Source organism: Olsenella sp. HMSC062G07 (assembly GCF_001811895.1).
Classification (GTDB): Bacteria; Actinomycetota; Coriobacteriia; order Coriobacteriales; family Atopobiaceae; genus Olsenella_F; species Olsenella_F massiliensis.
Genome location: NZ_KV806945.1, coordinates 125,159 through 165,824, shown reverse-complemented (window position 1 = coordinate 165,824; position 40,666 = coordinate 125,159). Strand labels below are relative to the sequence as shown.

Sequence of the window (40,666 nt, the reverse complement as noted above, 5' to 3'; positions counted from 1 at the left end):
GGGCCATCATCGGAACCGGCTGGGTTCTTCTCGTGGGCAACTGGATGGTGGTGGGCGGCGGCCCCATGCCGGCCATAATCGCCTTTCTGATTGCCATGGTGCTGCTCGTCCCCGTAGGGGCTGTGTTTGGCGAGCTCACGGCCGCGATACCCATCTCGGGCGGCATTGTGGAGTACGTGGACAGGAGCTTTGGCCCAACCCTGTCGTTCCTCACGGGATGGATGCTGACCTTGAGCAACTGCATCATCTGTCCTTGGGAGGCCATCGCGATATCGACCCTGCTGACGGAGCACTTCTCGCACATGCCCAACCTGGCATGGCTCACGTCCGTCAGGCTCTACACGATCCTGGGCGCCGACGTCTACCTCTGGCCGACGGTCATCGCGGTGGGTCTGTCGCTTTTGGTCGTGCGGCTCAACTTTCTGGGGTCTGGCAGCTCCGCGCGATTGTCCGTCTCGCTTGCCAAGGTCCTGCTCGTGGGCATGGCACTGACCATGGTAGTGGCGCTCGCCACCGGGTCATCCAGCAACGCCATGCCCGTGTTCTCGCAGGTCTCCAACACCGCCGGGGGCGACACCGAGGCCACCAGCCTCCTGGGCGGCATCCTCGCCGTCCTGGTCATGACGCCGTTCTTCTACGCGGGCTTCGACACCATCCCCCAGCAGGCCGAGGAGGCCTCCGAGGGGCTTAACTGGAGCACGTTCGGCAAGATCATTCCCCTTACGCTCATCGCGTCGGGAGGATTCTATGTCGTCTGCATCTACTCCTTTGGGACCATCCTGCCATGGGTCGACTTCGTGAAGTCTCCCACCCCGGCCCTGGCCGCCCTGGAGAGCATCGACGTTCTGCTGTATGCCGTCATCCTGGTGATAGCGGCCCTGGGAACCCTGGGGCCCATGAACGCCTTCTTTGGCGCCTCCACGCGCCTGATCCTTGCCATGGCGCGCAAGGACCAGCTCCCGTCGTGCCTGGGAACCCTTGACGAGGAGCATGGGGTCCCGCGCATCGCCTGCATCGTCATGACGGTCCTGACCCTCGCGGGGCCCCTCCTTGGCCCCAACACGCTCGTGGCGATCACCAACGTATCGGCACGGGCCATCGTGCTGGCATCGACGATACTGTCCCTCTCCTGCCTCCGGCTGCGCAGGACCGAGCCCGACCTTCCGCGCCCCTATCGCGTCCCCGGCGGACGTCCCGCCATCATCTGGGCCTGTCTCTCAGGCTGCGTGATCACGGCGTTCATGTTCCTGCCCATGAGCCCCCAGTGTCCCAGCGCCGGCGAGTGGCTCGTCATGGTTGCGTGGGTCATTCTGGGCCTGGCAATACGCGAGGCGCACCGGATGCTGACGCGCCCCGCGAATGCGGGCGGGAGGACGTCGCCCCCGCCGCCCCTTCGCCCAGGGGACGACAGGAAGAACCCCGGCTTCCAGGGGCCTCGCTAGCCTATGCTCAGTGCCGCCTTTAGCTGGGAGGCCCGGCGGCGAGAGACTGGTATGACGCGATCTTCGCCCGTCAACGTGAGCTCCATCAGCCCCTGGCCCAAGGCCCTCACATCCTCGATGCGCGCCAGATTGACGACGAAGCTCTTGTGGACTCGCAAAAAACCTTCCTCGGCGAGGGATTCCTCGAGGGAGCTCAGCGAGGTCTTGGCCAGATAGAGCATGCCGCGCGCATGGACGTCCGCATTGTCGCCGCACGCTTCGACGTAGGTAATCTCTCGCGCGAGCAAGAACATCCTGCTTCCGTCTCCCTCGACGGCGATGCGCAAGTCACGCCCCGAAGACTCGCTGTCGCGCTGCCTGATGACGCTCTCAACCTTGGAGAGGGCCTGCTCAAGGCGGGACGCCTCGACAGGCTTGAGCACGTAATCGGCGGCGTTGAGGTCAAAGGCGTGGGCGGCGTGCTCGGCGTACGCGGTGATGAACACGACGACGGGCGGCGACTTGAAGTCACGCAGAAACTCCGCGAGCCTCACGCCGCTGGGTCCGGGCATCGATATGTCGAGGAACACCACGTCCACGCCGCCCGCCATGATCAGCTCGACGGCGCGAGTCACCCCTCCGGCCTCGTATATCTGATCCACCCGTCCGTCCTGGGAGAGCAGCCAGCGCAGCTCCTCCCGAATGGGGGGCTCGTCATCCACGATGAGAATGTTCCAGCCTGCCATGTGTCACCTCTGATTGCGAAATCGGACCAGGGTCATGTGCGTCCAGCAGCCATCCTAGTGCAGCGCGCGCAAACGCACTCAGGAGGCCTGCCCAAGAGGGCGTGCCGTCCCCTCGGATGGGGTGGGGCTTCCGACAAGAAAAATGGTCACGCGCGTGCCCTGGCCCTCCTGCGACTCCACCTCTATGCCGGAATCCGCCCCGTAGGACAGCCTGACCCTGGCGAGGACGTTGCACAGGGCAAGTCCGCAGCCCTGATGGTGCTGCTCCACCTCACCGCCCTCCGGGCGGCGCTCCGGGTCAAAGAGCGAGGCGCGGACGTCCTCGGACATGCCGATGCCGTCGTCCTCCACGCAGATGGTCAGCCTGTCTTCCTGCACCTTGCTCGTCACGACGACGTGCAGGGGCTCCTCCTCGCGCATGCCGTGCTTGACGGAGTTTTCCAGGATGGGCTGAACGATGAAGGGGGGCACGAGCAGGTCGCGCGTCGCGTCGTCGATGTGCATGGCGACCTTCAGACGCTCGGCCCCGTACCGTGCCTGCATGAGGTTTATGTAGCGTGCCCCCTGCTCCACCTCCTGGCTCACCTTCACCAGCTCGTCGGAGTCCCCCAGGGTCTGCCGATAGTAGTTGGAGAAGTCTATGAGCAGGGAGCGGGCGCGGTCAGGTGAAACGCGCACTATCGACACGATGGCGCTGATGGTGTTGAAGAGGAAGTGGGGATCGACTTGCGACTGCAGGGCGCTGAGCTCCATGCGCATCGAGCGCTTGGCCTGCTGCTCGAGCTCGAAGGAGACGAGCTGGGACGAGAGAAGCTCGCCAAAGCCCGTGCTGAGCGCAATCTGACGCTGGTCTATCTGGTTGACGCGCGTGTAGTACAGCTCGATGGTGCCCACCACATGCGTGTGAACCGAGAGCGGCACGACGATGCCCGCCCTCAGCGGAAAGATGTCTGAGGGGGGCAGGTCGTCCCGCTGAAAGATGCTGGCGCTGCCGCTCTCGAGCGCCCTGGTGGTGGCCTCGCTCACCGGACTTCCCAGCGGATAGTGGTCAGCGTTCTTGCCGGCGCTCGCCAGCATCTGTCGGCCGTCCGTTATGCAGATAGCCGAAGCAAAGGTCTCCGGCAGGATCGTCTCGCAGATGCCTTGAGCCATCTCGGGGGTAAGGCCATGCTGCGCATAGGCCAAGAGGTGCGAGGCGATCTGAAGGGTGCGGTCCGTCGCCGTGAGCGTGAGGTCGTCCGGCATGACGAGAACGTACGCGTAGAAGAAGCAGAGCGGCACGATCGCGGAGACTATGATGACGGCGGGCGCGGGGTCGGGCTCTCCCACGAAGAACTCAATGAGCAGGATGAGCAGGACGACGGAGCAGAGCACCAGCGCCCCGCCGACCCAGCGGCGCATGACATGCGCCCAGCGCGTCTGGTTCTTCTGTGCCGACCACCCAAAATCCACAAGGACTCCCCATCCGGCGCATGCCACGCAAACGCCTTGAGCCGCGATGCCCAAAGGTGCGCTTTTCCCGCCTAGATCGTCCCGTAGATGCGGTCGCCCGCGTCGCCCAGACCAGGCAGGATGTAGGCGGACTCATTGAGCTCGCGGTCGAGGGCGCAGGTGTACAGACGCACGTCATGGTCAAAGTCGAGCACCGCCTTGACGCCCTCGGGGGCGCTCACCAGGGTGAGGGCGCGCACGTCCCTGACGCCCGCCTCGCGTAGGAACTGGATCGCGGCCGTGAGCGAGCCGCCCGTGGCGAGCATCGGGTCAACGACGAGGCAGGTGCGACTCTCGATGTCAGGGGGAAACTTGCAGTAGTACTGATGGGGCTCGTGCGTGACGGGGTCACGATACATCCCCACATGCCCGACGCGCGCCGCCGGCACGAGGGAGAGCAGGCCGTCAACCATGCCGAGGCCGGCGCGCAGGATCGGGATGATGGCAACCTTCTTGCCCGCGATGCGCTTGCAGACCGTGGTCTCGAGGGGCGTCTGGACCTCGACGTCCTCGAGCGGGAAGTCGCGCATGGCCTCGTAGCCCTCGAAGATGGCCAGCTCGCTCACCAGCTCGCGGAACTGCTTGGTGGACGTGCCCTTGTCCCTGAGAATGTGCAGCTTGTGCTGGACAAGGGGGTGGTCGATGATCGTCAGGCGACTCGTGTCAAAATCCATGCGCGAAGTCCTCTCTTCTCATGTGGGCGCCCGGACGCGCGTGACATGCCGCAGAGCGCCGGGGCGTCAGCTGCGCCGAGGAGATTCTAGCCCAGCTCGGGATACAGGGGGTGCGGAGCGAGAAGCTCCTTGACCTCGGCCTCCGCGCGGTCGAGCACCCGCTCGTCATTGATGTGTGCGACGACGTCGCCGATGAGCTCGCCGATTCGCTCGCAGTCCTGCTCGCCGAAGCCGCGGGTCGTGGCGGCCGCCGAGCCCACGCGGATGCCGCTCGTGACAAACGGCGAGCGGCGCTCGCCCGGGATGGTGTTCTTGTTGACGGTGATGCCCACGCGCTCGAGGGCCTGCTCGGCATCCTTGCCGCTGACCTGACCGTCCGCGACCTTCGTGAGGTCGGCGAGGACCAGATGGTTGTCCGTGCCGCCCGTGACCAGGCGAATGCCGCGAGACTCCATGCCGCGCCCCAGGGCCTTGGCGTTGATGAGCACCTGCCCTATGTAGGTCTTGAACTCAGGTCGGAGCGCCTCGGCAAAGGCGACGGCCTTGCCGGCGATGACGTGCTCGAGCGGGCCGCCCTGCGAGCCAGGGAAGACGGCGGAGTTGAGGCGCCGGGAGTATGCGGGGTCGTTCCACAGGATGATGCCCCCGCGGGTGCCACGCAGGGTCTTGTGGGTCGTGGAGGTCACGACGTCGGCAAAGGGGATGGGGCTGGGGTGCAGGCCCACGGCGACGATGCCGGCGATGTGGGCCATGTCGACCATGAGGATCGCGCCGCTGTCATGGGCGATCTTGGCAAAGCGCTCAAAGTCGATCAGGCGCGGGTAGGCGGAGGCGCCAGCGATGATGATGGCGGGATGGCAGCGCTGCGCCCTCTCTGCCACCTCGTCGTAGTTGATGCGCTCGGTGTCGGGGTCGAGTCCATAGCTCTGAACGTCAAACAGCTTGCCCGAGAAGTTGGCCGGCGACCCGTGGGTCAGGTGACCGCCGTTCGAGAGGTCCATGCCCATGATGGTGTCGCCGGGCTTGGCGAAGGCGGACTCGGCCGCATAGTTGGCCTGGGCTCCCGAGTGAGGCTGGACGTTGGCAAAGTTGCAGCCAAAGAGCTGCTTGACGCGGTCGATGGCAAGGTTCTCGACCTTGTCCACCGCCCAGCAGCCGCCGTAGTAGCGCTTGCCGGGCAGCCCCTCGGCATACTTGTTGGTGAGGGGGGTCCCCACGGCCTGCATGACGGCCGGCGAGACGAAGTTCTCGGAGGCGATGAGCTCGATGGAGTCGCGCTGGCGAGCGAGCTCCTCGCCGACGAGCTCCGCGACCGCAGGGTCCTGGGCGCGAAGGCCCGCGAGATAGTCTGTCATCCATGTTCCTTTCCGACGGGGACACGCAGCACCACCTATGGTACGGGCGAGCCGGGTCCCTCAAGCATTAGTTCTCTGCCTGGAAATCCTCTCCCACGCCATGGAAGTCGGGGTCGTTCTCGCGCATGGCCTTCTCGACGCGGACGGCATGACGGCCGCCCTCCCATTCCTGCGTCAGGAAGATGCGAACGATCTCCTTGTTGACGTCGAGCTCCGTGAAGCGTCCCGAGATGCAGAGCACGTTGCCGTCATTATGCTCGCGGAAGAGCTGGGCAAACTGAGGGGTCTGGATGACGGCGGCGCGGATGCCGGGCACCTTGTCGGCCGTGATGGCCATCCCGATGCCCGTCCCGCAGATGAGGATGCCGCGGTCGGCCTTGCCGGCCGCGACGTAGCGAGCGACCTTGTCGGCATAGTCAGGATAGTCGCAACGGCCCCCGGTCGCGGGGCCCATGTCAATGACCTCGTGGCCCAGCGAGCGCGCGTATGCGGCGAGGGGCTCCTTCTGGTCGAATCCACCGTGGTCAGACCCAATGGCTATTCTCATGACGTCTTCCTTCGCTACGACGGCGGGCACCCTGCCCAGATTGGGGATTCCTATGGGCAGTGTAGCGCATGGCACCCGCCCGCCAGGACGTCCGTCAGGGCATCGCTCAGGCGTGACGGATCCCGGGCGCGTCCTGACGGCGAGGCAGGGATCGTCACAGGCCCAGCAGGTGAAAGATTCGATCCCGTGAGATGGCGCCCTCCCGCAGGATGCGAGGCTCCGCCCCCGTGCAGTCGACGATCGTCGAGGCCACCGCCAGCGGCGCCGGGCCCGCGTCCAGGGTGAGGTCGGCCATCCGCACGAGCCGCTCCTCGACCTCGGCGCCCGACGTGGCCGAGGCCTCCCCATGGGTGTTGGCGCTCGTGGTGGCCAGGGGCACGCCCAGCTCCCGCGCGACGCTGCGCACGAGCGCGGAGGCGGGGCAGCGCAGGGCGATGGTGGGCTCGCCCCCGTCCGGCGAGGCGAGCGCGTACTCCTGGGGAACGAGTCGACTCGCCTTGACGACGAGCGTGAGCGCGCCCGGCCAAAGCTCCCGGGCGAGGACCTGGGCCCACGCGGGAACGTCGTCGCCATAGATGGCCAGGTCACGAACGTCCGCGACGAGCCAGGGCAGCGTCTGGGCCGGGTCGCGGCGCTTGATCGTGAAGATGCGCCCGAGGGCGGGGTTATGGGGGATGGCGGCACAGCCGATGCCATAGACGGAGTCGGTGGGCATGACGACCACGCCCCCCTCCAAGAGCACGTGCGCCACGTCCCGCACGAGCACGGGACTGGGGTCGTCCTGGTTGACGCCGAGCACCTTGGTGCGCTCCACCATGGTTCCTCCCTCTTTCAGGCTTCCCTCTCGCAGGGCGACGAGCACGCGGGGGCGGCGTGTGAGGTCCTGGCGCACCTCGACCGACGCCCAGCCGCCCTGCGCGCGCGTGAGCTCGGCCGCCGTGCCCACGTTGCCCTCAAAGAGCTCCACGCACATGAGGCCGCCCGGCCGCAGCGCCGCGGGGGCCAGCGCGAGGATGCGACGAAACACGTCCAGGCCATCCCTCCCGCCGTCCAGGGCGAGCGTCGGCTCAAAGGCGGACACCTCGGCGGGCAGGGTGGGAACCAGGGCGCTGGGAATGTAGGGCGGGTTTGAGACGAGCACGTCAAAGGTTCCCATGAGAGACGCGTCCACGCCCTCGGCCAGGTCGCAGCCGATGACGTCTATCGAGCGCGCGAGGCCCAGGGCGTCTCGGTTGCGGCTGGCCAGGCTCGCGGCATGGGGCGAGAGATCCGTGGCAACCACCCTGGTGCCCGGACGCTCACAGGCCACGGAGCAGGCGATGCAGCCCGAGCCGCAGCCCAGCTCGAGCACGTGGGCCGCGTGGCCGGCCGCACGCGCCGCGTCCACGCCCGCAAGCGCCGCGTCCACCAGGACCTCGGTCTCGGGGCGCGGGATGAGCACGTCCTGCTCGCAGCGCACCACGATGTGCCTGAAGGGCATCTCGCCCGTGACGTACTGCAGGGGCTCCCCCCGGCCGCGCCTGAGGACGCCGGAACGCATGGCGTCGAGCTCCGCCGACGTCAGCACGTGGTCGAACTTCGTGTAGATCTCGATGCGCGACAGGCCGCAGGCGTCGCTGATGAGCCACTCCGCCGAGAGACGGGGATGGTCGTCCCCCCTCGCCTCAAGGTAGTCGCGGGTCCAGTCGAGCATGCGCTTGACGGTCCACGCCTCGTCGGCCCGGGGACGCGTGACGCCCCCCATCTGCTGCCCGTCCATGCCCGAGCGCCCTGCCTAGACTGCCTGCGCAAGCTTCTCGGCGCGGTCGGCGGCCGCGAGGGCCTCGATCACGGAGGGGAGCGTGTCGCCCAAAAGGACGCCGTTATAGGTGCCGTTGAAGCCGATGCGATGGTCGGTCACGCGGTCCTGAGGCTGGTTGTAGGTGCGAATCTTCTCGGAGCGGTTGCCGTGGCCGATCTGCGCGAGGCGGCTGGCGCCCTGCTCGGCCTGCTGGCGCTCAAGCTCCACCTCGTACAGGCGGGCGCGGAGCATCTGCATGCAGACCTCGCGGGTCTGGATCTGCGAGCGCTGGTCCTGCGACTGCACCACGGTGTTGGTCGGCAGGTGCGTGATGCGCACGGCCGAGTAGGTCGTGTTGACGCCCTGGCCGCCGGGTCCCGAGGCACAGTAGGTGTCAATGCGCAGGTCCTCGTCCTTGATGTCGATGTCAATGTCATCGGCCTCGGGAAGCACGGCGACGGTGGCCGTGGAGGTCTGGATGCGACCCTGGCTCTCGGTCTTGGGGACGCGCTGGACGCGATGGACGCCGCTCTCGTACTTCATCACGGAGTAGACCTTGTCGCCCAGGACCTTGAACTCGATGGTCTTGTAGCCGCCGGCCTCGGACGGACTGGCGGAGAGGACCTCGACCTTCCACCTGCGCGAGGCGGCGAAGCGCTCATACATAGCAAAGAGGTCGCCGGCAAAGATGCCCGCCTCGTCGCCGCCGACGCCAGCCCTGATCTCGACGATGGTGTCCTTCTCGTCGTTGGGGTCGCCGGGGATGAGCATGACCTTGATGGTGTCCTCAAGCCCCGGAAGCTTCGCCTCGTTCTCGGAGATGTCCGCCTGGAGCATCTCCTTCTCGTCGGGCTCGGAGGTCTCGCGCAACATCTCCTTGGCCGCGTCGATGTCGTCAAGCGCGCCCAGATACTCGCGGGCCTTCTCCACGAGCTCGGACTGGTTGGCGTGCTCCTTGGCGATGCGCGCGTATTCCTTGGGGTCCGACACGACGGCCGGATCCATCATCCTCTTCTCGAGCTCCTCGTAGGCCTCGATGAGCTTTTTCAGCTTGTCACGCATGACACGTCTCCTCAGGTCGTCAGCGCTCAAAGTCTACCACGGCGGCGGGGCGTCACCCGGCATGCTTGCTCTCTAATATGGCTGCGCTGGCAAAGGGGGGCCACCCATGGACCTCAGCATGACGACCGGGCGCGTCAAGCACACAAGGACGGTCATGCGTTAGCTACTTGCGAAGAGTCGGCCGCCGTGGGGGGCGCACAGGGAGGGCCACGTCACTGGCGATGGGCTGGAGAGCCTTGGAGGAGGACTCACCTGACCGCAAGGAAACCGAACGGCATGTGTGCCACCTCGACGATGCGATTCGCAGGGAGTGCAGCGGCGACAAGATCGCCCACGTACGGTTGCGAAGGGATGGATTGCCGGCCGCAGCGCAGAGAAAGCAGCCACGAACGGCTATAAGGGACTGAGTCGCCCCGGTCATCCACTGCTAACGTTCGATAGGTAGAGCTGGCCAAAATAGCACGAGATACGCGAGGAATGAATCGACTCGCGCAATTGATGTAGCTCGCTCAGGTCGGAGACGATGCTTATGGCCAGCGTGTGCCCAAGATAAGAAAAGGCCAGGGGCTTTATGCCTCTGGCCTGCCGTTTCTGGTCGGGACGACTGGATTCGAACCAGCGACCTCACGGTCCCGAACCGTGCGCGCTACCAAACTGCGCTACGTCCCGTAACGGAGCCACTCTAGCAGAACTGCGTGCCAGATCCAACTGTCTCGCACGAGATTGCCCACCAGCCGGGGCGCCAGACGCGCGCGGCGCGCACGACGCGCCGAGCGGCGGGCGTTCCGTCCACGATTGCGAACGCGCAGCTGCCCGATCCGGTGAGCTGCGCGCCCATAACGCCCCTCTGGGCCCGCAGCCAGGACAGCGCCTCGCCGCAGGCGGGAACCAGGCGCTCGGCAGCGGGCGCCAGGTTGTTGTGCAGCGACGCTGCCACACGCACGACGTCACCGCGCTCGAGCGCCTCCTCGAGGGGTCCCGGGTCCTGCGGTGTGCTGGGCGCCTCGTCATACGCCCGGTACGCCTCGGGCGTCCCCACGCCGCACGAAGGCCGCAGTAGCACGACGGGCACGCCCGCGAGGCTCGGGAACGACCGCGCGGGGACGTCACCCCTCCCCACAAGCAGCGTGGGGTCGGGTCTCAGGAAGAACGGCACGTCGGCGCCGACGGAACGAGCGACCCTCACCACGCGCGCGTCGCCCGCCGCCTGCGCGGGGCTCATGCCCCAGAGCCGGCAGAGTCCCAAGATGGTTCCGGCCGCGTCTGAGGAGGAGCCACCCAGGCCGCTGCGCGGCGGAATGCGCTTTGTCAGGCGCACGGCATAGCGTGGGCTTCGCCCAAAGGTCTCGCACAGACGGCGGGCGGCCACCCAGGCCGTGTTCCGCGAGGCGGGCACCCCCACGTCCTCGCTCAGCGTGAGCCGGGGGAACACGTCGGCGGCGGGGGCATCGCCATCGGCGGCGTTATCGAGCTCGCTCACCCGGACCTCGTCGGCCACGTCGAGCGCGACCATTATCGAGTCCGCGCGATGGTAGCCCCGCTCGTCCCGTCCCGGATAGATGCCCAGGTGCAGGTTGACCTTCGCAGGTGCGCGCAGCACGACGGAGTGGGCCACGTCGCCTACTCCAGGCCGGTGAAGTCCAGCAGGCGCTCGCCCGTGTCCGGGTCGTAGAGCTCGACCGTCGAGGTGAGGACGTCGACGTACTGGTAGGACTGGCGAGAGGTACGTCCGCGGCGCTCCTCGACCTCAATGATGAACAGCGCGTCATAGGTGCCGATGAGCGTTCCCGTGCGCTCCACGATGCGCGAGCGGCCCAGGTTTGCGCGAACTCGCAGCGCATTGCCCCGCAGTTCCGTGAGCTCGTCGCGAATCCGATCGACCCTGTTGGCCGGTGATGCCTCTGAATGCATGCGGTCCTCCAAAGCGAGCGCCAAATGCCCAAAATGACGCCATAATAGGTGCAAGGATATAGTTTAGGCCATGGATGACGCACCGTCGTGCCCGTCGCCAATCGTTCATGAAAGGGATAGGAGCCTGCATACATGGACACCTCACGCGCAGATGCCGTGCTGCGAGGACTCGCGGACCTCGGACTCTCCCAGATGCTCGTCTGCGACCCTCTCTCCATCTGGTGGCTTACGGGCTACCACACCGAACCCTTCGAGCGCTTCCTCGGGCTGCTCGTCACGAGGGACCCTGCGAGCGGGGCGGCGCGGGGCGCCCTCTTTGCCAACCGCCTCTTTCCCGACCCTGAGGGCGCGGCTGACGAGGTCGTGACCTTTTCCGACACGGACGACCCCGTGCCGCTCGTGGCCTCCCACGTTGACGCCGACGCGCGCCTGGGCGTGGACAAGGCCCTTGAGGCGCGCTGGCTGCTCCCCCTCATGGAGGCCGGGGCCGGCAGCGGTTGGGTGCTGGCGTCACGAGCGGTGGACGAGGCGCGCTCCATCAAGTCGCCCCGGGAGCAGGAGCTCATGCGCGCCGCGAGCTTGGTGAACGACGAGGCGATGGGCTGGCTCGCCTCGCAGGTCAGGGTGGGCGTGAGCGAGCGCGAGATTGCCGAGGGCCTGCTGGCGCAGTATCGTCGCCTGGGCGCCGAGGGCCATTCCTTCTCGCCCATCGTGAGCTTTGGGGCCAACGCCGCGGACCCCCATCACGAGCCGGACGACACGACCCTGCGGCCTGGGGACATGGTCCTCTTTGACGTGGGCTGCAGGCGCCGGCGGTACTGCTCGGACATGACGAGGACCTTCTTCACGGCAGCGCCCACAAGGCGGCAGCTGACCGTCTATGACGCGGTCCGCCGGGCAAACGAGGCGGCCGAGGCGCTTGTCGCCCCCGGCGTGACCTTTGCCCACATAGATCGCTGCGCCCGCGCCGTCATCGAGGAGGCGGGGTTTGGGCCCAACTTCACGCATAGGCTGGGGCATCAGATCGGCCTGGTTGACCACGAGCCGGGAGACGTGTCCGCGACCCATGACGAGCCCGTTAGGCCCGGCCAGTGCTTTTCCATAGAGCCGGGCGTCTATCTTCCGGGCGAGATGGGCGTGCGCATCGAGGACCTCGTCATCGTCACAAAGGACGGCTGCGAGGTCATCAACCGCTATCCCAAGTCTCCGCTGGTGCTGGGCGTGTGATCTGCCCCCTCACCTGAGGCCGACGCGCCCCGGACGGCCGTCCGGGGCGCTGCGGGCATGGGTCAAGACCAGGGGCGTGCCTGCGCCCTCGCGACGTCGCGCCTGGCGTCAGGCGGGCATCTTGCAGAGCGCCGCCTCGTCCGCGATGACGGTGCAGGCGGCATGCAGCTGCAGGATGGAGGCGGGGCACTGGGGGTCGACGGGGCCCAGGCACATGGCGCGCACGGCGTCGGCCTTCTCCTCGCCGCTGGCGACCACCAGGACGCTGCGGGCGAACATGATGGTCTGGACACCCATCGTATAGGCCTGGCGCGGAACGTCCTCGACCCGGTCAAACAGGCGGCTGTTGGCCTCGATGGTGCTGGGCGTGAGGTCCACGCAGTAGGTTCCCTTCGAGAAGACCGCGCCCGGCTCGTTAAAGCCCACGTGCCCGTTGCGCCCGATGCCCAAAAGCTGCAGGTCGGGGTAGCCAGCGTCGGCCACGCTGCGGTCATAGGCGGCGCAGACCCCCTCAGCGTCAAGGTTGGAGCCGTCCGGCACGTGCGTGTTGGCGGGATCGATGTTGATGCGGTCAAAGAAGTTGGCGCGCATGAAGTGATGGTAGCTCTGGGGGTCGTCATGGGCGAGCCCGCGATACTCGTCCAGGTTGAAGGTGGAGACCTGCGAGAAGTCCAGGTCGCCCTTCTCATACCACTCGATGAGCTGGGCGTAGATGCCCAGGGGGGTGGATCCCGTGGCAAGCCCCAGGACGCTGTCGGGCTTGAGTATCACCTGCGCGGAGATGATGTTGGCCGCCTTGCGACTCATGTCGTCGTAATCATGTGCCCTGACGATTCTCATTGCGTGCATCCTTCCTGCTCGAACGGTATGGCATGACGTCATCGCTGACGATGGTACGCCTATGGGAGGCCGCTCACAGCTTGGCGGCAAGGTCGGCCAGCGCGCGATACCGGTGCGAGATCTGGTTCTTCTGCCCGGCGTCCAGCTCGGCCATCGTGACGCCCGGCCTGTCGTCGAGCACGAAGAGCGGATCGTAGCCAAACCCGTGGCTCCCCCGCCGCGCGAGGCCGATGCTGCCGGGGCAGTCCCCCTCGCCCGAGATGACCTCCTCGCCGTCCTCGTCACGCCTCACAAACACGACGGACGAGTGAAAGCGGGCGGTCCGCTCCCCCTCCGGGACGTCGGCCATCTCGTGCAGGAGCTTGTCGTTGTTGGCGTCGTCGTTGCCGTGCTCGCCGGCCCAGCGCGCCGAGAAGATGCCGGGCGCCCCTCCCAGCGCGTCAACGCAGAGGCCGGAGTCGTCGGCCACGGCCATGGTGAGGCCCGTCTCGTCCAGGGCGGCGCGGGCCTTGATGAGCGCGTTGTCATGGAAGGTCGCGCCGTCCTCCACGGGGTCCGGATAGGAACCCAGGTCGCCCAGGGCGACAAAACGCGCGTCCGTGAGCCTTGGAGAGAGGATGGCCGTGATCTCGCCCACCTTGTGGGCGTTGCCCGTCGCGATGACCACCGTCGTGGCCCGGTCAAGCGTCGAGAGGTCGAGGTCTGTCATGGGGAGGTCTCCTTGCGTCATGCCGCGTCGCGGCCCAGATGTCTATGAGGAACGCTCGAAGCCCGTCACGTCCCTCTGCAGGCGGACGAGCTGCGCCACGCCCGCCTGACACAGGTCGATAAGGACGTCAAGTTGGTCGCGACCCATGGTCGCGCCCTCGCCGGTGCCCTGCACCTCGACGATGCCGCCGCAGTCCGTTCCCACGAGATTGAGGTCCACCTGGGCGTGGCTGTCCTCGGGATAGTCCAAGTCGAGCAGGGCCTGGCCCCCGACGAGCCCCGCACTGACGGCCGCCACCTGGCCCGTGAGCGGCAGGCGCTTGATCCTGTCAGAGCGCACCCAGCTCATGAGGGCGTCATGCAGGGCGACCCAGGCCCCGGTTATCGACGCGGTCCTCGTCCCCCCATCAGCCTGGATGACGTCGCAGTCGCAGGTCACCGTGAGCTCGCCCAGGCGCCTGAGGTCCACGGCGGCGCGCAGGCTCCTGCCCACGAGCCGCTCAATCTCCATTGACCGGCCCTTCCTGCCGCGATACTCGCGCTTGCCGCGCGTGTTGGTGGCGGCGGGGAGCATGGCGTACTCCGCAGTGACCCAACCCTGCCGCGTCGCCCTGCGCCAGGGCGGCACGCCCTCCTCGATGACGGCGGTGCAGATGACGCGCGTGTCCCCGAACTCCGCCAGGCAGGAGCCGTCCGCGTGCTTCATGACGCCCGGCGTGAGCTTGACGGGCCTCATCTGGTCGGGACGTCGGTCGTGGGAGCGCCCGCATGACAGCGGGACGCCAGGGTTCTGCGGCATGGCACCTCTTCTCGACGACGCCAGGCGGGCCTCATGCGAGGTCCAGAGCGCTCGTGGTGGGCGATGAGGGATTCGAACCCCCGACCTTGTGCGTGTAAAGCACCTGCGCTAGCCACTGCGCCAATCGCCCGTGCGCACCAGGAGTGTAGCACAGCGCGACAGGCGCCCCCGGCCGTCACAGGGCTACGTCAGGCAGCCAGGCGCCGCACAAGGACGCGCGGGACCACCCGTGACGGGCGAAGGCGCGAGACGAGCCGGTCTTGCGACGCCCGCGCAGGCTATACTAGCCCCATGAAGACGAACACCACACTGACCGCCTTGGCCGACCTGCTTCGCGAGGAGGGCATCGACGCCCGGCTCGTGCGCTGCCCGCAGGGAGGCGACGAGGGCGTCTGCGGCGTGGATTGCGACTCGCGCCGCGCGGGGGCGGGCCGCCTCTTCGTCTGCAAGGGAGCCGCGTTCAGGCCCTCCTATCTTGCCGACGCGCTCGCGGCGGGTTGCGGCGCATACCTCTGCGCCGAGAGCCGTGCTGTCGAGCTTGCGGTTGTCGCCCCCGACGCCTGCGCCCTCGTGGTGCCTGACAAGGAGCTGCGACGGGCGATGGCCCTCGTCTCCGCTGAGGCCTGGGGGCACCCCGAGCGTCACCTCCGCATCATCGGCGTCACGGGCACCAAGGGCAAGTCCACCTGCACCTACATGATTCGCTCCATATTGGACGCGGGCGCGACGGACGGAAGGGCGCGCGCCGCCATCCTGGGGTCCATCGAGACCTTTGACGGCGTGGAGCGCTTTGAGAGCGTCAACACCACGCCCGAGGCCCCCGACCTCTGGCGCCACCTTGCCAACGCGGTCGCCGCGGGCCTTCCCTATCTGGTCATGGAGGTCTCGAGCCAGGCGCTCAAGTATGAGCGCGTCGTGGGACTTGACCTGAGCGTGGGCTGCTTCCTCAACATTGGTCGCGACCACATCTCGCCGGCCGAGCACCCCAGCTTCGAGGACTACTTCAACAGCAAGCTGCGCATCTTTGACCAGTCGCGCGCAGCGGTGGTCAATCTTGACATGGACCATGCCGCCAAGGTCGAGCGCGCGGCGAGGGCGGCAGCAGCCTGCGAGCGCGTGACGCGCTTCTCGGCAGGAACCCACACGGCGCCTGGCTTTGCCGAGGTCTGGGCGCGTGACGTGACCTCCACCGGGGACGGGTTGCGCTTTGTGGCGCACACCCCTCGATGGGAGCGCGAGCTCACGCTGCCCATGCCCGGGAGCTTCAACGTCGAGAACGCCCTGTGTGCCATCGCGGCCTGCGAGGGCGTGGGCGTAGGTCCCGACCAGATCGCCCGGGGGCTGGCACGCGCCGTGGTCCCCGGCAGGATGGAGCTGCTCCCCACCGCTGACCCCCGGGTGACGGGCATCGTGGACTACGCCCACAACAAGCTTTCGTACCAGCGCTTCTTTGCGTCCATGAGCAAGGAGTTCGCCGGCAGGGCCATCATCGCAGTACTTGGGGCCCCGGGCGGCAAGGCCTTCGAGCGGCGCGTCGAACTGCCCCGGGAGGCGGCGCGCTGGGCCGACCACCTCATCTACACGGAGGAGGACCCCGCCTGCGAGGACGTGGCGAGCATCTGCGCCCAGCTGTCCCAGGCGACGCCCCCCGACACGCCCCACGACATCGTCCTCGACCGTGAGGCGGCCATACGTCGTGCCGTTGACCTGGCGTTCTCCAGCCCGACGGGCGCCCTGGTCTGCCTGCTGGCAAAGGGGGACGAGACCCTTCAGCACAAGGGGGACGCGTTTGTGCCCTGCGAGACGGACGCCACGCTCTTCAGGCGGGCGGTCGCGGACCACCTGGCGGCGTCGTCCTGACCCAGAGGAGCCTGCCGCGCCCGCCCGGACACACGGCCCAGCGAAAGGAGGGCACATGCCCGCCCTGTCACTTCCCACCTTCCCCACCGACGCCTCGTCTCTTCCCGAGGACCTGGCGGATCGTCTCTCGCGCGTCAGGCACGTGTTCTCGGACACCGACGGCACCATGCTGAGCTCGAGCTGCGCCCTCGTCGCCAGCGACGGGACTCCCTCCTTTGAGCTTGCCCGCACACTCGTGGACGCGCGGCGGGCGGGCCTTGACGTCATCACCTGCACCGGGCGCAATCGCGCCATGGCCCGCGAGGACGCACGCCTGCTGGGCATGGACGGATGGATCGGCGAGATGGGCGGCATCCTCTGCCTGAGCGAGGCGGGGGCGGGCACCTGGCACTACTTCACGGCCGACATGCCCTACGACGAGGCCTCCGGCAAGACGCCCCACGACGTCATCACCGAGACCGGCGTCATCGACCGCATGCTCGAGCGCTGGTATGACTGCCTTGAGACCTACCACGACAACAACATCGGCTATCAGTACCGCGAGGTCACCGTCGCGCTCAGGGGCGCCGTCGTCGAGGACGAGGCGCAGGCCATGCTGGACGAGACGGGACTCCCCCTCTACCTGGCCGACAACGGCCTCGTGAGTCGCATAACGGGGGCGACGATCCTGCCCTCCTTCGGGGGTGGCAAGGTCGAGGACGTCCACACCTACCACGTCATGCCCCGCGGCCTCGACAAGGGCTCGGCAGTGAGACGCTACATCGAGCTCAAAGGATGGGACCCCGACGAGTGCCTGGCCTGCGGCGACTCGCCGGCCGACTGCCGCATGGCCCGCGAGGTGGGCACCTTCATGCTCATGCGCAACGGCATCGACAACCCCAAGGCGCAGGCGGCGCTCGCGGGCGTCGGCAGCGCGTTCGTCTCGGCGGCAGGCTCCACCGACGGCTTCTGCCAGGCCCTGCGCACGCTCCTCGCCCTGCGCTAGCGCCCGGCTCGCTGAGCCTGGCCATCGTTCGCGGGTCTCGGCATGCGCGCGGTCGGCTGCCCGCGCTCGCGGCCTTGTGGGCGGCGTCCCCTCGCATGACGAGGGGACGCCCCGGCATCACCCGGGGCGCCCCCTGCAAAACCGTGCGTGTCTTCGTCCGTGCGACCCTAGAAGTTGACCGGCTCGTCAAAGTAGCAGCACTTGAGAATCTTCTCGAAGTCCTCCGGCTTGGTCTCGCGGGGGTTCTCGGGCGTGCAGGCGTCAAGCGCCGCGTTGGCGGCGACGGAGGGGAGCTTCTCGAGGAACTCCTTCTCGGACACCATCACGGGCTCGCCGGTCTCGTCGGCCTTGATGCCGCCGTTGGCGTAGTTGCTGATGGACTGCGGAATCTTGAGCGCGTCGTTCATGCCGCGGATGTACTGGACGAGGTTCTCGACGAGCTGGTCGTTGGTGCTGCCCTCAAGATGCAGGATGTCCTTGGCGACAAAGGCGTAGCGCTCGTTCGCGCGGGCGTCCTTGGCGTTCCACTGGATGACCTTGCCCAGATACATGGCGTTGGCGGCACCGTGGATGATGTGTCCGTTCTCAAAGGCAGCGCCGGTCTTGTGGGCCATGGAGTGCACGATGCCCAGAAGGCCTGACGAGAACGCGATGCCCGCGATGCACTGCGCCTCGTGCATGTGCTGGCGTGCCTCCTTCTGCCCCTCGAAGGACGCGGGCAGCCACTGGGTGATCTCGCGGATGGCGTGCAGGGCGTTGGCGTCGGTGAACATCGAGGCGGCCGTGGAGACGTAGGCCTCCAGGGAGTGCGTCAGCGCGTCCATGCCTGTGTGAGCGCAGAGCTTGGCGGGCATGGTGTAGGTGAGCTCGGGATCGACGATGGCGATGTCCGGCGTGATCTCAAAGTCGGCGAGAGGGTACTTGATGCCCTTCTCGTAGTCGGTGATGACCGAGAAGGCCGTCACCTCGGTCGCCGTGCCCGACGTCGAGGAGATGGCGCAGAAGTGGGCCTTGGTGCGGAGCTTGGGCAGGCCGAAGACCTTGCACATGTCCTCGAACGTGGTCTCGGGGTACTCGTACTTGATCCACATGGCCTTGGCGGCGTCGATGGGGCTGCCTCCGCCGATGGCGACGATCCAGTCGGGGCCGAACTCCTGCATGAAGGCGGCGCCGCGCATGACCGTGTCAACGGAGGGGTCCGGCTCGACGCCCTCGAAGAGCTTGACCTCCATGCCTGCGGCCTCAAGGTCCGCCTGCACGTCCTGCAAAAAGCCGCCGCGCCGCATGCTGCTGCCGCCCGAGACGATGACCGCCTTGCTGCCCTTGAGGTTCTTCACCTCATGTCGGGCACCCTCGCCAAAGTACAGGTCACGCGGATTGGTAAAGCGTCCCATGTAAATCCCCCTCACGTTGCGAACGGTCCGACGTCCCGGCCTAAGGCCCGGACGCATGGCAAACATGTCATCTGCCATACAATTGCCTATTGTAACCAACTTGTTTCGCCACGCAAAATCGAGCTTGCGCCGTGGATGTGTCATCGAGCCGCGGCGCGCGTGCCGACGGGGCAAGTCGGGTAGGATGTGGTGGCATACGAGCGGCAGCCACTCACGTCTTCAAGGGGGGGCACGAGCACATGGCGTTTGACCCTCATAGGGAGGACTATCAGAGGATGGCCCTGCGCTTTGTCCGAACCTTGGACGGACAGGAGGCGGATGACGCGCTGCGCGCCTTCGCTCACTTTGGGCGTCTCTACAACCAGGAGAGCGACCTGCTTCCCCAGAGCGACGAGGAGCGCTCCTTCCATCTGATGGCGGATGCCGCCCACCTCATAGACTATGAGCTCCCCTTTGCCGACGACGCTGACGCCGAGGGCATCGTCTCAAGGGCCCACACCCTCCTCGAGGAGGCGCTGTCCCTGGACCCCGCCAACGCCGACGCACGACGCATGAGGCAGGCCGCCCTGATCGTGGGCTTTGAGCCCTTCTACGCCTTCCTCCTCGAGGGGCAGGAGCAGGTGAGGCTCCAGTGCGAGGAGCGCCGCGAGCGCGCCCTCTGTGAGGGGAACCATGAGCGCTCGTCGTTCGGGGCCTTTCTTGCCCTTGCCCCGTACCTGCGCTGGCTGGCATCCCTGGCGTCCAAGGCCCTGATCTGCGGCCACAATCACGCCGCCGTCGACGCCTGCGAGAGGCTGTTGGCGCTTGACCCCTCGGACGCGGCGGACGCCCGCTTTACGCAGGCCCTCGCCCTCGCCAAGCTGGAGGATGCGACGGGACTCGACGAGCTCGAGCGGCGCGTCGGCGCGATGGACCTGGACCGTCCCCGCCGGCCGCAGGACGCCTGGCTCCAGCTCTCCCGCTGCGCGCTCGCCTACAAGCAGGACGACCTCGCCCGCGCGCGCTCATGGCTGCACGGCGTCTGCGAGGGATACCCCCAGGCGCGCGCGACGCTCTATCTGCAGAAGGAGCTGCCCGACGGCGTCTTCGCACGGCTGGCCCTGCCCCCTCTGAGCGAGGACGAGCTCATCGTTGCGGTCTCCGAGGCAACCGTGCTGCTGCAGGAGGGGCGCGACCGACGCGGCAGGGGCAGCTTTGGCGCGTGGGTCATGGACGAGGTCGCCAAGGAGCTCTCGCCCCGCGAACGTCGGGAGCTCGATGAGCTCAGAGACGCCCAGGTCCAGGACGGACGTGGCGAGGGCGGCTCGGCCCCCTCAAAGGAGGGGAGCGCCTGATGGACGCGAGGGAGGAATACGTCCTGCGCATCGCGCAGCGACAGAGGAGGGGTCGGGGCCTGTCCGACGCAGCCTATGCCGAGCTGCTCCTTGCGGTGCGCCATGACCCAGAACGCTTCGCGGGCGCGCCCCAAGATGAGTCCATGGCCCTGCTGGGACGCGCCCTTGACCGTTACGCCGCATCGATCGGCGCGGATGAGTCACGTGACGACGAGGAGTATCTGCGCGCCCGCCAGGTCCGCCTCGCGACGCTTCAGGAGGCGTGCGCCGCCATCCTGCGCCAGGACCCCTCCTGCGTTGACGCGCGGCTCTGCGCGCTCATCGCGCGCGACCTCGACCCCGACGACCTCCTGTGGCAGCTTAAGGGGCTCGAGCGGGACGCCCTGCCGTCCCTCGACGCCGCCGACGGCGAGCGGGGCGCAGACCCGTGGTCCGACGTGCTCTGTCGTCCCGCGCTGCGCGTGAAGGCCGCGATCTGTCGGACGTACCTCGAGTCGGCCCGATACGACCGGGCGCGCGAGAGCGCCCTGGAGCTCTTGCGGCTCTCGCCCCTTGACTGCCTGGGCGCCCGTCACACCGCCGCGCTCGCATGCGCGCGCCTGGAGGACGAGTCCGGCTTTGAGGCGCTCGTCGCCCGCTTCGGGGGACGAGGCGACGCATGGCAGGGCCTCGCACGGCTGATACTCCTGTTCAAGCTGGCGCGGCCCGCAGCAGCCCGGCGGGCGCTCGCCGGCTACGACCGCCTCTGCGAGGGCGGGGTCTTTGCCTTGCTTCGCCCCGTCTACGTGGAGCCCTACATGCCCGACCGCCCCGCCACCGCACCCTACGGCTTTGACGAGACGACGCTCGCCGTCCACGAGGCCGACGCCATCATCGTGGACGTGCCCGACCTCGTGAGCTGGGTCGAGTCGGTGCCGGGGATGACCGAGTCCGCCGCCGCCTTCGCACGAAGGTCAGGGTTTGAGTTCTAGCGCCCCGCGCCGCAGAGGGCGCTAGCGCACCCTCCTGTAGCCGTCACGCACCTGCGCGGCGATGCCCGCAGGGTCAAGGCCGGCGCGCGCAAGCACCGCGTCGCGGGCGTCAGCCTCAAGATAGCGATCGGGAAGCCCCAGCCTCAGCAGGGCGGTCCCCCTGCCGCGTTCGGCGAGGGCCTCGGCGAGGGCGGACCCCAGCCCGCCCACGACGCTATGCTCCTCGACGCTCGCCAGCAGGGCGGGCGCCCCCAGTGCGTCGATCGCCCCCGCGTCGAGGGGCTTGACGGTGGGCAGGGCGAGGACACTCGCCTCGATGCCCTCGGCGGCCAAGAGCTCGGCCGCCCTCAAGGCGCGGCAGCTGATGGTGCCCGTGCTCACCAGGGCCACGCGGGCGCCCGCGGCTCGGCGCAGGAGGTGCGGGCGGCCGGGCGCGCGACCCACGCCCCCGGGGTGAAGGTTGGCCCCCCAGGCCTCGTTCATGCGCACGTAGGCGGGACGCGGTGCGCGCCCCAGCTCAAGGAGGGTCGCGGCGAACTCCGCGTTGTCACAGGGGCTCACGACCGTCATGCCGGGAATCTGCCGCATGACGCCCAGGTCCTCGAGGGCCATGTGGCTGGCTCCCAGGATGGCGGCGTCGCAGCCACATCCCACCCCCACGAGCGCCACCGGGGATGCCATGATGCCCAGGTTGACCCTCACCTGGTCGAGCACGCGCGAGGTGATGAACGTGGCGTACGAGGGCGCGAAGGTGGTGAGACCCTCGTTGGCGAGGGCCGAGGCGACCTCGACCTGGTTCTGCTCGGCGATGCCGCACTGCACGAAGCCCTCCGGGCAGAGCTCCCGAAACCGTGACAGGTTGAGTCTGCGGCCGTAGTCCGAGACGACGACGGACAGGCTCGCGTCAGTCGTCGCCAGGCGCCCCATGACCTCCCCGAAGACGTCCTTGTGGGAGAGCGTCGACAGACGCCGCGCGTCCTCGGCGGACACCAGCAGGTCCGGCGCCGCCGCCCGCTGCGTGGTTTGTCCCTTAGCCTCTGCCATGACGGACGGCCTCCTCCCGGGCGTCAAGCTCGCCCATGGCACGCTCGTAGTCGTCCCGCGACAGGGCGTTGTCGTGCCAGATGACGTTGTTCTCGGCAAATGAGACGCCCTTGCCCTTGATCGTGCGGGCGACGATGGCGCGCGGACGGTCCGTCCGCAGCGACAGCGCCTGGACGAGCGCCATGACGTCGTGGCCGTCCACCTCCTGGGTCTCAAAGCCAAAGGCGGCAAACTTCCGCTGGATGGGACCGTTGTCCATGATCTCTGACGTGGGTCCGTCAAGCTGCATGCCGTTGGCGTCGACGATCACCGTGAGGTTTTCCAGGCGCTTGAAGCCCGCGAAGGCGGCGGACTCCCAGACGGAGCCCTCCTCGCACTCGCCATCACCGACGATGCAGAACGTCCGCGCGCCCGGATGGGTGCGCCGCAGCGCAAGGGCGAGGCCCGCCGCGTAGCCCAGGCCCATCCCCAGGCTTCCGCCCGAGGTCTCGATGCCGCGCGAGGGGTCGCGCTGGGGGTGCTTGAACAGCACTGCCCCCTCGCCGAACAGGCCGCGGTCAAGGTCGTCCTGGCTGATGAGGCCCGCCCTGAGCAGCGCGGGATAGAGGGCCACGGAGGCGTGCGCCTTGGAGAGCACGAGCCGGTCGCGCTCCTCCCACGGCGTCGAGTCCTTGCCCGTCCTCATGACATGCAGGAGCAGGGTCACCACGATCTCGACCATGGAGAGGGCTCCACCCAGGTGAAAGGGGACGCCCTCATAGCGATGGGCCAGGGACACGACGTCGCGACGCACCTGCAGCGCCTGAAGCTCAAGCCGTCGCCTGAGGGCCGCCTCTCCGCCCGGGCCTCCCTGCGGCCGATCGCCGCCCCGGACGATGGCGTCCGTCTCCAGGTGACCTCGGGTGACGTCGTCCGGCAGGGCGCTCGCCACGATCGAGGTCCCGGGCCTCAGGCTGGTGAGGCTCCATTCGACGACGGAACCGTCATCCAAACTAATGACCTGCTCAAGCCCCAGCAGGGCGTCAGAGGGGGCGCAGGACAGGAGCGCCGCATGCTCCAGCCCCGCCTCAAAGGAGAGATACCGGACGTTTGACGCGGCGACCCTCTTTCCGGAGCAGCGCTGCACGGCGTCAAAGAGCGACTCGCGCTCAAAGACCGCCTCGTCGAGCCGGGGGCATGCCTCCAAGTTTGACCAGCTCTCCTGGCACACGATCGCGTCGCCGCCCACACTGCGGACGCGACGCATGAACAGCGTGGGCGCGCCGACAAGAACGCCCAGGTGAGCGGCGACCGATCGGGGGGCGCCGACGACCTCGCGCGTGACCACCCGCGTCGTGAACTGTATGCCGCGCTCGTGAAGGAGCGTGGCGAACGAGAGCGGAACATGGGCCGCGGGACGGGGCAGCCCCCCCTGCGCCACGAAGCTTCCGCTGCCCTTCTTGGTGATGATGTAGCCCTCCAGGGCGAGCTCCCTCAACGCGTGTCGTATGGTTCCCCGGCTCACCTGAAACTGCGCGCAGAGCTCGGCCTCCGACGGGATGGCCTCGCCCGCCCTCCACGTGCGCGCGTCAATCTTGTCGCGCATCATGAGCTTGATCTGCAGATAGAGGGGGCTCGCGGGGACGTCGCCCGCAGCCGTGCCGCCCGCATGGCCCGTCACGCCCTCCGGCGTGGGAAAGAACGGCCTCTGACGCGACATCGTTCCTCCCTCCTTCTCGTCCAGGAGTCAACGGGCCCGTCCGCTGGAGTCCATAAGCTGGACAAGTGATATACAAGATAGACTATACAAGCCTGATACATGATACGTACCGAAGGACCTGGGCCACATCGGGCGTCGCGAGAAGAAGAGAATCAACACATCGCCTTGGCAGGATGGCGGGAGCCGCCTGACGCCGCGTCCTGGCGAAGGATGGCAGGGACCTCCTCAGGCCGCGCTCTGATATACTAATCGCCGCGTCCCCATCGTCTAGTGGTTAGGACATCGCCCTTTCAAGGCGACGACACGAGTTCGAGTCTCGTTGGGGGCACCATTTGAAGTCTCCTCGAACCCGCCGGTCTCAGGCCTGGCGGGTTCGTCGCCTGCGGTGTTGCAACGAACCCGCGGCACCGCACCGCCAGAGCGCGCATGGTAGGGGCGGTGGGACTCGAACCCACAATCCTTGCGGCGAGAGATTTTAAGTCTCCTGCGTATGCCAATTCCGCCACGCCCCCGCACGTCGGCAACCGTCGCACTGGCAGCTTAGCACGACCGGGGGCTAGGGCCTGGTGAGGCTGGGCGTCCATCCCACGGGCGTCCCCCTGCCCTCCTGCGCCCGCCCCGCGCAGATGGCGAGCCCAAAGAGCAGGTCGCTCTCGCTGACGGTCAGCTCATCGAAGCCGGTCGTCTCCATGAGCGCCGCCAGGGCGACGGCCCCCGCCACGATGACCGAGGCCCGCTGCGGCTGCAGGCCGGGAAGCTCGGCGCGACGCGCAACGCTGAGGCCCGCCAGCTGGTCGAGAAGCGCCTCAAGGTCGCGCGCGGTGAGCGAGGCAAGGTGCACGCGCGTCGCGTCATACGGCACGAGGCGCTCCTTGACGGCGACGAGGCTCGTCGCGGTACCCCCTGTCGCCACCAGCCGCTGCGGCCTCGTGCGCAGGTAGCCGCCCTCGTTGAGCGCCTTGGCGAAGATCCGCGTCGCGTGGGCGCGGGCGGCGGCGACGTCCTGCGGAGCGGGTGGGTCCTCCCGCAGCAGAAAACGCTCCGTCATGCGGCGACAGCCGACGCTCGTGGAGCACACGCGCTCGACGTCCGGGATTCCCGCCTCGTCAAGGCGTCCCAGGGCAAGCTCGGTCGAACCTCCCCCGCTGTCGGCGACGAGCAGGCGCTCGCCCGGAAGGTCCTGGGCGACGCCGAGAAAGGTGAGGAGGCCCTCGATCTTGCCCGGGATGACCTCGGGGTCAAGGCCGCGACCCCGCAGGGCACCCAGCAGCTCGTCGGCGTTGGAAGCGTCGCGGGCGGCGGCCGTGAGCGTGCAGCAGACGTGCGCGGCGCCCGCCGATCGCGCCGCCCGAAGATACCCGTCGACGCAGGCGCTCACCCGACGCCGGGCCGCCGACGAGATGCGACCCGAGGCGGCAAGCCCCTCGCCCAGGTTGCAGATCGTCGAGCTCTTGGCAAGGCGACGGACGACGCCGCCCTCGAGGTCTGCCACGGCAAGGCGGGCCGTCACCGTGCCCACGTCAATGCAGGCTACGCGTTCCATGTTGCCTCCGGGTCATAGCAAAACACCAGGTCTAGCGCCTGGACATACCAGCTGCGACCGTCGGGGTACGTCATGGGCGCCGAGGGGTCGGCCGTCTGCGACGGGACGTCCTGCCCGGTGGAGGCGTCGGCGTGCTCTCCCGAGTCGGTGGCGTCGGTGCCTTTGGACGTGTAGCCGAGCCTGCGTGCCTCCTCCTCGATCCCCTCACGCGTCTGCAGGCGGTTGACGTCGCTGGCAAGCGCCTCGTTCTTCGAGAGGATCCGGTCATACTTGAGCTGGAGCACCTCGCCCGTCCTGCGGGCCACGTAGTAGTCGCGCGTGGGTCCGTATAGCGCGACGAGGGCGATCAGCAGCGCGACGAGAGCGACGCAGCGGCGTGGATGCGTCGCGACCCAGGTGCGAAGATGCTCCGCGCGCTGTTTGAGCGGGGGCGTGGAAGGTGCGGCTCCGGAACCGTTCGCCTCCGCATGGTCCCGCGCGTCGGCGCGTGCGCGAGCGGCCGTCGGCGCAGGGTGGCCAGGCGTCTTCTCCCGCGCGACGGAGGGGGCCGTGCCGGGTCTGGATGCGACGCCCGCACTGCGGCTTCGGGGTTGCCGGTAGTCGAGGTCGTCAAAGTCCCCCTTGGTCTTGAGGGGCTTGTTGTCGATCTTTCCTCGCGTGCGCCTGGTCCCGCGATGGGGGCGTTCGGGCCCGCTGGACGCACCGGCGACGGCAGGCTCGGTCGGCATGGGCGACGACGACGTCGCTGACGCCCGCTCCTCCGGATTGTGCCGCTCGTCAGTGCTCATGCCACTCTGCTTCGTCTCATCGTCGGTTGGGCAGGAACGCGCCCTCCTCCCCGACGGGCGAACCCGACGGGAGAGGTGCCAACATGGCCTGCGGGCGCCCCTGCCCTAGTTATACCAAAGCTGCAACGGGGCGAGGGCCGGCCGGCGCGAACTCCGTAGGACCGACAGCTCCCCGTGGGCGGGCGGCTCCCGGCGAGCCTAGGCGCCGCGCTCCCACCGCTTGGCCTCGTCCCAGAGCTGGTTGAACTCCCGTACGGACAGCTCGTCCAGGCAGATCTGTCGCTCGCGGGCCTGCCGCTCCATGAACGCCCAGCGACGGCGAAACTTGCGATTACTCCTGGCAAGCGCGCCCTCAGCGTCGATGCCCTCGTGTCGGGCGACGTTGACCAGCGCAAAGAGCAGGTCGCCAAACTCCTCGGCCGCCGCCTCGCTGCCTGGCGCCTCCGCCTCGAACTCCTTGCGCTCGCTCTGCACCTGGGACCATACCGCTCGGACGTCCTCCCACTCGAAGCCCGCCGCGGCGGCGCGCTTTGATATCTTCTGGCACTGCAGCAGCGCCGGGAGCGAGACGGGAATGCTATCCAGGAGACCTGACGTCTCGCCGTCGTCGGATGCGCCCTTGGCCTCGCGCTCCTGACGCTTCACGTCGTCCCAGATGTCAAGCACCGCGTCGGCGGATGTAGCCGTCATGTCCTGGGCTCGCGCGCCAAAGACGTGGGGATGTCGTCTCACGAGCTTCTCGTTGAGGTCGTGGCAGACGTCGTCCACGGTGAAGTCGCCCTCGTCGGCGGCCACCTGCGCATGGAGCAGCACCTGCTCCAGCACGTCGCCCAGCTCCTCGCGCAGATGGGCGACGTCGCCGTCCGCGATGGCCTCGACGGCCTCATAGGCCTCCTCCACCAGATGCGCGGAGAGGCTCGCATGGGTCTGCTCCCTGTCCCAGGGGCAGCCGTCCGGCTGCCGCAGCCGCCATATCGTGCGCACCAGCCGGTCAAACTCCGCGTGCGTCCCCGGACAGCCCGTGCGCTCCCTCGTCTGCTCGTCGGCCTCCTGGGCCTGCCGGTCCAGGGACCCCGCGCAAAGGCCCGCGTCCCGCGACGCCGCCTGCGATCCGTCTGTCATGCATCCTCCTCGCCTCGCTCGCGCCTACTCGTCCGCCTCGTCGGCGCCGCCTATCTCCTCCAGGACGCCCAGGGCCGCCGGCAGCAGCTCCTCCTTGCCGGCGTGATACGGGTACGAGAGGCGCCTGCTCTTTGTCTGATATATGCCCCGGCGCTGCTTGAGCCTGACGGCCTGAGGTCGGGTGAGGTCAAGTCCCTGGTAGATGAGCCTGCCTGCCGACACGGACACGCTCGTGAGGCCCAGGCGCTCTCCACGTATGCGAATGCGGGCCCTGTCAAAGAGGTTCTTGCCCGCAAGAGGCAGGGCGCCGCGCTCCTTCTCGAGCGACGCCTGCAGCTCGTCCACCGTCTTGAGCTCCGTGGCGGCGGCCAGACGACGGTAGGCGAGCACGCGCTGGTCCACCTCGGGCAGGTATTCCTCCGCGAGGAAGAAGTCGGCCGGCAGGTTGATGATGACCTCGGGAAGCTCCACCGCGCCCCCCTCGCCGCGGGCCTCGGCGACGGCCTCGCCCAGCATCTGCGTGAAGAGGTCAAAGCCCACGCTCGAGAGGTTGCCGTGCTGCTCCGCGCCAACCAGGGACCCCGCGCCGCGAATCTCGAGGTCGCGCATCGCGATGCGCATGCCGCTGCCCAGGTCCTGATACTCGTCGATGGCAAGGAGGCGGTCGGTGGCCTCGGGCGTGAGCGCGCCGTCGGTGGGGAACATGAAGTAGGCGTAGGCCTGCTGACGACCTCGGCCCACCCTGCCCTTGAGCTGGTAGAGCTGGGCGAGGCCCAGCCGCTGCGAGTCCTCGATAACAAGCGTGTTCGTGTGGGGGTTGTCGATGCCGCTCTCGATGATGGTCGTCGCCACGAGCACGTCGATCTCGTGCTCCTGGAACTGAAGCATCACGTCCTCCACGGCATCGGCGCTCATCTTGCCGTGCGCCACGCCCACGCGCGCCTCGGGGGCCGCCTCCATCACGCGCTGGACGGCGTCCTCGATGGTGGTCACGCGGTTGCTCACGTAATAGACCTGCCCCTTGCGCCCCAGCTCCGTCCGGATGGCGTCCGAGACCACGTCGGGGTCCCACTCTCCCACGCTCACCTTCACAGGGAGCCGGCCGGGGGGCGGCGTCATGATGAGGCTCATGTCGCGCACGCCGCTCATGGCCATCTGCATCGTGCGGGGGATGGGCGTGGCCGAGAGCGTCAGGACGTCCACCTGCTCACGCATGTTCTTGAGCTGCTCCTTGTGCTGGACGCCAAAGCGCTGCTCCTCGTCGATGATGACCAGCCCCAGGTCATGGGGACTCACGTCGGCGGAGAGGAGGCGGTGCGTGCCGATGAGCACGCTCACGCTGCCGTCGCCAAAGCCGCTGAGGGCGCGGCGCTGCCGGGCGGGGCTCACAAAGCGCGAGAGGACCGCCACCTTGAGGTCGAAGGGCGCAAAGCGCGCGAAGAAGGTCTCGAAGTGCTGCTGGGCGAGGATGGTCGTGGGACACAGGACCATGACCTGTTTGCCGTCCTGGCAGCATTTGAAGGCGGCGCGCAGCGCCACCTCCGTCTTGCCAAAGCCCACGTCGCCGCAGAGCAGGCGGTCCATGGGGCGGCTCGCCTCCATGTCGGTCTTGACGTCGGCGATGGCGGAGGCCTGGTCGGGCGTCATCGCGTAGGGAAAGCTAGCCTCCATGTCGGCCTGGGCGGGCGTGTCGGCCGAGAAGCCGAAGCCCGCCACGGCCGAGCGCCTCGTGTAGAGGTCCACGAGGTCGAAGGCGAGCTTCTTGGCGCTCGAGCGGGCCTTGCCCGTGGCGCGCGACCAGTCCGCGGTGTTGAGGCGCGTGAGCCGCGGCTGCGCGCCGTCGGGCCCCACGTAGCGCGTAAGGCGGTCCACCTGCTCGAGCGGGACGTAGAGCTTGTCGCCCGCCGCATATTCGAGCAGGAAGTAGTCGCGCTCCCTGCCCGCGACCTCCTGGCGCACGATCTGAGTGAACAGGGCGATGCCATGCGTGGCGTGAACCACGTAGTCGCCGGGCTTGAAGGGAAAGGTGACGGCCGTGGGATCGATCCGCCTGGCCTTGCGCCGGGAGGCCAGGCGCGAGCTGAGGTCGCTGACGGACAGCACGGCAAGGTGCGCGGGGGGCACCACGACGCCGGCGGGCACCGGGGCGTCCACGACGGTGACCATGCCCCCCCTAAGCGGGCCTGCGTCTGGCGACGCGCCGGTCGAGAGCCGCTCCTCGAAGGGAATCGACTCGTCCACCAGGGTGAGCTTGACGCTCTCGCGGGCGGCGCGGTCGGGCACCGCGAACACGATGGCGTCGCGCTTCTGCACGAGCTGACGCAGGCGGCCGACGAGCTTGGCGTTGCCGCCCGCGATGTGGGGCTGCTCCACCATGAGCCCCGAGGTCGCGGCGGTCTTGGCCCTCGCGAGCGAGGAGAGCGAGAGGCGCTGCTGACTGCCGAAGTCGAGGTCGCGCGGGCTCGTGTATAGACCATCCAGCGGCTCGTGGGCGCCCTGCGCCGCCCCGGCCACGTCGTCGAAGCCGCGCTGGCAGTCGTCGATGAGGGCTCGGGGCTCCGAGAGGATGACGAGCGCGTGCGAGGACATGTGCTCAAGGGGGCTGGCGGAGCCCCCGTACAGGTCGGGAAGGTACTTGTCGAGCTGAGGCGCGCGGGCGCCCCTCTCGATGAGCTCGAGGTCGGCGGCGATGCGCGTCGAGTTCTTGGCGCGGGCCTCGAGCGACTCTTGTGCGGCGGCGACGGTCGCCGGCGTGAGCGCGATCTCGCGGCAGGGCCTGACGGCCACCTCCTCGAGCTCGCCGATCGTCTGTCCCGTGGAGGGAACCATGCGCCGCACGCGGTCAACCTCGTCGCCAAAGAACTCCACGCGCACGGGGGCCGTCGCCTGGGCGGCAAACACGTCAAGCGCGTCGCCGTGCAGGTGGAAGCTGCCCGGCGCGCTCACGTCCTTGCTCGAGCCCGCGTCGGCATAGCCCATGCCCACGAGAAGCGACGCCGCCTCGTCCGTCTCGAGCTGGTCTCCCACGGCGAGGGTGCAGGAGGCGAAGAAGCCCGACCCCACGGGCGGCACCCTCCTGAGAAGGGAGCGTCCGCTCGCCACAACGATGCAGTCGTCGCCGGCAGCAAGACGTGCGAGCGCCTGCGCGCGAGCGCCGACGACGGCGTCGTCGGGGTCGCGCTCCGACCAGGGAAGGTCCGTGCGCTCGGGGTAGCGAAGGACGTCCTTGGCCCCCACCCAGGCGGCGAGCGCGCGGGCCATGCGGTCCGCCGCCTCCTCGCCCGAGACGATGACCAGGGTCGGGCGGGGACGGGCGGCCCAGGCGCAGGCGACGACCAGGGGCCTGGCGCTCTGCGCGACGGAGAGGTTGGCGTCGCGGCCCGCCTCGAGGTCGGCCTTGACGGACGCGAGCTCCCGCGCCGAGAAGAGCAGTTCTGAAACACGATTGATAAGCATTACGTTCCAACCAAACGAAAGGAAAATGTCCTAGCGTGCCCTCACATGCGCCCGTCCTGCCGCCCTCATCTGCGAGCGACCCTGTGGGCGTGGCTCCTACCTCCCGCTCTCGCTCACGAGCTCGTGGAGCACCTCGCGGGCCGCGTCAAGCGAGCCCACCTCGGCCTGCCACTGCCAGTTGCCGCAGGCCACGCCCGGCACGTTCATGCGCGCACCCTCACCCAAGAGCAGCAGGTCCTGCAAGGGCAGGATGACCACGTCGGACGGCGCGTCTGCGCAGGCGCTCAGCAGTCTGCGAGCCACGTCCAGGGCCGCGTGACGGTCGTCAGAATCTGTCATGTGAAAGCCATAACGCCGTACCACCCACCCCAGGAGGGTGTTGGTGTCGTGCGTGGAGCTGTAGGCCACGGAGCCGGCGGCGGGATGGTAGCCCTCGCGCACGTCCGTGTCCTGGAACTGGATGATGTCCATGCCCGGGAACCCCGTCAGGGCCGTGAGCGCCCGCACCGCCGGCGTCACGGAGCCCAGGTCCTCCGCCACCACCGGCAGGGCACCCAGGCGCTCGTGGGCCGTCTTGAAGAGCTCAAGCCCAGGAGCGTAGTTCCAACGGCCCTCGGAGGCGCTTGCGCCCGCCGGGATGCTGAAGTACGACGAGAAGCCCAGGAAGTGGTCGAGACGCACGTAGTCATAGAGCTCGAAGGCGCGCTCAAGACGCCGGAGCCACCATGAGAACCCGTCCTTCCGATGACGCTCCCAGTCATAGGTGGGGTTGCCCCACACCTGCCCCGCCGCCGCGAAGGCGTCAGGCGGACATCCTGCCACCTCGGCGGGAAGCCCGTCCTCTCCCAGAGAGAACAGCTCGCGCTCGGCCCACACGTCCGAGGAGTCGGCCGAGACGTACATGGGCATGTCGCCGATTATGGCGACGCCCCGTTCATGGGCGTAGCGACGCAGCTCGCCCCACTGCCGCATGAAGGCAAACTGCAGGCCCAGGACGCGCCGGACGCCCCTCTTGAGCTCCCGCCTGGCGGGCAGGCCCGTATGCCAGCTGCGATAGCGGCTGGGCCACTCCTGCCAGGGGGTATCGCCCATGCGGTCCTTGATGGCGCGGAAGGTGGCGTACGGCAAAAGCCAGCGCTCGTTGCTCTCGACGAAGCGACGGAACTCCGAGGTCCCCTCAAAGTCCGTGGGCAGGACGGAGGGGCCGTCATCGTCGTCGATGCCCCACATGAGCGAGACGTTGCCGGCAAAGGCCGAGAGGCCGGCGTAGGGCGAGCCAAACTCGTCCGTCGGGTTGACGGGCAGCACCTGCCAGTACCGTGCGCCCGCGCGGGCGAGCATGTCGATGAAGCGTCGGGCGGGCTCGCCGAGCGTGCCCGCATGCCCGGGGCGCTCCAGGTTGGGCAGCGACGTGATGTGGCACATCACGCCGAGCCCGCGCTCGAGGGGCCTCTGGAGACGAAGCTCCTCGTGCGGGTGGATGACGGCGGTCCCCAGCGGCCAGAGGCGAACCTCCACCTGGCCGTCACGCACCTTTTGGCGCGCGCCGCTCACCACGTCGTCCGCAATGGGGGCGTCCACCCGGATGTGGATGACGCGCGACTCCGTGAGCGAGGCGTTCGCGAGCACGCAGACTGAGCCTCCCTCGCCGCGGCGCCAGAACCCAAAGACGTCATCCCCCTGCGAGAAGGGCTCAAAGCTCCCGTCCGTGGGGGGCGGCAGCGCCCGCCGCAGGGCGATGGCGTTGCGATAGATGGCAAAGCAGTCCTCGTCGACGTGGCCCCAGGGGAAGGTGGCGCGGCAGTAGGGGTCGGCGTAGCCCTCAAGGCCCGCCTCGTCACCGTAATAGACGCTCGGGACGCCCGGAAGGCACATCTGGAGGAGCGCGGCCACCCAGAGCCTGCTCACGGCCCGGGAGCGTTCGTCCGGGCCCAGGCGAAAGACGCGGCGCTCGTCGTCGGTCAGCTCGTCCGCCTGGGGGGCGTCTCCCAGCACCGTGAGCAGGCGTCTGCGATCATGGCTGCCCAGGAGGTTGAGCTCGCCGGCAAAGCTCTGGGGAGGGTAGTTCTCATGGAGCGACTGGAGCGTTGCCGCAAGCTCGCCCGCCGTGCGGTTGTTGGTGACAAAGCCCAGCAGGGCGCTGCGCAGGGGGTAGTTCATGGTGCCGTCAAGCTCCGAGCCCTGAAAGTAGCGGCGGAGCCTGCCGTAAGACACCTTGTGGGAGGCGTCCTCCCACACCTCGCCGATGACGACGGCGTCGGGCCTCTCGGCGAGGGCGGCGCTCTTGATGTCCTCGATGAACTCGTCCGAAAGCTCGTCGGCCACGTCAAGGCGCCAACCACGGGCGCCCAGGCGCAGCCACGTGCGCACCACCCCGTCATAGCCGCAGATGAGCTCACGGAACTCGGGGCTGTCATCGCGCACGGCGGGGAGGTCCTCGACACCCCACCAGGCGTCGTAGCTGCCGTCGTCCCTGAACGTGAACCAGCTGCGATACGGCGAGGCGTCGCCCTGGAAGGCGCCGAGCTCCGCAAACACGCCAGCTCGGTTAAAGTACTTGGAGTCGGCGCCCACATGGTTGAACACGCCGTCCAGGATGATGGAGATGCCCCGCGCCTCGGCGTCCGCGCACAGGCGGCAAAAATCCTCCTTGGTTCCCAAGGCTCCGTCTATGCGCAGGTAGTCAACCGTGTCATAGCGATGGTTGGAGCTTGCCGCAAAGATGGGGTTGAGGTAGAGGACCGAGACGCCCAGGCCCCGGAGATAGTCAAGGCGCTCGCGGATGCCCTCGAGCGTGCCTCCGTAGAAGTCCCAGGCGGCGATGCTGCCGTCGGCGTTGCGCTCATAGCTCGGGTAGGTGTCCCATCGTTCGACGAGACGCCGCTCGGGCCCGCGATACGGCGTCGCAAGGTCGCCCTCCACCTGCTCGCGCCAGCCCGCGCCCCGCGCGAAGCGGTCGGGAAAGATCTGGTAGACGACGCCCTGCGCGTACCAGGCGGGCAGCCGCCCGCGTTCCGCGTCGTATACGGTCAGCTGGAACGAGGGTGGCTCTCCGTAGGCGAAGGCCCCCTCCCCGCAGGCGTGCTCGCGAGCCGCCCCGTAGCGCCACACCGTCCCGTCGGCCGCCTGCACCTGAAAGCTGTACCACACGACCTCGGGGCGGTCGGGCACGAAGGTCACCGAGAAGCGCAGGTGGTCACCCTCGACCCTGCTCCGCATGTCAAGCAGGCGCTCGCCCCGCTCATCCACCCAGAGGCGCAGGCGGGCGGTCGCCGCCGGCTCGTCCCACACGTCCAGCGACAGCGAAACGGCGCCCCCCGACTGGACGGCGCCGAACGGATTCCTATAGCAAAGCTCTGACGTTACGTGCTTGGCCCTCACGCCTACCTCTTTTGGTCGTACCTGATGATTTCCGGGTGCAGGCCGTGATAGATGCCAAGGTACTCGTCGGCCGCGCGGCTCCAGGAGAAGTCGGTGCCCATCGCCTGCCGTTGTAGCTTAGTCCAAGCCTCCTTGTCCGTCCAGAAGACCTCGCAGGCGCCCAGCAGGCAATCGGCCATCTCGTCGGCGTTCATGTTGGTAAAGCGGAAGCCCGTGCCTGTCCCCGTGAACTTGTTGTAGGGCTCGACGGAGTCCTGGAGGCCGCCGGTCTCGCGCACGACCGGCAGGGTGCCGTAGCGCATGGCGATCATCTGGGAGAGGCCGCAGGGCTCGAACTCGGACGGCATGAGCAGGATGTCGCCGCCGGCGTACATGCGATGGCTGAGCGCGTTGTCAAAGGCGATGCGGGCGCTCATCATGTCGCCGTAGGTCCAGTCAAAGTACTTGAACGCCTCCTCCTGGTCCTTGTCGCCCGTGCCAAGGACGGCCACCTGGACGCCTCGTTCCATGAGGCGGTTCATGGCGTAGCGCACGAGCCCCAGGCCCTTCTGGTTGGTAAGGCGCCCCACCATGACCACGAGCGGGCGCTCGGGGTCCTCGCGCAGGCCAAGCTCCCGCTGGAGCGCCTGCTTGTCCTGGGCCTTGAGCTCGAGGGAGTCGGCGTCATACTTCAGGGGGATGAGCTCGTCGGTGGCGGGGTTCCAGGCGTCCTGGTCGATGCCGTTGAGAATGCCCTTGAGCACGTTGGAGCGGCGCCGGAAGATGTCGTCCATGCCCTCGCCGAAGAAGGGCATCTGAAGCTCGCTGGCGTAGCTGGGACTCACCGTCGTGATGACGTCCGTATAGCAGAGCGCGCCCTTCATGTAGTTGATGGAGTCGCGGTCACAGTACAGCTGGCCCGCCGCGGTGGGGTTGTCGGCGAGTCCCAGGATGTCCGCGAGAACCTTGTCGGAGTATTGTCCCTGGAACTTGACGTTATGGACCGTGAAGACGGTCTTCACGTTGCGGCAGGCTTCCGACGCCTGGTAGAACTCCCGCAGGAACACGGGGGCAAGGGCCGTCTGCCAGTCGTTGCAGTGAAGGACGTCAACCTGAAGCTCGGGAAGGAGCTCTATGGCCTCGCAGACGGCCTTCGAGAAGAACGCGAAGCGCTCCCCGTCGTCAAAGTAGCCGTAGGCGCTCTCGCGCTTGAAGTAGGCCTCGTTGTCGACAAAGTAGACGTCGATGCCGTCGATCGTGAGCTTCTCGATGCCGCAGTAGACGCTGCGCCAGGAGAGGGGCACGTAGAAGTCGGCGATGTGCCTCATCCGCCCCTGGTACTCCTCGGGAATGAAGGAGTACTTGGGGAGGATGACCGACACCTTGGCCCCCTTGGCCCTGAGTGCGGCGGGCAGGGACCCGGCGACGTCGCCCAGGCCGCCCGTCTTCACGAACGGGACGGCCTCCGAGGCGGCGAAGAGTATCTTGATCCTGCGTCTGACGCTGGTTGCCATGAGTCTTCCTTCTGCGGGTGGCGTGAGCTATGCCTCCGCCTTGTCCTTGATGAAGAGGGCGTCGGGGGTGCCGCGCAGCTCGGTATGGGCGGGGACCACGTTGTTGCGGTCAACGATCGCGTATTCCACGCGCGCGCCCGTCTCGATGACGCAGCCCTGCATGACGATGGAGTTGCTGACGCTCGCGCCCGTCTCGACGATGACGCCGCGACCCAGGATCGAGTTGGTGACCGACCCCAAGATCCGTGCGCTGCCCGAGATGCGGGAGTTGGACACGTGGGAACCCGCCTCGAACTTTGCGGGCGCGTTGTCATGCGCCTTCGTGCGGACGGTCCGCCCCTCCGGGAAGAGCTCGGCGGAGATCTTGGGGTCAAGCAGGTCCATGTTGGCGCGGAAGTAGGCGTCCTTGTCGAAGATGGCCGCCGCATACCCCTCGTAGTCATAGGTCTGAACCTTGACCCTGCCGTAGTCGGGCGCGAGGGCCTCAAAGAGGTCGAGGTAATCGGTCTGCGCATACCACTCGAGCATCTGAAGCAGCAGCTTGCAATCAACCACGAAGCAGTCCAAAAAGGCGGTGTCGCCAAACTTGACGCCGTGCTTGACGCCCGTGACGCGCCCGTCCTCGACGGCAAAGCCGCACACGTCCACGTCCTTGCCGGAGGCCTTCTTGGTGAGCACCGTGATGTCGGCCCCGGACGCGCGATGGGCCGCGACGAGGTCGCGGTAGTCCATGTTGTAGACGAAGCTCGCCGAGGTGATGATGCAGAGGTCCGAGCTGCCGCGCTGCATGTACACCTTGTTGTGGGCCAGGTCGCGCAACAGGAAGCGCGAGCCGGTGCGCGAGGTGCCGAAGGCGGAGCCGGGCAGGATGAACAGGCCGCCCTTCTTGCGATTGAGGTCCCAGTCGCGGCCCGACCCCACATGGTCGATCAGGGAGCGGTAGTTGTAGGGCATGATCATGCCGACGGTGCGGATGCCGCAGTTGACCATGTTGGAGAGGGCAAAGTCGACGACGCGGTAGCGACCCAGGAAGGGGAGGGACGCCACCGGGCGCACCTCGGAGAGAACGCTCGGATACTTTGTGGAGTAGTTAGCCGTGATGATGCCGAGAATCTTCTCCATGACTACTCCTCCCCCTTTCCGACGACGACGTTGTTGCCGATGACCGCCGTGTCCCTGGTCTGGTCCACGCTGCCGAGCACGACGTCCTCCTCGACGGTCGAGTGCTCGCCCAGGATCGCGCGAACCACATGGGCGCCGTCCTTCACGCAGGCGCCGGGCAACAGCACCGACGCCTCGACGATGGCGCGCTCGCCGATGCAGGCGTCGGTCGAGATGATGGAGTGCACGGCCTTGCCAAAGATGCGGGCGCCGTTGCCCACGAGGCAGTCGTCAATCTCGCCGTGGGGCCCGACGTAGGCCGGCGGCCTTGTCGAGGCGTTGCTCATGATGGGGGCGCCGGCGTCAAACAGGTCGAACGCGGGGTGGCTGCCCAAGAGGTCCATGCTCGTCTCGTGATACGACGAGATGGTGCCGACGTCGCGCCAGAAGCCGTTGAACTCATGGGTGTAGAGCCGCTTGCCGTCGGCAAGGAGCTTGGGGATGATGTCGTTGCCAAAGTCGTGCTCGGAGGACTGGTCGACGGCGTCCGCCTTGAGGGTGTCAACCAGCAGCTTGGCGTCAAAGATGTAAATGCCCATGGACGCCAGGTTTGAGTCGGGCTTGTTGGGCTTCTCGGTGAACTTGACGATCCGGGCGTCGGCATCCTGCGTGATGATGCCAAAGCGGGAGGCCTCCTCCCAGGGCACCGGCATGACGGCGACGGTGAGGTCCGCCTCGTGACGCTTGTGGTTGGCGAGCATCTCCTGGTAGTCCATGCGATAGAGCTGGTCACCCGAGAGGATGAGCACGTACTCGGGGTCGTTCTGCTCGATGAAGCCGATGTTCTGCGTCACGGCGTCCGCCGTACCCGCATACCAGGCGCCGCCCGACTGCGTGGCGTAGGGTGGCAGGATGGAGACGCCCCCGTCGCTTTCGTCGAGGTTCCACGCGCCACCGGTGCCGAGGTACGAGTGGAGGAGGTACGGACGATACTGGGTGAGCACTCCCACCGTCTTGATGCCCGAGTTGGCGCAGTTGGACAGTGCAAAGTCGATGATGCGGTACTTGCCGCCAAAAGAGACGGCGGGCTTGGCGACATCCTTGGTGAGCACCCCAAGCCTGCTTCCCTGTCCGCCGGCAAGAAGCATGGCGACGCATTCCTTCTTGCTCATGACCACTCCCCCTTCATACCTTTCTGGACTGGTTCCTATGCACCAATATGCCAAATGTCAGCCGCGTACTCGCGGATGCTTCGGTCACTGGAGAAATACCCCGACCGAGCTGTGTTGTGGATGGCGTGTCGGCACCAGGGGCGACGGTCGCCGTAGGCGGCGGTGAGCTCCTTCCAGGCGTCAACGTACGAGCGGAAGTCCGCGAGGACCAGGTCGTGGTCGTTGCGGGTCATGAGCTCGTCGCGAATCGCCTCGAAGTTGCCCGAGAGGCGCGCATAGGTGCCGTCCGTGAGGCTGTCCACGACCCGACCGATGCCGTCCCGGTCGCCGTTGTAGACGTCCCAGGCCCAGTAGCTGCCGGAGGAGCGCAGGCTGTCGACCTCCTCGGTCCTCAGGCCAAAGATCTTGATGCTGTCGTCGCCGACGAGCTTGGCGATCTCCACGTTGGCGCCGTCATAGGTGCCCAGCGTGATGGCGCCGTTCATCATGAGCTTCATGTTTGACGTACCCGACGCCTCGGACCCCGCCCACGAGATCTGCTCGGAGATGTCTGCCGCGGGATAGATGAGCTGGGCGTTTGACACCACGAAGTTGGGCACGAACGCCACGCGGAGGCGGTCGTTGACGCGCGGGTCGTCGTTGACGACGTCGGCGACGGCGTTGATGAGCCTGATGACCTCCTTGGCGAAGGCGTAGCTCTGGGCGGCCTTGCCCGAGAAGATGAAGGCGCACGGGCGCACGTCAAAGCCGGGGTCGGCGAGCAGGCGCTCGCGCAGGCTCATGACCTTCATGATGTTGAGCAGCTGGCGCTTGTAGGCATGAAAGCGCTTGACCTGCACGTCGAACACCATGGAGGTGTCAAGCTCGACACCCGTCACCCGCTTGACGTAACGGGCGAGACGCGCCTTGTTCCAGCTGCGTGCCTTCTCGAACTCCTCCTGGAAGGCAGGGTCGTCCTCAAAGCGCTCGAGCTGCGAGAGCTCCGAGGCGTCCTTGAGCCAGCCCTCGCCGATGCTGTCGCAGATCAGGCGGGCATAGGCGGGGTTGGCGTTTCCGAGGAAGCGGCGATGCGAGATGCCGTTGGTCTTGTTGTTGAACTTTTGGGGCTCAAGCTCATAGAACGAGTGGAGGGTGCTCTCCTCGAGAATGCCGGTGTGCAGCGCGGAGACGCCGTTGACCGAGTGGGCGAAGATGACCGAGAGGTTGGCCATGCGCACCTGACCGTCCCAGAGGATGGCGGTGTCGCGCAGCAGATCCTGCCAGTTGTCACGGTCGCGCGGGAAGTGCTCGAAGTAGCGTTGGTCGACCGTCTCGATGATCATGTAGAGACGGGGCAAAAGCTCGCGGAAGACGCCGATGGGCCAGCGCTCGAGCGCCTCGGGCATGATGGTGTGGTTGGTGTACGAGATGGTGTCGAAGGCTATCTTGAACGCCTGGTCAAAGTCGACACCCTTCTCGTCCACGAGGATGCGCATGAGCTCGGGGCCGCACATGGCCGGGTGGGTGTCGTTGGTGTGAATGGCGATATGGTCGGCAAAGTGCTCCCAGTCCGGCCCGTACTTGGCCTCAAAGGCGCGCAGGATGGTCTGGAGCCCGGCGCTCACGAAGAGGTACTCCTGCTTGAGGCGCAGGAGCCTGCCGTGCTCGCCCGCGTCGTTGGGATAGAGGATCTGGCTGATGGCCTCGACGTCGGACTGGAAGCGCATGGCCTGGGCGTAGTCGCCGGCGTTGAACGCCTGAAGGTCGAAGTCCTCGCTCGCGGGCTCGGCGCTCCAGATGCGCAGGTTGTTGACCGTGGTCCCGCCGTAGCCGATGAGCGGCACGTCGTAGGGGACGGCCTTGACGAGCTGTCCGCCCTCCTGGGTGAACCAGTAGCGGCCGTCCTGCTCGTGGCGCACGACGGTGCCGCCAAACTGCACGAGGACGGAGGAGCCGTCGTTGCGCGTCTCCCAGGCGTAGCCGTGCTGGAGCCAGTTGTCCATCTTCTCGACCTGGCGCCCGTTCTCTATCTCCTGGCGGAAGAGGCCGTAGCGGTAGCGCATGCCGTTGCCGTGGCCGTTGATGCCCAGCGCTGCCAGCGAGTCCATGTAGCAGGCGTCCAGGCGACCCAGGCCGCCGTTGCCCAGGCCGGGGTCAACCTCCTGCTCCTCCAGGGCGTCCAGCTCGGTGCCCAGCTGACGACAGCCGGCCTTCACGATGTCGCGGCATCCCAGGTTGAGCAGGTAGTTGTCAAGCAGGGGGCCCAGCAAAAACTCGATCGAGAAGTAGTAGACGTCCTTCCCGTCATTGGCGCTCGACGCCACGCGAAGGTTGCGCGACTTGCGGGCTATGAGGCTGGCGAGGGCAAAGTAGCGGTCGCGCTCGTCAAGCTTCTCGTAGGTCTTGGCAAAGGTCGTCTGGCAGGACTCGCGATACTGCCTCACAAAGTCGTCAACGTCCGCGAAAATCTCGTTGGAAAAGGGCTCCTGGGTCATCGTCACCTCTCCTTGCGTCACCAGTCAGCAGGCAGGCGAGCCCCCCCTCTGGCAACTCGCCTGCCACAACGACCCTATTGTTACATCTTTCAGCCCCGTTTGGCCCAGGGCGCGACGGTCTTTTTCATCTCGACGCCTTGCCCCGGGCGCAGGGTCGCCTGGCCGGGGGCGGCTACTTGCCCTTCTTGGCGGTCGCCTTCTTGGACGCCGCCTTCTTGGCGGGCGCCTTCTTGGCGGGTGCGGCCTTCCTGGTCGCCGCCTTAGACGCCCCGGACGCCGCTGACGACG

Annotated in this window: 30 protein-coding genes and 4 tRNA genes; 7 read left to right on the top strand and 27 right to left on the bottom strand. The window is 67.5% G+C overall.

Annotation, left to right across the window (positions count from 1 at the left end; all coding sequences use genetic code 11):
• On the top strand, positions 1–1,442 hold a 1,442-nt coding region (locus HMPREF2826_RS02805; RefSeq protein ID WP_070639001.1), incomplete at its 5' end, for an APC family permease.
• On the opposite strand, the gene HMPREF2826_RS02800 is transcribed toward HMPREF2826_RS02805, so the two are convergent.
• The 10 genes from HMPREF2826_RS02800 to HMPREF2826_RS02755 all read right to left on the bottom strand — a co-directional run bounded on the left by HMPREF2826_RS02800 (position 1,439) and on the right by HMPREF2826_RS02755 (position 10,987).
• Positions 1,439–2,167 (bottom strand): LytR/AlgR family response regulator transcription factor, encoded by a 729-nt coding sequence (locus tag HMPREF2826_RS02800; protein WP_070638999.1) that lies wholly within the window; start codon positions 2,165–2,167, stop codon positions 1,439–1,441. The two genes, HMPREF2826_RS02805 and HMPREF2826_RS02800, sit on opposite strands and share 4 nt — an antisense overlap.
• A gap of 78 nt (positions 2,168–2,245) precedes the next feature.
• A complete protein-coding gene (locus tag HMPREF2826_RS02795; protein ID WP_246824664.1) occupies positions 2,246–3,646 on the bottom strand; it encodes a GAF domain-containing sensor histidine kinase in 1,401 nt (466 codons plus the stop codon).
• A 44-nt stretch (positions 3,647–3,690) separates the two neighbouring features.
• A complete protein-coding gene (gene upp, locus HMPREF2826_RS02790) occupies positions 3,691–4,332 on the bottom strand; it encodes a uracil phosphoribosyltransferase (protein WP_070638994.1) in 642 nt (213 codons plus the stop codon).
• Positions 4,333–4,418: 86 nt separating this feature from the next.
• Entirely contained in the window at positions 4,419–5,687 is a 1,269-nt protein-coding gene (gene glyA / locus HMPREF2826_RS02785; RefSeq protein ID WP_070638992.1) for a serine hydroxymethyltransferase, read from the bottom strand.
• Between the two features lie 67 nt (positions 5,688–5,754).
• Positions 5,755–6,234, bottom strand: a complete 480-nt coding sequence (gene rpiB / locus HMPREF2826_RS02780; protein WP_058270747.1) for a ribose 5-phosphate isomerase B — start codon at positions 6,232–6,234, stop codon at positions 5,755–5,757.
• A gap of 154 nt (positions 6,235–6,388) precedes the next feature.
• Positions 6,389–7,993, bottom strand: coding sequence for a peptide chain release factor N(5)-glutamine methyltransferase (prmC, locus tag HMPREF2826_RS09765; protein WP_371440566.1), 1,605 nt, complete (start codon positions 7,991–7,993; stop codon positions 6,389–6,391).
• A 15-nt stretch (positions 7,994–8,008) separates the two neighbouring features.
• Positions 8,009–9,076, bottom strand: a complete 1,068-nt coding sequence (prfA, locus tag HMPREF2826_RS02770) for a peptide chain release factor 1 (protein WP_070638989.1) — start codon at positions 9,074–9,076, stop codon at positions 8,009–8,011.
• Positions 9,077–9,668: 592 nt separating this feature from the next.
• Positions 9,669–9,745, bottom strand: a tRNA-Pro gene (locus HMPREF2826_RS02765).
• 13 nt (positions 9,746–9,758) lie between these two features.
• Complete coding sequence (locus HMPREF2826_RS02760; RefSeq protein WP_070638987.1) at positions 9,759–10,691, bottom strand: 4-(cytidine 5'-diphospho)-2-C-methyl-D-erythritol kinase; 933 nt, start codon at positions 10,689–10,691, stop codon at positions 9,759–9,761.
• Positions 10,692–10,696: 5 nt separating this feature from the next.
• Positions 10,697–10,987 carry a Veg family protein gene (locus tag HMPREF2826_RS02755; RefSeq protein ID WP_070638985.1) on the bottom strand — a complete coding sequence of 97 codons (291 nt, stop codon included), beginning with the start codon at positions 10,985–10,987 and terminating at the stop codon, positions 10,697–10,699.
• A 132-nt stretch (positions 10,988–11,119) separates the two neighbouring features.
• Between HMPREF2826_RS02755 and HMPREF2826_RS02750 the strand changes: the two genes are divergently transcribed.
• Positions 11,120–12,214, top strand: a complete 1,095-nt coding sequence (locus HMPREF2826_RS02750; protein WP_070638983.1) for a M24 family metallopeptidase — start codon at positions 11,120–11,122, stop codon at positions 12,212–12,214.
• A 108-nt stretch (positions 12,215–12,322) separates the two neighbouring features.
• On the opposite strand, the gene nagB is transcribed toward HMPREF2826_RS02750, so the two are convergent.
• The 4 genes from nagB to HMPREF2826_RS02730 all read right to left on the bottom strand — a co-directional run bounded on the left by nagB (position 12,323) and on the right by HMPREF2826_RS02730 (position 14,691).
• Positions 12,323–13,054: a glucosamine-6-phosphate deaminase gene (gene nagB, locus HMPREF2826_RS02745; protein WP_070638981.1), complete on the bottom strand. Its 732-nt coding sequence runs from the start codon at positions 13,052–13,054 to the stop codon at positions 12,323–12,325.
• Positions 13,055–13,127: 73 nt separating this feature from the next.
• Positions 13,128–13,763 carry an RdgB/HAM1 family non-canonical purine NTP pyrophosphatase gene (rdgB, locus tag HMPREF2826_RS02740; RefSeq protein WP_070638979.1) on the bottom strand — a complete coding sequence of 212 codons (636 nt, stop codon included), beginning with the start codon at positions 13,761–13,763 and terminating at the stop codon, positions 13,128–13,130.
• Positions 13,764–13,805: 42 nt separating this feature from the next.
• Positions 13,806–14,561, bottom strand: coding sequence for a ribonuclease PH (gene rph, locus HMPREF2826_RS02735; protein WP_070638977.1), 756 nt, complete (start codon positions 14,559–14,561; stop codon positions 13,806–13,808).
• Positions 14,562–14,615: 54 nt separating this feature from the next.
• Positions 14,616–14,691: transfer RNA gene (locus tag HMPREF2826_RS02730), tRNA-Val, on the bottom strand.
• Between the two features lie 161 nt (positions 14,692–14,852).
• Between HMPREF2826_RS02730 and HMPREF2826_RS02725 the strand changes: the two genes are divergently transcribed.
• Entirely contained in the window at positions 14,853–16,421 is a 1,569-nt protein-coding gene (locus tag HMPREF2826_RS02725) for a Mur ligase family protein (RefSeq protein ID WP_070638975.1), read from the top strand.
• A gap of 55 nt (positions 16,422–16,476) precedes the next feature.
• A complete protein-coding gene (locus HMPREF2826_RS02720; RefSeq protein WP_070638973.1) occupies positions 16,477–17,406 on the top strand; it encodes an HAD family hydrolase in 930 nt (309 codons plus the stop codon).
• 167 nt (positions 17,407–17,573) lie between these two features.
• Here the strand turns inward: HMPREF2826_RS02720 and HMPREF2826_RS02715 are convergent, their stop codons facing one another.
• Entirely contained in the window at positions 17,574–18,800 is a 1,227-nt protein-coding gene (locus HMPREF2826_RS02715; RefSeq protein WP_070638971.1) for an iron-containing alcohol dehydrogenase, read from the bottom strand.
• A gap of 239 nt (positions 18,801–19,039) precedes the next feature.
• Between HMPREF2826_RS02715 and HMPREF2826_RS02710 the strand changes: the two genes are divergently transcribed.
• Complete coding sequence (locus tag HMPREF2826_RS02710) at positions 19,040–20,134, top strand: hypothetical protein (RefSeq protein ID WP_070638969.1); 1,095 nt, start codon at positions 19,040–19,042, stop codon at positions 20,132–20,134.
• Positions 20,134–21,105 (top strand): hypothetical protein, encoded by a 972-nt coding sequence (locus HMPREF2826_RS09380; protein ID WP_070638967.1) that lies wholly within the window; start codon positions 20,134–20,136, stop codon positions 21,103–21,105. Before HMPREF2826_RS02710 ends, HMPREF2826_RS09380 begins: the two co-directional genes overlap by 1 nt.
• Positions 21,106–21,126: 21 nt before the next feature.
• Here the strand turns inward: HMPREF2826_RS09380 and HMPREF2826_RS02700 are convergent, their stop codons facing one another.
• Both HMPREF2826_RS02700 and HMPREF2826_RS09015 read right to left on the bottom strand, forming a co-directional pair.
• The gene (locus tag HMPREF2826_RS02700; protein WP_070638965.1) at positions 21,127–22,149 is read right to left on the bottom strand and encodes a transketolase family protein; all 1,023 of its coding nucleotides are present in this window, start codon (positions 22,147–22,149) and stop codon (positions 21,127–21,129) included.
• On the bottom strand, positions 22,136–23,848 hold the full coding sequence (locus HMPREF2826_RS09015) for a UTRA domain-containing protein (protein WP_083307200.1): 1,713 nt from the start codon (positions 23,846–23,848) through the stop codon (positions 22,136–22,138). Before HMPREF2826_RS09015 ends, HMPREF2826_RS02700 begins: the two co-directional genes overlap by 14 nt.
• Before the next feature lie 256 nt (positions 23,849–24,104).
• Here HMPREF2826_RS09015 and HMPREF2826_RS02690 point away from each other — a divergent pair.
• Positions 24,105–24,179 (top strand) — tRNA-Glu (locus HMPREF2826_RS02690).
• A 96-nt stretch (positions 24,180–24,275) separates the two neighbouring features.
• On the opposite strand, the gene HMPREF2826_RS02685 is transcribed toward HMPREF2826_RS02690, so the two are convergent.
• The 10 genes from HMPREF2826_RS02685 to HMPREF2826_RS02640 form a co-directional block, all read right to left on the bottom strand.
• Positions 24,276–24,360, bottom strand: a tRNA-Leu gene (locus HMPREF2826_RS02685).
• A gap of 44 nt (positions 24,361–24,404) precedes the next feature.
• Positions 24,405–25,391, bottom strand: a complete 987-nt coding sequence (locus tag HMPREF2826_RS02680) for a Ppx/GppA phosphatase family protein (RefSeq protein ID WP_070638963.1) — start codon at positions 25,389–25,391, stop codon at positions 24,405–24,407.
• A complete protein-coding gene (locus HMPREF2826_RS02675; RefSeq protein ID WP_148138305.1) occupies positions 25,379–26,179 on the bottom strand; it encodes an FtsB family cell division protein in 801 nt (266 codons plus the stop codon). Before HMPREF2826_RS02675 ends, HMPREF2826_RS02680 begins: the two co-directional genes overlap by 13 nt.
• 198 nt (positions 26,180–26,377) lie before the next feature.
• Positions 26,378–27,301, bottom strand: a complete 924-nt coding sequence (gene mazG, locus HMPREF2826_RS02670) for a nucleoside triphosphate pyrophosphohydrolase (protein WP_070638959.1) — start codon at positions 27,299–27,301, stop codon at positions 26,378–26,380.
• A 24-nt stretch (positions 27,302–27,325) separates the two neighbouring features.
• Positions 27,326–30,757 carry a transcription-repair coupling factor gene (mfd, locus tag HMPREF2826_RS02665; RefSeq protein ID WP_070638956.1) on the bottom strand — a complete coding sequence of 1,144 codons (3,432 nt, stop codon included), beginning with the start codon at positions 30,755–30,757 and terminating at the stop codon, positions 27,326–27,328.
• Positions 30,758–30,853: 96 nt separating this feature from the next.
• Complete coding sequence (locus HMPREF2826_RS02660; RefSeq protein WP_070638954.1) at positions 30,854–34,138, bottom strand: 4-alpha-glucanotransferase; 3,285 nt, start codon at positions 34,136–34,138, stop codon at positions 30,854–30,856.
• 2 nt (positions 34,139–34,140) lie between these two features.
• Entirely contained in the window at positions 34,141–35,631 is a 1,491-nt protein-coding gene (glgA, locus tag HMPREF2826_RS02655; RefSeq protein WP_070638952.1) for a glycogen synthase GlgA, read from the bottom strand.
• A gap of 27 nt (positions 35,632–35,658) precedes the next feature.
• Entirely contained in the window at positions 35,659–36,753 is a 1,095-nt protein-coding gene (glgD, locus tag HMPREF2826_RS02650) for a glucose-1-phosphate adenylyltransferase subunit GlgD (protein ID WP_070638951.1), read from the bottom strand.
• A gap of 2 nt (positions 36,754–36,755) precedes the next feature.
• Entirely contained in the window at positions 36,756–37,904 is a 1,149-nt protein-coding gene (locus HMPREF2826_RS02645) for a glucose-1-phosphate adenylyltransferase (protein ID WP_058270768.1), read from the bottom strand.
• Between the two features lie 35 nt (positions 37,905–37,939).
• On the bottom strand, positions 37,940–40,378 hold the full coding sequence (locus HMPREF2826_RS02640) for a glycogen/starch/alpha-glucan phosphorylase (protein ID WP_070638949.1): 2,439 nt from the start codon (positions 40,376–40,378) through the stop codon (positions 37,940–37,942).
• Between the last annotated feature and the right edge of the window lie 288 nt (positions 40,379–40,666).

Coding starts and splice junctions, on each gene's coding strand:
- HMPREF2826_RS02800 (WP_070638999.1), bottom strand. CDS start 2,167: ATGGCAGGCTGGAACATTCTCATCGTGGATGACGAGCCCCCCATTCGG.
- upp (WP_070638994.1), bottom strand. CDS start 4,332: ATGGATTTTGACACGAGTCGCCTGACGATCATCGACCACCCCCTTGTC.
- glyA (WP_070638992.1), bottom strand. CDS start 5,687: ATGACAGACTATCTCGCGGGCCTTCGCGCCCAGGACCCTGCGGTCGCG.
- rpiB (WP_058270747.1), bottom strand. CDS start 6,234: ATGAGAATAGCCATTGGGTCTGACCACGGTGGATTCGACCAGAAGGAG.
- prmC (WP_371440566.1), bottom strand. CDS start 7,993: ATGGACGGGCAGCAGATGGGGGGCGTCACGCGTCCCCGGGCCGACGAG.
- prfA (WP_070638989.1), bottom strand. CDS start 9,076: ATGCGTGACAAGCTGAAAAAGCTCATCGAGGCCTACGAGGAGCTCGAG.
- HMPREF2826_RS02755 (WP_070638985.1), bottom strand. CDS start 10,987: ATGCATTCAGAGGCATCACCGGCCAACAGGGTCGATCGGATTCGCGAC.
- HMPREF2826_RS02750 (WP_070638983.1), top strand. CDS start 11,120: ATGGACACCTCACGCGCAGATGCCGTGCTGCGAGGACTCGCGGACCTC.
- nagB (WP_070638981.1), bottom strand. CDS start 13,054: ATGAGAATCGTCAGGGCACATGATTACGACGACATGAGTCGCAAGGCG.
- rdgB (WP_070638979.1), bottom strand. CDS start 13,763: ATGACAGACCTCGACCTCTCGACGCTTGACCGGGCCACGACGGTGGTC.
- rph (WP_070638977.1), bottom strand. CDS start 14,561: ATGCCGCAGAACCCTGGCGTCCCGCTGTCATGCGGGCGCTCCCACGAC.
- HMPREF2826_RS02725 (WP_070638975.1), top strand. CDS start 14,853: ATGAAGACGAACACCACACTGACCGCCTTGGCCGACCTGCTTCGCGAG.
- HMPREF2826_RS02720 (WP_070638973.1), top strand. CDS start 16,477: ATGCCCGCCCTGTCACTTCCCACCTTCCCCACCGACGCCTCGTCTCTT.
- HMPREF2826_RS02715 (WP_070638971.1), bottom strand. CDS start 18,800: ATGGGACGCTTTACCAATCCGCGTGACCTGTACTTTGGCGAGGGTGCC.
- HMPREF2826_RS02710 (WP_070638969.1), top strand. CDS start 19,040: ATGGCGTTTGACCCTCATAGGGAGGACTATCAGAGGATGGCCCTGCGC.
- HMPREF2826_RS09380 (WP_070638967.1), top strand. CDS start 20,134: ATGGACGCGAGGGAGGAATACGTCCTGCGCATCGCGCAGCGACAGAGG.
- HMPREF2826_RS02700 (WP_070638965.1), bottom strand. CDS start 22,149: ATGGCAGAGGCTAAGGGACAAACCACGCAGCGGGCGGCGGCGCCGGAC.
- HMPREF2826_RS09015 (WP_083307200.1), bottom strand. CDS start 23,848: ATGTCGCGTCAGAGGCCGTTCTTTCCCACGCCGGAGGGCGTGACGGGC.
- HMPREF2826_RS02680 (WP_070638963.1), bottom strand. CDS start 25,391: ATGGAACGCGTAGCCTGCATTGACGTGGGCACGGTGACGGCCCGCCTT.
- HMPREF2826_RS02675 (WP_148138305.1), bottom strand. CDS start 26,179: ATGAGCACTGACGAGCGGCACAATCCGGAGGAGCGGGCGTCAGCGACG.
- mazG (WP_070638959.1), bottom strand. CDS start 27,301: ATGACAGACGGATCGCAGGCGGCGTCGCGGGACGCGGGCCTTTGCGCG.
- mfd (WP_070638956.1), bottom strand. CDS start 30,757: ATGCTTATCAATCGTGTTTCAGAACTGCTCTTCTCGGCGCGGGAGCTC.
- glgA (WP_070638952.1), bottom strand. CDS start 35,631: ATGGCAACCAGCGTCAGACGCAGGATCAAGATACTCTTCGCCGCCTCG.
- glgD (WP_070638951.1), bottom strand. CDS start 36,753: ATGGAGAAGATTCTCGGCATCATCACGGCTAACTACTCCACAAAGTAT.
- HMPREF2826_RS02645 (WP_058270768.1), bottom strand. CDS start 37,904: ATGAGCAAGAAGGAATGCGTCGCCATGCTTCTTGCCGGCGGACAGGGA.
- HMPREF2826_RS02640 (WP_070638949.1), bottom strand. CDS start 40,378: ATGACCCAGGAGCCCTTTTCCAACGAGATTTTCGCGGACGTTGACGAC.